Source organism: Brevundimonas sp. UYEF29 (assembly GCF_040546195.1).
Taxonomy (GTDB): Bacteria; Pseudomonadota; Alphaproteobacteria; order Caulobacterales; family Caulobacteraceae; genus Brevundimonas; species Brevundimonas huaxiensis.
Genome location: NZ_JBEPNH010000001.1, coordinates 444,260 through 499,818 on the forward strand (window position 1 = coordinate 444,260; position 55,559 = coordinate 499,818).

The following is a 55,559-nucleotide window of genomic DNA, read 5'->3' on the forward strand; positions in this document are numbered from 1 at the left end:
GCGGTCGGAATGTTTGAAGTCCATGTCGTTTCCTCTTTCCCGTTCGCGCTTCTGTCGAGCGCTCGATACGAAAACGGCGCGGCCCCTGGTCGGGAGCCGCGCCGCCATAACTGGTCGTTCAGACCGGCATTAGCGCTTCAGCAGCGGAGCCAGCTTCTGGGCGATCATCATGTCGCCGGCGATCTTCAGCTTGCCCTGCATGAAGGCCATCATCGGGTCCAGCTTGCCTTCCGACAGAGCCATGAAGTCATCCCACTTCATCGAGACGGTGGCGTCGGCGGGCTTGTCCTCGTTCGTCACCGTATTCGGCGTCGAGGCGCCGTCGATGAAGATCTTGCCCTCGTCGCCGAGGTCGAGCTTGACGGTCTTGCCGAGGCCGGAGTTGTCGCCGACGGCGCCGCGGATGTGGTCGGTGACTTGTGCGAGATCGGGCATTGGGGGCGTCTCCCTGTTGGACGTTGTGGACTACGGGTTAGCCCGCATCGGCGGGGGCGCCAAGATCACGTCGGGGAAAGGTCTGATCACTTCTCCGGATCGCCGTCGCGGAACCGCCATTTCATCACCAGCACGCCCGACGCCATCACCAGGGCGCAGGCGTTGGCGACCGTGACAGGCCAGGCCTGCGTCATGACGCCATAGACGACCCACAGCACGAAGCAGGTCACCGTCAGGGAGTAGGTCTTCAAGCTGACCGACGACGTGTCGCGGTCCTTCCAGATCTTGACCGCCTGGGGCGCGAAGCTGGTGATCGAGCAGATCGCAGCCGCTGAGCCGACGATATTGGCGATCAGGTCGCTCATGCCGCGATCGTCGACGTGACGTTCAAACTAAATCTGCACATGCCGCTCTCTCGGCGGCCGCCCCAAAGGATGTCAGCGTCGAACGCCAGGCGGCGGCCGTCTGGCTTGGGTCACCTGTTCGAAGGCGTAACCCAGCGAAAGGATGCGCGCATCGTCCCACTTCCCGCCGAGAAAGCTGATTCCCACGGGCATTCCCCGATCAAAGCCCATCGGCACGGTCAGGTGCGGGTAGCCGGCGACGGCGGCCAGCTGGCTGGCCGATCCCTGCATGTCGTCGTCGTCCTTGGGATCGTTGGTCCAGGCGCGCGACGTGGTGGGCGCGATCAGGGCGATCACGCCATTGTCCCTCATCAATCGATCGATGCCATCCGGCCCCGCCAGTCTGAGCGAGGTTGCGCGCGCCTCCATATAGTCAGCGTCGGTCAAATCACCCATCGCCTGAGCGCGCTCGAAGATGTCCTGACCAAACAGCACCGTCTCGCGCGGTTCGGCGGCGTTGAAGGCGATGACCTCGGCCAGGGTGCGGGTGCGAACCTGCTGCGGGTCGGTCGAGGCCAGATAGGCGTTCAGATCGTGCTTCAGCTCATAGAGCAGCACCTTGAATTCGGCCGCGCCTATGACCCGGCCATCCGGGCCCTCGGGCAGATCGACCAGCACGGCGCCGGCATCGCGCAGGGCCTTCAAGTTCTGCTCGAACACCGCCTGGGTTTCGGGCGAGTAGCTTTTCAGGAACCGCATCACCCCGATCCGCGTACCGCGCAACGCATTGGCGTCCAGCCCGGCGGCGTAATCGACCTTGTGCGCATCGGCTTCGACCGTCGCCGGATCGGCCGGATCGGTTCCGGCGATAACCGTCAGCACCCTGGCCGCATCCCTGACGGTCGTCGCCATCGGCCCGGCCGTGTCCTGCGAATGGCTGATCGGCACAATGTGGGTGCGCGAGACCAGGCCAACGGTCGGCTTGAACCCGACCACGCCGTTGACCGACGCCGGGCAGGTGATCGATCCGTCCGTTTCCGTGCCGATGGCGACCGGCGTCAAACCCAGCGCCACCGCCGCCCCGCTGCCGGAGGATGATCCGCACGGCGTGCGCGCGGGATCATAGGGGTTCAGCGTCTGGCCGCCGACGGCGCTCCAGCCGCTGATCGAATCCGACGACCGGATATTGGCCCACTCCGACAGGTTGGTCTTGCCGACGATCACGGCCCCGGCGGCGCGCAGTCGCCCGACCAGCGGCGCGTCCCGTCCCGGCGCATTGTTCGCCAGCGCCAACGATCCGGCGGTGGTCGGCATGTCCGCCGTCTCGATATTGTCCTTCAGCAGGATCGGCATGCCGGAAATCGCCGACACGCCCCGGCTGGGTGATGTCGCGTTCCAGACCAGCACCGAATGGGCGCTGTCGTTCGCCCGCCCCGCCGCAACCACTGCGGATGCAGTCGGATAGGCGCCCTGCCCGGTCACGCAGCCCGCGAGGGCCAGCGCGACCGCAGCCGCCAGAATCAGTCGGCCTTGGGTTCGGCCCGCTTTCCGATCGTGCGGTCTAGGAAGTCCAGATAGGTGCGCCATTGTTGCAGTTGCCTCGGATCGCCGCGGACGCCATGCCGCTGGCCGGGATAGAGCATCATCTCGAACGGCACGCTCTTGGCCTGCAAGGCGTCGATGACGCGCGTCGCATTGCCGAAGATGACGTTGTCGTCGGCCATGCCGTGCAGCAGCAGCAGCCGCCCCGTCATGTCATCCAGCCGCGGCAGGACGTCGGTGGCGGCATAGCCCTCTGGATTGGCCTGGGGCGTGGACATATACCGTTCGGTATAGTGGGTGTCGTACAGGCTCCATTCCGTCGGGGCCGCGCCCGCCAGGGCCGAGGCCAGGCCGGCGTCCTTGTCGGTCAGGGTCAGCAGGCTGAGGAAGCCGCCGAAGCTCCAGCCCATCACCGCGATATGGTCGGCATCGACGTAAGGCAGGGTCTTCAACCATTGCGCGGCCTGGGCCTGATCCTCGACCGCCGGAATGCCCAGACGGCGGTAGATGCTGGTCTCGAACGCTTGCGACCGGTCACCTTCGCCGCGATTGTCGACGCGGAAGACGATGTAGCCCGCCTCTGTCAGCAACTGGTTGGTCAGCGGCTGCCAGCTCTTCTGCACGCCCGCCCCGGTGCCGGGGCCGCCATAGACCTGCATCACCACCGGATACTTTTTGGACGGATCGAAGTCGGGCGGCGTGGTCATGCGCCACACCAGGGTCTGGCCGTGGCTCTGCATCGTGCCGAACTCGGGCGTGCGCAGGCGCGAGACGTAAGGGGCGAACGGATGGCTGGCGTCGAGCTTGTTCTCTTCGATCCAGCGCACGCGCGTGCCGTCGATACGGTACAGGGCCGACTGCGTCGGCGTCGCCGGGTCGGAATAGTTGCCGACATAGGCCGTCGCCGGGCCGTTGACCGACACGGTCCACCAGCCGCCGCCGGGCGTCACCGCGACCGGATCGACCGTGCGGTTCAGATTGGCGCGGAACATCTGCTGCTCGATCGGCAGCTCCTTGCCGTCGCGCATCGAGGCGGTGAAATAGACATCGCCGGTCTGTTCGTTGACGCCGTCCAGATGTTTGACCGGATAGTCGCCGCGCGTGATGGCCCGCAGCCGTCGCCCGTTGCGGTCATACAGGTACAGGTGCCGCCAGCCCGAATCCTCATTGGACCAGATGAACCGGCCGTCCGACAGGACGCGGAAATCGTCGTTCAGATCGACCCAGGCCTGCGCCTTCTGGTTCAGGATCACCCGTGATGCGCCGGTCGTCGGATCGACGCTCAGCAGGTCTAAAGTCTTCTGGTCGCGCGACTGCCGCTGGACATACAGGGTCTTGCCGTCGCCGGACCAGTTCACCCGCGCCAGATAGATGTCGGTGTTGGATCCCAAGTCCACCTTGACCCGTCCCCCGCCCTGCAGGTCGCGCACATACAGTTCAACCACCGCATTGGGGCGGCCTGCACGAGGATAGCGCTGCTCCACCATCGTCGCCCCGCCGCCGGTGATCTCGAAGCGCGGCACGATATCGACCGGGCTCTCGTCCACGCGCGTCATGGCGATGTAGCGCTCGTCGGGGCTCCACCAGTATCCGGTGTCGCGATCCATCTCCTCCTGAGCAATGAACTCGGCCGTGGCCCAGGTGATCAGACCCGCGCCGTCATTGGTGATCGGCGTCTCCTTGCCGCTCGCCAGATCATAGACGACCAGATTCTGATCGCGGACATAGGAGACATAGCTGCCCTTCGGCGACACCTTGGCGTCGATCTCGTCAGCCGGCGTCTCGGTCAGGCGGCGCACCTTGCCGTCCGCCCGGTTCGCCAGGAAGATGTCGCCTTCCAGCGGCGCCAGGATGTAGCGGCCCTGCTGGTCCCATGAATATTCGACCACGCCGCGCGCGCTGATCCGCATCCGCTCGCGCCGGGCCTTTTCGGCCTCCGACAGTTCGCCGGCGTCGGGCACCAGCGCCCGTGCGTCGATCAGCTTGTAGGGTTCACCCTCACCCGTCGGCGCGGCCCACAGGTCCTGCACATCCACATTGTCCTCGCGCGAGCGCAGGAAGGCGACCAACTGGCCGTCAGGCGACAGGCTGACCCCCTTGGCCACCGGCCCGTTCAGGCTGGGGCTGGAAAACACCCGCTCGGGCGTCAGGATGTCGGAGGGCGTCTCCTGCGCAAGCGCCGAGCTGGCGGACAGGAGGATGGTCGAGGCGAGAAGAAGGGTGCGCATGGTTCGGGACGCTAGCGATGCTTCTGCAAGCCGTCACGAGGAAATGTCGTCGCCCGGTGAAAGGCTTGTCCTTCCCTGCGAGGGGTTCTCAGATTAGAGAGACGCACAATGACAGACGCCGCCCTATCCCCCGCCCCCGTGAAAGCCAGTCCGTTTAACGAGCTTGAGGTTCTGTGGGTGCGCCACTGGACCGACAGCCTGTTCAGCTTCGGCGTCAAGCGGCCCGAGGATTTTCGCTTCCGCTCGGGCGAGTTCGTGATGATCGGCCTGCCCGGCGAAGCCAAGGACGGTGTACCGGGAAAGCCTGTCCTGCGCGCCTATTCCATCGCCAGCCCCTGCTGGGCCGAGGAGCTGGAATTCTTTTCCATCAAGGTCGCCGACGGCCCACTGACCTCGCGCCTGCAGAAAATCCAGCCCGGCGACACCGTTCTGATGGGCAAGAAGCCGACCGGCACCTTGGTCCTGGACGCCCTGACCGGCGGCGAGCGCCTGTTCCTGATCGGCACGGGAACGGGTCTGGCGCCCTGGCTCAGCGTCGCGCGCGACCCAGAGACCTATTCCCGCTTCGGACATGTCTATGTGATCCACACGGTCCGCAGCGTCGCCGACCTCGCCTACCGCGACTTCTTCACCCGCGAGATCCACGACGATCCGCTGATCGGCGACGAAGCTAAGGCCCAGCTGACCTACTACCCCACCGTGACCCGTGAGGACTTCGAGACGCCCGGCCGGATCACCGACCGCATCAAGTCCGGCGACTTCTTCCGCGATTTGGGCCTGCCCGAAGGGTTCGACCCCGCCCGCGACCGCGCCATGCTGTGCGGCTCCATGGCCATGATCAAGGAAGCCGGCGAACTGCTGGAGACCTATGGCCTGAAGGAAGGCTCCAACGCCGAACCGGCGGACTATGTGCTGGAGCGGGCCTTCGTCGGCTGACGACTTGGCTTGGGCGGCTTGACCCGCTAACCCACGCCCATGTCAAAGCCTGCACTTGTCGCCGTCGATCCCCGCGTCGATCCGTCCGAATGCCAGTCCATGGCCGAGGTCCGCCAAGGCGTCGACGCTCTGGACCGCGCTCTGGTCGCCCTGCTGGCCGAGCGCCAGCGCTACATGGACGCCGCCGCCCGCATCAAGCCCGACCGCGACGCCGTCTTCGACCAGGCCCGCATCGACGACGTGGTCGCCAAGGTTCTGGCCTCGGCCGAAGCCCACGATCTGTCACCCGACATCGCCGAACCCGTCTGGCGCCTTCTCATCGACCGCTGCATCGCCCACGAGTTCGCCACCTACGACCGGACTCGCAGCTAGGACGGCGCACGCCTGCCATCCTATCCGCGAAAAAAGTCCGGCCTAGTTTCAACCGATTAGGTCGCAGCAGCGTCAATCACCCCGCCGCTCTTTCAGGGCGCCGTATAATGGGCGTCCGGTCTTTGACATCGCGACGCGCCTCGCCTGCCGAAATTGCACTTTCTTGTATTTTGCACGCGTTTTCGGAGTGCAGTGCAATTTCATCCGCTTCGCCTCAGCCCTTGAGACCGCGCAGCATCAGTTCGTGCCGATAGGCCGCGACATCGGCCAGCGCCGCTTGCAGAGCATCGCGCACCCGCTCGACCGCCGGCGCGGCCATCTTCTGATCCACCGCTTCCGCCTCGGCGCAGATCGCCGCCAGGTCGCGCGCGCCGATGCCCGCCGCCGCGCCTCGGATCGTATGGACCCCGTCGCGCCAGCCCTCGACCTTGGGATCCAGCATGACGGACCACAGGCCGGCCTGGTTGACGAACAGGCCCAACACCTCCTCGTTGATGGCGTCGTCCCCGCCCGTCATGCCGTTTAGCACCGCGAAATCGACCGCGCCCGTCAGATCGCGCAGCGCCATCAGGCCGCCGTCTCCTCGCCCTTGGCCAGGCGCGAGTTCCGCGACGACCACAGCAGATAGATCGCCACGCCGACCACGTTCCAGACCACGAAGCCGATCTGCGTCACCGGCTTCAGGCTCAGGAAGAAGATCAGGCAGCCGATCACGCTGACCGCTCCAACGACCGGCCATAGCGGGGCCTTGAACACGCGCTTGCGACCTGGCTCGCGAATGCGCAGCACGATCAGGCAAACCCCGACCGAGCAGAAGGCCGCCAGCGTCCCGGCGTTAGCCAGCGACGCCAGTTCGTCCAGCGGCAACAGCCCCGCCAGAATCGCCACCACAATGGCGGTGAACACCGTCACCACCGCCGGCACGCCTCGGCTCGACACCTTGGCGAGGCGGCGCGGCAACAGGCCATCGCGCGCCATGCCCAGGAAGATGCGGCTCTGGCCGAACAGGAAGGCCAGCAGGACGGTCGGAAGCGCGATCACCGCCGCAGCGGCGATCCACTGGGCCGCCGTCCCCTGCCCCATCTGACGCAGAATCAGGGCCAGAGGCTCGGGGCTGCTGGCGAAGGTCGCGACCGGCCGCGCGCCGATGGCTGCGGCCGCGACCACCAGATACAGCGCCGTGCAGACCAGCATGGACCCGACGATGCCGATGGCCAGGTCACGCTCGGGCTTCTTGGTCTCCTCCGCCGCCGTCGAAATGGCGTCGAACCCGTAGAAGGCGAAGAAGATGATCGCCGCCGCCGCCATCACCCCGGTCTGCACGAAGGGTGCGCCGAAGCCGTTGGGCATGAAGGGCGTGAAATGTTCGGGTTTGAACGCCGGCAGGGCGATGGCGACGAACACCACCAGCGCCGCGATCTTGATCAGGACCAGCACCGCGTTCAGCGTCGCGCTCTCCTTGGTGCCCAGCAGAAGCAGGCCCGTCACCACCCCGATGATGGCCACGGCCGGCAGGTTGATGATCCCCCCGGCATGCGGCCCGGCCACCAGCGCCGTCGGCAGATCGATCCCCAGCCCGCTCAGGAAACCGACCGCATAGCCGGACCAGCCCACCGCCACGGCGCTGACGACCAGCGAATATTCCAGGATCAGGCTCCACCCCACGATCCAGGCGATCAGCTCGCCCAGCACGGCATAGGAATAGGTGTAGGCGCTGCCCGCCGTCGGCATCATGGTCGACAGCTCGGCATAGGCCAAAGCCGCGCAGGCGCAGACCAGTCCCGCAAGGCCAAAGCTGATCAACACCGCCGGGCCAGCCAACCCCGCCCCCACCCCGATCAGCGTCAGGATGCCGGTGCCGACGATGGCCCCAACGCCCAGGGCCAGCAGGTGCGGCCAGCTCAACGTCGGCTTCAGCCGCGGTCCGTCGTGCGGCGCCATCATCGCGTCGATCGATCGACGCCGGTTCCAGAAGGCCATGCTGTTTGCTCCCCCGCCGCTTGCCGCGGCTGATTCCAAGGGACCATACCCCGTCGCAGAAAGTTTGCGAAAGCGCTTGCCAACCCCCGAACCGCTGGGTAGTAGGAGCGCCCTTCGGCGATGGCGTTGGCCCGGCCGAAGACACGACGATCGGTGTGGGTGATTAGCTCAGTCGGTAGAGCAGCTGACTCTTAATCAGCGGGTCGTAGGTTCGAACCCTACATCACCCACCATCGTCCCCTTGATTTCATTGAATATTTAGCCATCTCGACCGAGCTCTATCGTCGGGCCATCCTTTAGGACGGCGATTAGGACGGTAGTTAGGACGGTGGATTGCGGTTGGTGTTGCCCGATAATCTAGCCGTCGCGACCCCGGCACGGTTCCGACCGTAAACTCGCGGATGGTCGGAGATGACACAGCCGCTCAAACTTACGCCCCTCGCTTCCGAATCGGAGACCTCTGGTGGCTGCGCACATGGCAAAATCAACTGACTCACCCGCACGCTCTCGCTATCTGAGGACGCCCGAAGCAGGCCACTTTCTGGGCCTTTCAGGGCGAACCCTAGAGAAACACCGCACGTACGGAACTGGACCGACCTACCGAAAGATCGGAGGTCGAGTGATCTATGCAGTGCACGACTTGGAAGCTTGGGCCGATCTCGGTCTACAGAACTCGACTGGGGAGCCCAAGAGTCAGATCCGAGCGGCTAAGCCACAGGATGGAGGACGTGCCGCGATTTGAGGCGCGGGCGTCTGAACCATCCCCACTCGATCGCTACCACAGCGCATAAGCCTCTGATTTTTTGAGACTACTTCGCAGTCGAAGATCAATGATACCCGCCTAAAACCCGGTAAATTCTATTGTCGTTGAAAAGACTAAAGAAATCAGCATTATCAAATATACGTGATGACTATATCTTTTGAGACCTTTTGGAGCAGGTCTGACTGAAATGCCGCCTTCCACGCAGTCATGTTGATTCGATACTCAGACCAACATCTCGTCACGATACCATCGGCCCAGCATATATCATGGGACTTGGCGACCGCTGAACGACAATGATCTCTTTGGTGTCCCGGAGCCTCCATGCCGCTCCGGGTCATGACGATTTTAGCTGAGCATCTCGGTGCTCGCAGCGTTCGAGAGTACGATAAATTTAGGTCTGTCGAACGGGAGCCGAAGGCGCGTCTGATGGAATCTTCGAACTGCTGTTGCGTGCGCTACCGAGATCGCTGGACTGCTCTCGCGATCTCGCGACTGAAAGCGGGTTCGCCTGTCCGGCCTGTTCTGGGCATTGCGAGCCGTCCTATTTTATCCCATGGGTTGGCTCGCTCACCCATAAGCCTACAAGAGTTCATGCACTACTTGGTGGTCTTTGTCGGAGGAGGTCTCGGCGCCGCCCTCCGGCACGCTGTGAACAGGGCGGCATTCGCGCTGTTCGGCCCATCGCTGCCCATAGCGACCCTGTTCGTGAACGTCGTCGGCAGTTTCGCGATGGGCGTGGTGGTGGCGTTGTTTCTTGCAAGAAGCACCGCCAGCCAGGATTTGAAGCTGTTTCTCACTACCGGCGTGCTGGGTGGGTTCACCACCTTCTCCGCCTTTAGCCTCGACGCGGCGACTATGTGGCAACGGGGCGATCACGCGGCCGTCGTCGTCTACGCGGTCGCCTCTGTGGTCTTGTCGATCGGGGGCCTGTTCCTGGGCATGATCACGGTGCGCGCGATCGGCTGACAGCTCTGCCCACTGGGCGATCCGACCCCGGGGCGCGCCATCCCAAAGACGAGATTTCGCAACCTCGATCAGATTTCCTTGACGATGATCGCCGATCACTCACGAGGTCGTCTCTGTGTTCGCGGCGGCGGCGTGGCGGGCGTCCCGAAGAATATCCAGACCGCCCTTCACCGCGATCGCCGCCACGATGAGTCCGACGACCAGATCGGGCCAGGACTGGTCCAGCCACATCACCAAGCCGCCGGCGATCAGGATGCCTCCGTTCGAGGCGAAGTCGTTGAAGCTGAAGGTTTCGGCCGCCTTCATGTTCACGTCGTCGCTCTTCTGACGCCGGATCAGCTCGAGACAGATCAGGTTCACGACGGCGGCGACCACGGCCAGACCCATCATGGTCCAGCCCATGGGTTCAGCCCCGACGATCATCCGCCGCACCACATCGACCAGGATCACGCCGGCGAAGATCAGCAGCATCACTCCGGACACCCCCGCGGCCCGGGTCTTCCAGATCAGGGCGCGGCCGACCGCCAGGAAGCTGATCAGATAGACGGCCGCATCCGAGGCGTTATCGAGCGCATTGGCCAGCAGAGCGCTGGAGTCGGCGAGCACGCCGCCGACTCCGAGCGCCACGAAGAGGCTGAAGTTCAGAACCAGGACGATCAGCAGTGTCCGTTTCTGAAGCTTCTCGGCTCCGTGATCTCCGCTCACTCTTCAAGCCCCTCTGCCTTACGGTGCTTCACCGCCCTGGACGCAAAGGTGGGCAGCACCAGCAGGGTCAGGACCGTGGCCGTCATCAGGCCGCCGATGACGACGGTGGCGAGGGGCTTCTGCACCTCGGCGCCCGCCCCGGTGGCGATGGCCATGGGGATGAAGCCGACGATGGCGACCAGGGCCGTGGTCAGGACGGCGCGCAGGCGACTGGACGCGCCTTCTATGGCCGCCTGACGAGGCGGCTGACCGGCAGTCAGCCGCTCTCGAATGGCCTGCATCAGCACCAGGCCGTTCAGGGTCGCCACACCCGAGACGGCGATGAAGCCGACCGCCGCCGAGACCGAGAAGGGCATGCCTCTCAGCAACAGCGACAGGGCGCCGCCGACCAGGGCCAGAGGCACGCAGACGAACACCAGTCCAGCCTCGGCGAAGGAGCCGAGCGCCATGAACAGCAGCAGACCGATCAGGATGAAGACGATCGGCACCACCAGGCCCAGTCGTTGCTCGGCGCGTTGCAGGTTCTCGAACTGACCGCCCCAGTCCAGACGCACGCCGGGCGGCAGGGCGACGGGCTCGACATTGCGCTGGGCCTCGGCGACGAAGCCGCCCAGATCGCGGCCGCGCACATTGGCCTGAACCACCATGCGGCGGCTGCCGTTGTCGCGGCTGATCTGGTTCGGTCCCTCGGCGGTGACGATGCGGGCCACCGACGACAGGGGCACGGTCACGCCCGTTGACGACACGATGGGCAGGGCCGCGAGGGCGGCCGGATCGTTGCGGGCGTCCTCAGGCAGACGAACCACCACATCGAAGCGGCGATCGCCCTCGAAGATGCGGCCCGCCTCCATGCCGCCGACGGCGACAGCCACGGCCTCGGACACGTCCGCCGCCGACAGCCCGTAATTGGCCGCCGCGAAGCGATCCACGCTGACCGTCAGGGTCGGCAGGCCCGAGACCTGCTCGACCCGGACGTCGGCGGCGCCCTCGGTCTGACGCAGCGCATTGGCCACCTGGTCGGCGACCGTCTGCAGTTGGCCGAAGTCATCGCCATAGACCATCACAGCGAGGTCGGTGCGGACGCCGGAGATCAGTTCGTTGAAGCGCAGTTCGATCGGCTGGCTGAATTCGAAGGCGTTGCCGATCTGCTGGGAGGCGACCTCGTCGATGCGGGCGATCAGGTCTTCCTTGGACAGGTTCCGGTCAGGCCAGTCCTTGCGATCCTTCAGGATGATGACCGCATCGGAGATGTTGGGCGGCATGGGATCGACCGCCGCCTCGGCGGTGCCGGTGCGCGAGAACATGGTCTCGACCTCGGGCATCTCGGTTATGGCTCGCTCCAGAGCCATCTGCATGGCCAGGGACTGTTCCAGCGAGGCGGAGGGCACGCGCAGGGCCTGCATGGCGATGTCGCCCTCGTCCAGCGTGGGGGTGAACTCGCGGCCCAGGCTGGAGAACGAGACCACGCCGATGGCCAACGCGCCCAGCGCGCCCAGAAGAACCACCTTCGGCCGATCGACCGCCGCCTGGATGGCCGGTTGGATCCAGCGCCGGGCGAAGCGGATGATGAAGGTCTCGTGCTCATGGGCGCGCCCATGCTCGTCGACATCGACCTTCTTGGGTTCGCGCACCAGCAGCGCCGCCATGGCGGGCACGAAGGTGAAGGAGAAGATGAAGGCGCCGGCCAGGGCCAGCATGACGGTCGCCGCCATGGGGATGAAGGTCTTGCCCTCCACGCCCTCCAGCAGCAGCAGGGGCGTGAACACCAGCAGGATGATCAACTGGCCGAAGGCGGCCGGCTTGACCATTTTCTTCGCAGCCGCCGCTGCGACCTGGAGCCGCTCGACGCGGGTTAGGGCGCGGCCCAGCTCGATGCGCTTCTGGGACAGCATCAGAAGCGTGCTCTCCACCACGATGACGGCGCCGTCGACCAGGAGGCCGAAGTCCAGCGCCCCCAGGCTCATCAAGTTTCCGCTGATACCGAACCGGTTCATGCCGATGACCGCGAACAGGAAACTGATCGGGATCATCAGGGCCGTGATCGTCGCCGCGCGGATGTTGCCGAGCAACAGGAACAGCACGACGATGACGAGCAGCGCGCCTTCGGTCAGGTTCTTGGCGACCGTCTTGATGGTGGAGTTCACAAGGGCGCTGCGGTCGAGCACCGTCACCGCCTCGATGCCTGGAGGCAGGGTGGACTGCACCTGTTTGAGGCGTTCGCCCGCCGCCTGGGCAACGGTGCGGCTGTTGCCGTCGGCGATCATCAGGGCCGTACCCAGAACCGCCTCGTGACCGTCGCGAGTGGCGCCGCCGAGACGCGGCGCGCGGCCGATCTCGACCGTCGCCACATCCGAGACGCGAACCACCAGGCCCCCGCGATTGACCACCGGAGCCTGGGCCAGGTCCTCGATGGTTTCCGCCAGGGCGTCGGTGCGGACCGTCAGGGCCTCGCCGGCGCGCTGGACATAGCCGGCGCCCGCCTGGGTGTTGGTCCGCTCCAGCGCCTGGACCAGGTCATTCAGGCTGAGCCCATAGGCCGACAGCCGCGCGGCGTCGGGCCTGACCGCATATTCCTTCACATAGCCGCCGTTGACATCGACGCCCGCCAGACCCGGCGCGGTGCGCATCTGCGGGGCGATGATCCAGTCCTGGACCGTGCGAAGATAGGTGGCGCGGTCCTCGGGCGTCGTCAGCAGTTCGCCTTCCGGGGTCAGATAATTCCCGCCGGCCTGCCACCCCGCTTCGCCCGGCCTGGCCAGGTTTTCGCTGTTGAAGGGGACATAATCGACCGTCCACATCAGCACTTCGCCCAGGCCCGTGGTGACAGGCGCCATGCCAGGCTCCACCCCCTCGGGCAGGTTTTCGCGCGCTTCGGCCAGGCGTTCGGCGACCTGCTGGCGGGCGAAATAGATGTCGGTGCGGTCGGTGAAGATCACCGTCACCTGGCTGAATCCGTTGCGGCTCAGGGACCGGGTCGAGGTCAGGCCGGGTATGCCGGCCATGGCGGTCTCGATCGGATAGGTGACCTGCCGCTCGACCTGCTCGGGCGCGAGGGCGGGCGCGATCGTGGTGATCTGCACCTGCCGGTTGGTGATGTCCGGCACCGCGTCGATCGGCAGTTTGGTGAGATTGTAGAGCCCGAAGGCGGCGACGATGGCCGTGGCGATGACCACGAACCAGCGGAAGCGGACGGCCGCTTCGATGATGGGGTTCAACATGGTCCTGCGTCCCCCTAGTGGCCGTGCTCGGCTTCGCCCTTGGCCAGTTCGGCCTTGAGCAGGAAGGCGTTGGTCCCGGCGATCCTCTCGTCGCCGGTCAGGCCGCGCAGGATTTCGGTGCGGCCTGAGGCCTGACGCCCCGCCAGCACCGGCGTGGCCTGAAAGCCGCCCTCGACCTGGACAAAGACCACGGTGTTTCCATCCACGGTCTGCACGGCTTCCGAGGGCACGGTCAGTCCGCCGGCGACGGCTTGGCCCGTTACGACGGCCCCTGTGACGGCCGAGCCGGCCGGCGGCAGGGTCGCGCCAGACGGACGCGCGCGGATGACGGTTGCGCCGCTGTCGAGCGCGGCACCGGCCGCGACGCCGGTGACGACCGCGTCGAACTCGCCGCTCGGGCTGGTGACCCGCATCGTCGCGCCGACCCGGACCTCGGAGGCGAGAGTCGGCGGCGCATTGAAGACCAGCTCCACCCTTTGCGGGTTGGTGACTTCGGCCACCACCCCGCCTTGAGCGACGAAGCCGCCCGGCCCGGCCTGCACCGAGGTGACAACCCCGGAGATGGGGCTGGTGACGCTCAGACGACCGGCCGCGTTCGGCGCCCCTGCGGCAGAGGCGCGGGCGCGCGCGGCGCGGGCGTTGGCCTGGGCGCTCAGGGCCTCGGCGTGCGAGACCTCGGCCTCGCGTCGGGCGATGACGCCCTGGTCGGCCAGTTCCTCGTCACGGCCATGCGCCTGTTCGGCGGCGACATAGGCGGCCTGGGCCGCGTCGGCTTCGGCCCGCAGGCTGGCGGCGTCTCCGCTGACCAGAGCGACCAGCGGCTGGCCGACGCGCACGGACTGACCTGGAGCGACCAGCACCCGCTCAACCCGGCCGCCGACCGAAGCGGCCACCGAGGCGCGGGCGTCAACCATGGGCTCGACCCGGCCTGAGAGACGGGTCTCCGCGCCCCCGCCCCGCGACACCGAGACCACGGCGATTCCTGCGGCCTGAATCTGTGCTGCGGTCAGTTCGACGAAACCTTCGCGCTCCGCCTCGTCCGCATGACCGGCTTCGCCCTCGGCGTGGCCGTCTTCCTCACCCTCGGCTCCGGCCTGGCCCTCTGCGGCTGAGGATGACGAGCCGCCGCCCTGGGTCGCGAAATACAGACCGCCGCCACCGAGGACGACGAGGGCGGCGACGCCGCCGATGAGCAGGGTCTTGTTGGTGGCGCGCTTGCGCATCACAGGGCTCCTTGAAAGGGGGCGCGGCCGTCGAGGCGCGCCAGGTCGATCTCCGCACGGACGCGCGCCAGGCGGGCATCGACGGCGGCGGACTGGGCGGTGATCAGAGCGGTGCGGGTGGCGCGCAGCTCGAGTTGGGAGATGCGCCCGGCCTCGAAGCCGATGCGCGACAGACGATAGGCCTCCTCGGCTGAGGTGACTCCGGCGTCGGCGGCGGAGACGCGACTGACCGACGCCGCCAAACGGGCCTGCGCCGCGGCGCGATCCGCCTGTGCGTCCTGACGGGCGCTCATCAACCGGGCGTCGGCGGCGCGGAACTCGGCCTGGGCCGCCGCGATATTCCCCCGGTTCCGGTCGAACAGAGGCAGCGGCATGCTGACGCCGAAGGTCAAGGCGGTGGCGTCTTCCGCCTCGTAGCGCGTCAAGCCGACGCTGGCGTTGATGTCGGGCCTCGCCAGCGTGCGCTGCACGGCGATCTGGCGATCCGCCGTCTCCCGCTCGGCCTCTGCCACCCGCACGGCCAGCGGATCACGGGCTGTCGGCATGGCGGCGATCATCGGCGCCTGATCCAACAGGCTGACCGGTATGTCCGTGACCGGCGCGGGGAGCATGGCCACGGCCGTCAGCCGGGCGAAGGCGGCGTCGCGCTCGGCCTGGGCCTCATCGGCCGTGGCGCGGGCGGCGGCCGCTTCGGTCTCGCCCTGAATGCCACGCAACAAGGGTTCGCGACCCTGCTCGACCAAGGCGAGAGCGGCACGCGCATCGGCGATGACGAGGTTCAGACTTTCGTCCGCCAGAGCGGCACGGCGCTGGGCGGCCTCGGCCTCGGCATAGGTCAGGGCCAGACGCCCGGCCGCGTCGACCGTGGCAAGGTCGCGCCGTAGCCCAGCTGTGCCGGCCTCGGCGCGAGCGGCGTCGACGCGGGCGCGCCGTCGGCCCCAGAGCTCCAGATCCTGAGAGATCGAGACGCTGGTCTCGGCATTGCCGAAGTCAGAATAGGGACCCGAGCCGAGGACATTTCCGAACTCGACGCCTAGCGATGGATTGGGACGGACCCGGGCCTGGCGGACGCGCGCCTCGGCGGCGTCAAGCAGGGCGTCGGCTTCAAGCGTCGCGGGCGTCTGTCCCAGCCGCGCGGTCAGCTCGGCGTAGGACGGGGCCGGATCGGCCCAGGCGGGATTCGCCAGCGCCGAAAAGGCGGCCAGCGCGCATCCGATCGCGAATCGCGACCGGCGACGGGAGGGAGGCATGATTCATCTTCCGAAGGGTTGAACGAAGAAGGACGCGCCGGGCGCGTTTCGTCGTTCAGTCCCTTGGCGGGCGCTTCAATCCGTCCGCCGACGTCGATGGCGCGACATCATTGGCCGGCCGGGCGTGGCCCGAGCCATCGAGCGGTTGAGTGTCGGCCATGTCGAAAAGGGGCGCCCGTTCCGCCGCCGCATGGTGGCAGTGGCCATGAGCGCACGCGCCATGACTTCCCGCCTTGCCGTCATGGCCGGTGTCGTCTTTTTCGATGACCACGTGCGAAGCGACGACTTCCGGTCCGCAGATCGCGGCGTCGGCCGCCGGAGCCACGACAAAAGCAGCGATGACAAGGGCCATCGCCAGAATCGCCTTCAGCAATGTCGAGGTCGATCCGGTCATCTTCGCGCTCGTTATCGTCCTTACCGCAGGTTGACAATGCGTTACAAAATCCGCCTAGGCCGAAAAGATCGGCCCGGAGGGACGGTTTGCATCCTCTAGCCGCTAGAGGAGCAAACGGTTTTTTCGACCGCCAGGATCGGCTCCCGGTTCAGCACCGTCCCTCGCGTCCAGGATCGACGGCGAGGGCAATGCGCGTCCCGCCCGTAAATACGGAGAACGGCTGAATGCCGACGACCCGGACCAGCCAGGACGTGGCGCGGTCACGGAAAGGTCTGCAAGGGGGAATAGGCATGGAAACGGCGATCATCGGTCTGAGGTTCGTCCAGTATGGCGGCGCCATGCTGTTGTTCGGCCTGCCCCTGTTCCACCTGCTTCGCATTCCGTCGGACAGTCTTGCCGCCGCAGGTGCGCCCCGGCGCCTGCTTGCGGCCGCGGCCGCTTTGACCCTGGTGTCGACCCTGGCCGCTCTGGCGACCCAGACGGCGATGATGGGCGGCGCCTGGAGCGAGGCGCTGAGGTCCGAAGCGCTGAGCTACGTCGCTTTCGACACGGGGCTCGGACTGGCGATGCTGGTCCGGGCGGCCGCCGCCCTCGCCGCCCTCGGCGTGGTCCTGCGCCTCGGACGCGGACGCGGCGGCTGGCGCGTCCTCGTCGCTCTGGGCGCGATGATCACGGTCAGCCTGGCGTGGATGGGCCACGGGGCCGCCACCCAGGGGGCCGGCCGGTGGGCGCACCTCGCCGCCGACATCGTCCATGTCCTCGCGGCCGCCCTGTGGCTGGGCGCCCTCGCGGCCCTGGTTAGTCTCCTGAGGCAGGCGTCCGTCTCGCCCGCCGGCGCGACGCTAGCCTTCACCGCGCTCCAGGGCTTCTCCGGCATGGGGACGCTCGCGGTCGGTCTTCTGACCGTCTCCGGCCTGATCAATGCGGGGTTCATCATCGGGCCGGAGAACCTGGCGGAAACGCCCGCGACGACCTACGGGCGGCTGCTGATCGTCAAGCTTCTGCTGTTCGGTCTGATGCTCGCCTTGGCTGCCGGCAATCGCTTCAACCTCACGCCGCGGCTCGGCGACGCTCTTCACTCAGCCACGGCTCGCCAATCCGCCCTGACCATTCTGAGACGCAGCGTCGCGCTGGAAACGGCCCTAGGCGCCGCCCTGCTCCTGGCGGTGGCGGCCATGGGGGTCCAGCCTCCGCCCGGCGTGGAGATGTGAGCCGAGACACCCGGGCCAAAAGATTGCAGATTGCCGGATGGCCGCCGCGTGCGCGGCGAGGGCGGCGCGGTCTGCCTGCGTATGAGAGTTAAAGGGGCGGAAAGACTGGGCAGATGGACGATCTGGATCGACTGTTGCGCGTGACCGGCGGTGAAGCGCCGCTGGAGGATCTCGAGGCGCGGGTCTGGCGACGCGTCGGAATCTTGGAGAGGACCCGCGAGGGTGTCACCATGCGCGGCCTGGCCGTCGCCGTGGCGCTCAGCGTCGGCCTTATCAATGGCGGGGTCGGCGCAAGCCTGGCCCACGAGCCCCCGTCCGAGATGGCCGTGTTCGGCATGGGCGCCGCGTCGCCGCTGACCCGGCTTGAGGGCCGGTGATGGCGATCGGCTGGAAATCCCTGGCGGTCACCGCCGCCCTGGCCCTGGTCGCGGGCGGCGCCGGGGCCTGGGGGGGCGCCACTTGGGTGCTCAAGAAGGAAAACCCGCCCTCTCTGCACGAGATCGTCCACCGCGACCTGTCACTGGACGCGACGCAGCGGGCGCGGATCGCCGAGATTGAGGCCCGCTTCGTGCCGCGCCGCATAGCGTTCGAGCAGCGCGTTCAGGCGGCCAATCGCGAGCTGGCCGAGGCGATCGCGGCGAGCGATGGGGACGCCGGGGTCGTACAACCCGCAGTCAACTACTTCCACGATGCGATGGGCGACCTGCAGCAGGCCACCATCGCCCACATCTTCGAGATGAGGACGGTCATGACGCCCGCCCAGGCGGACCGGTTCGACGAAAAGCTGGTGGCCGCCCTGCTGGCCGAGGGCGCGTGACCCTCGGTGAGACATGACGAGACACTCGAAAGCCGCGCCGCGAGCGGGGACCGTGAAGCGTTCGGGCGTCTCATCCAGGCCGGCAAGGCCGACCTCTATCGTTTCGTCAGGCGCTACGTCGGGGACGCGGACGAGGCTTACGATCTGGTCCAGGAGGCCTATGCCTCGGCCTGGGTCGCCATCCGGCGCTACGATCCGGCCCGGCCGTTCGAGGCCTGGCTCAGGACCATCGCCATCAACAAGTGCCGCGACTGGAGCCGCCGTCGCAAGGTGCGCCGCTGGCTGACGAGCGCCGTCCCCCTCGACGGCGTTGAGGCCGCGAGCGTGCGACAGGACGAACCGGCGCCGGATGATGCGGTCGCGTCCCGCGAACTGCTCGACGCGCTCGACCGGGCGGTGGTCGCCCTGCCGTCCAGGCTGAAGGAGCCGCTGCTGCTCACCGCCATCGACGAGATGAGTCAGGCGCAGGCGGCCGCCGTGCTCGGCGTCACCGTCAAGACGATCGAGACGCGCGTTGCCCGCGCCCGGTGCCGCCTCGCCCAGGCGCTCGCCCCCCTGCGCGACGCCTGAGACACAGAGCGGTCCCGGCCTGCGGCGGCGTGTCGCGAGGGGGCGGGCGCCCGCGTGCGTAAGTCTCCGGAAAAGGTCCGCACGGCGGGCATGGCGATCGGAGTAGAGAATGAGGCTTCACAGACGGGCCCTCCTGGGCGGCGCGGGCGGCGCCGCGGGAGCGTGGGCGGCGCAGGGACTGCTGCCGGCCTGGGCGCAGACCGGATCGCGCGGCCTCGCGCCGACCCTTCCCACGCTGGAAGGACCGGAGGTGCGCCTCAGCATCGGCCATTCGCCCTTCACCGTCGGCGGCCGGACGGGCCATGCCATCACGGTCAACGGGACACTGCCGGCGCCGCTGGTTCGCCTGCGCGAGGGCCAGAACGTACGGCTGATGGTCACCAACACGCTGGACGAGGACACCTCCATCCACTGGCACGGGCTGCTGCTGCCGTTCCAGATGGACGGCGTGCCTGGCATCAGCTTCCCCGGCATCCGTCCCCGCGAGACCTTCGTCTACGAGTTTCCGGTGATCCAGGCGGGCACCTACTGGTACCATTCGCACTCGAACCTGCAGGAGGCGATGGGTCACTACGGGCCGCTGGTCATCGATCCGGCGGGCACCGACCCGGTGGCCTACGATCGCGAGCATGTCCTGGTCCTGTCGGACTGGAGCTTCATGCATCCGCACGAGATCCTCGACAAGCTGAAGAAGAGCCCCGGTTATTTCAACCAGCAGCGCACCACCCTGTCGGGGCTCCTGTCCGGAGAGGACGGAATGAGCCTGGAGGAGCGGCGCATGTGGGGTTCCATGCGCATGGACCCGCGCGACATCTCCGACGTCACGGGGACGACCTATACCTACCTGGTCAACGGCCATGGGCCCGAGGAGAACTGGACGGGCCTGTTCCGCCCGGGCGAGCGTGTGCGGCTGCGCGTCATAAACGCCTCGGCCATGAGCATCTTCAACGTGCGCATCCCGGGCTTGGCCATGACCGTGGTCAACGCCGACGGCGAGAACGTCCGCCCCGTCGAGACCGACGAATTCCAGATCTCCGTGGCCGAGACCTATGACGTCATCGTCCGCCCGACCGAGGACCGCGCCTACACCATCGTCTCGGAATCCGTGGATCGCTCCGGCATGGGCCGGGCGACCCTGGCCCCGCGCCTGGGCATGACGGCGGATGTTCCGGCCCTGCGGCGCGTGCCGACCCTGACCATGCGCGACATGGGCATGGGCGGCATGGGAGGCATGGCCGGAATGGATCATTCGGGCATGGGCGGCATGGACCATTCGGCCATGGGCCACGGCGGTCAGTCCGGAGCCATGGATCATTCGGGCATGGACCACGGCGGCATGGACCACGACATGCGCAATCCCGACAACGCCCCGGCCAATATGGCGGTCGGCGTCGGGGTGGACATGGTGGCGCCCTCGCCCGCCAACCGGCTGGGCGAGCGGCCCATGGGGCTGGAGGACGAGCCGCACAGGGTCCTGGTCTACACCGACCTCGTGTCCTTGAGCCCCAATAAGGACCAGCGCCCCCCGGCGCGATCGATGGAGATCCACCTCACCGGCAACATGGAGCGGTTCATGTGGGGTTTCGACGGCCGCAAGTTCAGCGAAATCGTCGAGCCCATCCGGTTCGAGCGGGACGAGCGCGTGAGGGTCACCCTAGTGAACGACACCATGATGGCGCACCCTATCCATCTGCACGGTCACTTCTTCGAACTGGTGACAGGCGGGCCTGCCGGGCATCAGCCGCTGAAGCACACGGTCAATGTCGCGCCGGGCTCCAAGGTCACCTTCGACCTCACCGCCGATGCGCCGGGCGACTGGGCCTTCCACTGCCACATGCTGATGCACATGCATGCGGGGATGTTCAACGTCGTCACCGTTCGGCCCCTCGATGGAGACGCCGCATGATCCGGCTCGCGATCAGCCTTCTTCCCCTGATGGCCGCCGCCGGGACGGCCTTCGCCCAGGATCACGGCTCCCACCCGCCCGCCCGATCCGCGCCCCAGACGGCGACTCAGGCACCGCCCGCGACGTCCGCCGATCCGCACGCCGGCCACGACATGTCCTCCGCCTCGCCGCCGGACGCCGATCCCCATGCGGGTCACGACATGAGCGCACAGGCCGTCCCCACTGACTCCCATGCGGGACACGACATGGCCGCTCCGGCCGCGCAGGCCGATCCCCACGCCGGGCACGACATGGGCGCCACCCCGTCCCTGGCCGCCGATCCCCACGCGGGACACGACATGAGCGGAATGGCCGGCATGGGGCCGCCCGACGTGCCGACGAGCGCCGACGACCCCGGCCGACCCCCGATCCCGCCGCCGCCGCCCGCGGCGCTGTCGGGCCCGCGGCACGCGGCGGACGCCATCTTCGGCGAGGCTGAGATGGCGCGCGCGCGTGAAACCCTCAGGCGCGAGAACGGCGACGTCCGCACCACAGCCGTGGTCATCGACCGGCTTGAGGCCGGTTTCGGCGACGGCGCGGAGACCTGGGTTTGGGATGTCGGCGGCTGGACCGGCGGCGACATCAACCGGTTCTGGTGGAAGTCCGAGGGCGGCGGCGATTTTGACGGCGAGATCGAGGGCGAGGTTCAGGCGCTGTACAGCCGCGCCTTCGCCCCCTTCTGGGACGTCCAGGCTGGCGTGCGTCAGGACTTCGGCGGAGTCGGGCCCGACAGGACCCATCTGGTGGTCGGGATCCAGGGACTGGCGCCTTACTGGTTCGAGGTCGATGGCGCCGTCTTCCTGTCCACGGAAGGCGACCTGACGGCTCGATTCGAGGCCGAATACGATCAGCGCATTACCCAGAAGCTGATCCTGCAGCCGCGCGTGGAGCTGGAGGCGTCCGCCTCTGACATCCCCGAACTGCGACTGGCCTCGGGCCTGACTCATGTCGAGGCGGGGGTTCGCCTTCGCTACGAGTTCAAGAAGGAGTTCGCCCCCTATGTCGGGGTCGAGTGGAGCCGTGATCTGGGCGGCACCGCCGACCTGACGCGAGCCCTGGGCGGGGAGCCCGAGCACACCCGGGTGGTCGTTGGCGTGCGAGCGTGGTTCTAAGGAGAAAAGACATGCGCAAATCCATCATGCTGGCCGCGATCGCGGCCGTCCTCGCCGCCTCGCCGGCCCTGGCCCAGCAACAGGGTCACGCCGGTCATGGCGGTCATGCTCCGGCGGCGGGCTCCCAGGCCCAGGCCGGCGTGGTCACCACCCCGGCCGACGGCGCCATGCTCACGGGATCGCCGGAGGCGTTCACCGCGACCTTCCCCCATCCCATGACCCTGCGCAGCGTGACCATCACGCCCCAGGGCCGCCCCGCCATCCAGGCGCCGGTCGCCGCCGCGGCTGCGACCACCCGCGTCTCCGCCGCCCTGCCTCGCCTGGCGCCGGGGTCCTACACCCTGGCCTGGACCGCTCAGGGCGCGGACGGCCACACCATGAACGGCTCCATCCGCTTCATGGTCCATTGATCCCCTGATCGCGCGACGGCGTCGGAACTTCCGGCGTCGCCGCGCGATCCTTTCCCTCTCGCTGACGGAGTCTTCCATGTTCAGACCGCCCTTCGCCGTGGCCGCTCTCAGCGCGGCCATCCTCGCGGTCTCGGCCGTCGCCGCCGAGGCCCACGCCCGCCTGGTGCGCTCCGATCCGGCCGCCGACGCCGTGGTCGCCGCGCCGCGCACCATCTCGCTGACCTTCAGCGACCGCGTGGCCCCGGCCTTCTCCGGCTTCGATCTGGTGAACGCGGGCGGGGACAGGATCGCGGTGCGGACCCAGGTGTCTGAGGACGGCAAGACCGTCTCCGGCGCCCCGGCGCGCGCCCTGGCCCCTGGCGCCTATACGATCAACTGGCGCATCGCCGCATCCGACGGCCATCGCATGACCGGATCGGTCGCCTTCACCGTTCGCTGAGCGGAGGCGCGCCAGGCCGCGCCCTTCTCCGGGCGCGCCACTGGGCCAGGTCGCGCGCCAGCCGTATCCACAGCAGGAGGAAGCCGGTGACGACGATGACGAAAGTCAGGGCCGTGGCGCCGATGAGCAGCGGGTGATTGAAGTCCTCGCCGTTCTCCAGGTCCATGATGTGCAGGCGCCAGAAGAAATCATAGAAGCGCCAGACGGCGGAGCGTCGCGTCACCACCTCCCCCGTTTCGGGCGAGACGTAGAAGCGGGTGCCTTCACGGTCCTCGAAATCAACGCGCCAGAGCGGGCTTTGACCTCCTGTCTCGGCCTCGGCGTCCGCCAGCCGGGTCGCTCCGACCGCCGGGGCCTCGCCACGATAGGCCGCCGCCGCCATACGCCGCGCCTCCTCCGCGGACAACGGCGCGAAGGGGCGGCCGGTCCGGGCGTCGAGGACGACGGGCGCGCCTTCCACCGGGACCAGCACCCAGGCCGGGCCGCGCGGCGTCGTCTTGAGCTCGGCGCGCGTCGGCGCGAGGTCCAGCTCGCCGGCGACAGCCTCCAGGTCGCGCACCTGCCCCAGATCGAGCGGCGCGGGTTCGGTCGCGCGCACCCTGTGTTCGCCGCGCACCGTCTCGATCGGTATGGCCGTCATCACCAGACCGCCGCCGACCCAGAACAGAACCTGCAAACCGACCAGCAGGGCGAGCCATTTGTGAATCTGTGTGGAGAGCCGCAGAACCTTCATGGTGTCACGACGGACGTCGGCGGACTGGATAGCGCAATGACGGACCCCCGATGGCCGCGGCGCCTCTCGTCGCGACCGCCTTCACCCTAGCGCGCGGATGGTTGGCGACAAGCCTCGGACCGCCGGCTCGGGCGTCCCGACGCCGGGGACTAGCGCCGCAGATTGGTGCGAGCCAACTCCACCACTTCGTCACCGCGACCGTTGATGATCGCCTTGAGCATATAGAGGCTGAAGCCCTTGGCCTGCTCCAGCTGGATTTTGGGCGGCATGACGAGTTCCTGCTTGGCCGTCACCACATCGACCAGGGCCGGGCCGGGATGGGCGAAGGCCTCCCTCAGCGCTGCATCCACGTCGTCGGACGCCTCGACCCGGACGCCCTTGACCCCCATGGCGCGGGCCATGGCGGCGAAGTCGGGGTTCTGCAGGTCGGTGCCGGTGTCCAGATAGCCGCCCGCCTTCATCTCCATGGCCACGAAGCCCAGAGAACCGTTGTTGTAGACCACCACCTTCACCGGCAGATCGAGCTGCGACAGGGTGATGAAGTCGCCCATCATCATGGTGAAGCCGCCGTCCCCGGACAGTGAGACCACCTGGCGGCCCGGCGCAGCGGCCTGGGCGCCGATCCCCTGCAACATGGCGTTGGCCATGGAGCCGTGATTGAAGGAGCCGAGCAGACGCCGTCGGCCGTTCATGGTCAGGTAGCGGGCCGCCCAGACGGTGGGCGTTCCGACGTCGGCGGTGAAGACGGCGTCCTCGGCCGCGATCTCGTCGATGCGAAGGGTCAGATACTGGGGATGGATCGGCCGCCCCCGGGCGGAGGGCGTGGCCAGGTCGTCCAGGCTCTCGCGCGCCGAGGCGTAGTGCTTCAGGGCCTTATCCAGAAAGTCCCGCTCCGTCCGGGCCGCCAACCGCGGCGTAAGGGCGGCGAGGGTCTCGCCCACGTCGCCGACCAGGCCCATCGTCAGGGGCGCGCGCCGGCCCAGGGCGCCCGCGTCGCGATCGACCTGCAGAATGCGCGCGTCCTTGGGATAGAAGGCGCGATAGGGGAAGTCGGCGCCCAGCATCAGCACCGTGTCGCTGGACATCAGGGCGTGATAGCCGGACGAGAAGCCGATCAGGCCGGTCATGCCCACGTCGAAGGGATTGTCCCATTCTACGTGCTCCTTGCCGCGCAGCGCATGGACGATCGGAGCCTTCAGCCGATCAGCCAGCTCGACCAGGGCGTCATGGTGGTCGGCGCAGCCGCTGCCCGCCAGGATGGTGACCGCGCGGCCCTCGTCCAGCAGGGCGGCCAGCCTCGCCACCTCGTCCTCGGCGGGAACCAGACGCGCCGGCCGGGGCGCGACATAGGGCGCGGCCGCCTCCACCGGCGCGGCGGCCAGCGCCACGTCGCCCGGCAGCACCAGGACGGCCACGCCCTCCTGGCCGATGGCGACATTGAGGGCGCGGTGCAGCATCTGCGGCAGCTGGGCCGGGTTCGAGATCAGTTCGACGAAATCGGCGCATTCACGGAACAGTTCCTGAGGATGCGTCTCCTGGAAATAGTTCAGCCCGATCTCGGAAGAGGGAATATGGGCGGCGATGGCCAGGACCGGCACATGATTGCGCTTGCAGTCGAACAGGCCGTTGATCAGGTGCAGATTGCCGGGGCCGCAGCTGCCGGCGCACACCGCCAGTTTACCGGTGACGGCCGCTTCCGCCCCAGCGGCGAAGGCGGCGGTTTCCTCGTGACGCACCGACATCCAGTCGATCCGCCCCATGCGGCGCAGGCTGTCGTTCAGCCCGTTCAGACTGTCGCCGGTCACGCCCCAGATGCGTTCGACGCCCGCCTCGGCCAGGGTTTCGGCGATCAGATCGGCGACGGTCTTGGGCATGATGAGCTCCTGTGCTGGGGAAATCGAACGGGCGGCGCGCCCGCCCGGTCCGCACCATAGCGCGCGTCGATGCGAGCCGATCCCTGCGTTCGCCGGCGTCGGGTCAGCCGATTGGCGTGGAGGCGTAGCCGGCCTCCACCAGGGCGGTCCGAACCCGCGCCTCGTCCGCGCCGGTCTCGACGGCGATCCGGCGGTCCTCGGCGGAAGCCTCGATCCGGGCTTCGGGATCGAGACTTCGGATGGCCGCCTTTACGATGCTGACGCAGCCGGGGCAGCTCATGGTCGGAAGCGACAGGCGTATCACGGCGATCTCCTTTGGTTTCGGACGTCGCCAAGGCTGGAGTTTCCAACGGGGGCAAGGTCAACAGGGATATTTCACGAGGCCGACTTGACCTTGCCATGGAGGGAAGCCTCAGTCTGATCAGGGCGTCCAACCTACGGACCCCCGCCGTTGTCCCGCCGCGCGGCGTCGCATGATGAAAACGAGAGGACACGCCCGATGCCCAAGGGATCCGACATCCTGGTCGCCGCGCTCGAGAACGAGGGGGTCGAACGCGTGTTCGGGGTGCCGGGCGAGGAAAATCTGGACCTTCTGGAATCCCTGCGGACCTCGCGCATCGAACTGGTCCTGACCCGTCACGAGCAGGCGGCCGCCTTCATGGCCGCCACCTACGGCCGGCTGACCGGCAAGCCGGGTGTCTGTCTGGCAACCCTCGGTCCCGGCGCCCTGAACTTCTCCACCGGCGCCGCCTACGCTCACCTCGGGGCCATGCCGATGATTCTGATTACCGGCCAGAAGCCGATCATGACGGCCAAACAGGCGCGTTTTCAGATCGTGGACGTGATCGCCTCCATGCGGCCCCTGACCAAGATGACCCGGCAGATCCTCAGCGCCGGCAGTATCCCGGCCGTGGTCCGCGACGCCTTCCGCGTGGCGACGGAGGAGAGACCCGGCCCGGTGCATCTGGAGCTTCCCGAAGACGTGGCGGCCGAGACGGCGGACGTCGCCCCGATCGCGATCCACACGCTGGATCGCCCCGTCGCCGCCGACGCCGCCCTGGACCGCGCCGCCGAAATGATCCTGGCGGCGAAGCGGCCCCTCGTCATGGTCGGCGCGGGCGGCAATCGACCCCGGCTGGTCGAGCCCCTGTCCGCCTTCATCCGCGACACCGGCCTGCCCTTCTTCAACACCCAGATGGGCAAGGGGGCCGTGGACGGCGGCTCCAACCTCTACATGGGCACCGCCGCCCTGTCCGAAGGCGACCATGTGCACGAGGCGACCGCCCTGGCCGATCTGATCGTCGCCATCGGTCATGACACGGTGGAGAAGCCGCCCTTCCTCATGCGCGACGCCGGCGGCCCCAAGGTTCTTCATATCGGCGTCCATTCGGCGACAGTGGAGCAGGTCTACCATCCTGACGCCGAACTGATCGGCGATATCGGGGCGGCGGTCTCGGGCCTGGCGCGGCGGCTGTCGGGGCGACTGGCCCCCCAGACCCCGATGCTGGAGCTGCGTCGCTCGATCCTGTCGCGCATCGCCGACCGAGCGGACGAGGACCGGTTCCCGGTGACGCCCCAGCGGCTGGTGCGCGACGTGCGTGCGGTCATGCCCGAAGACGGGATCGTCTGCCTCGACAACGGCATGTACAAGATCTGGTTCGCCCGCAACTACCGCACCCACGTGGCCAACACCCTGCTCCTGGACAACGCCCTGGCGACCATGGGGGCGGGCCTGCCGTCGGCGATGATGGCGGCCATGCTGCATCCCGAGAGGCGCGTCCTGGCGGTCTGCGGCGACGGCGGCTTCATGATGAATTCCCAGGAGATGGAGACCGCCGTGCGGCTGGGTCTGGATCTGGTCGTGCTGGTCCTGAACGACGGGGCCTACGGCATGATCCGCTGGAAGCAGGCGGTCGACGACTTCCCGGACTTCGGCATGACCTTCGGCAATCCGGACTTCGTGCGCTATGCCGAGGCCTATGGCGCCAGGGGGTCGCGCGTGACCTCGGCCGAGAACCTGGGGCCGGTGCTCGAGGCCGCCTTCGCCGGCGGCGGCGTCCATCTGGTGGACTGCGCCATCGACTATTCCGAGAACACCCGGGTGCTGGTCGATGAGTTGAAGACCAAGACCCCCGCCATCGACCTGTCCTGACCCGCCGGAGCCCGTCCGATGCTGCACATCGTGCAACCCTACGACCGGGCGCCCCTCGCCGAGATCGAAACCGACGACGCGGCGGCGCTGGAGCGCAAGCTGGAGGCCGCCCGCGCCGTCTTTCTGGACCGCGACGGGTGGCTGAAGCCGCACGAGCGGATGACCGTGCTGCGACGGCTGGCCGAGTTGATGGAAGGGCGACGCGATCACCTGGCCCTGCAGATCGCGCGCGAGGGCGGCAAGCCTCTGGCCGACGCCCGGATCGAGACGACGCGCGCCATCGACGGCGTCAGAAACGCCGCCGAGGAAATCCGCACCTTCGCCGGGCGCGAGATTCCCATGGGTCTGTCGCCCGCCTCGGACGGTCGCTGGGCCTTCACCACGCGCGAACCGATCGGCGTGGTGGCCGCCGTTTCGGCCTTCAACCATCCGCTCAACCTGATCGTTCATCAGGTCGCCCCCGCCATTGCCGCCGGCTGTCCGGTGATCGTCAAGCCGGCCGAGGTCACGCCCCTGTCCTGCCTCGACCTCGTGGCCCTGGTCCGGGAGGCCGGCCTGCCCGAGGCCTGGTGCCAGACCCTGGTCACGGCGGATACGGCGCTGGCCGAGCGCCTGGCGACCGACCCGCGCATCGCCTTCCTCAGCTTCATCGGCTCGGCGAAGGTGGGATGGTATCTGCATTCCCGCCTGGCGCCCGGCGCGCGCTCGGCGCTCGAACATGGCGGGGCGGCTCCCGCCATCATCGACCGCAGCGCCGACCTGGACGCCCTGGTCGAGCCAGTGGTCAAGGGCGCCTTCTACCATGCGGGTCAGGTGTGCGTGTCGACCCAGCGCCTCTTCGTCCACGAGGCGGTTTTCGATGCGGTGACGGATCGCCTCGTCGCGCGTATCCGGACCCTGCGCACCGGCGATCCGACGCGCGCAGACACCGATGTGGGGCCGCTGATCCGGGTCAGGGAGGCGGACCGGGTGGCCGAGTGGATCGCGGAGGCCGTCGCGGGCGGCGGCCGCCCGGCCGTCGGGGGCGCCCGCCTGTCGCAGACCACGCTTGAACCGACGCTGTTGCTCGACCCGCCCGCGGAGGCGCGCGTATCGCGCGAAGAGGTGTTCGGCCCGGTCCTGTCCCTGTACCGCTATGACGATCTCGACGAGGCGATTGTCCGCGCCAACGCCCTGCCCACGGCCTTTCAGGCCAGCGTGTTCGCCCAGGACATCGGCGTGGCGCTCCGGGCCGCCGACCGGCTGGACGCCTCGGCGGTCATGATCAACGACCCGACCACCTTCCGCACCGACTGGATGCCCTTCGCCGGTCGGCGGACGTCCGGCTACGGGACCGGCGGCATCGGCTACACCCTGCGCGACATGACGCAGGAGAAGATGGTGCTGCTGCGCAAGGGATGAGGCGCCGGTCGTCCGATCGCGGCTTGACGGCCTCTCCGCTTGGTCTTTGATGCATCCGCACCATGGAAAGGTCGAGACGAGCATGACGGCGGCGGCTCATGATCACGACGGCGACAAGGACCACGGGCACGATGGTCACGATCACGCCCAGGCGGTGACGGCCGACAACGAACGGCGCATTCGGTTTGTCCTGATCTTCACCGCCGCCTACGCCGCCATCCAGGCCGTCGGCGGATGGATGTCCGGGTCGCTCGCCCTGATCGCGGATTCCGGCCACATGGTGTCGGACGCCGCGGCCCTGCTTCTGGCGCTGATCGCCTATCGCGTGGCGCGTCGCCCCGCGGACGGGACACGGACCTACGGCTATCATCGCGTGCGGGTGCTGGCCGCCCTGGCCAACGGCGCCTCGCTGCTGTTGCTGGTGGCCTGGATCGCCTGGGAGGCCGTCAACCGCATCAACCAGCCGGTTGAGGTCCTGGCCGGACCCATGCTGATCGTCGCCGTCATCGGTCTGATCGTCAATCTGGTCGGAGCCTGGATCCTGTCGCGTGGCCGCAAGGCGGACGGCAATCTGCGCGGCGCCCTACTGCATGTGATCGGCGACCTGTTGGGTTCGGTCGGCGCCATCGCCGCCGCCATCGGCATCATGCTGACCGGCTGGACCCTGCTCGACCCCCTGCTGTCCGTCCTGGTGGCGTTGCTGGTCGTCCGATCGGCCTGGAGCCTGGTGAAGGAATCGCTGCGGGTGCTGCTGCAGGCCGTGCCGCGCGGTCTGGACGCACGCAGGGCCGAGGCGGATTTGGCGGCCCTCGCCGAGATCGACGAAGCGGGGCATTTCCATGCCTGGACCCTGACGGACGACACCGTGGTGGCGACCATCCACGTCACTCCTGGCCCGGGCGTCGACCCCCTCCTCCTGCCTGGGTTGGTCGCCGACTGGTTGAAGGTCCATCACGCCATCGACCACGTCACGGTCCAGGTCGATCCCCCCGGCGCCCTCAGGCGGCCCGAACTGATCTGAGGGAATCTCACGGCCTGCCGCCGGGCGCCCCATTATTTTTCCCCGCACCTCTTGCGAACCGTCGGCGCGATCCAATCTGTGACGTCTTATACGTGTTTCACGTATCATTTGTCATATCTGGATCGACCGTCATGAACATCGCCTCGCTGCATCCCGGCCCGCCGACCGGCGTTTCGGATCCACCCATCAAGAGAAAATCCGTTGGTCTGGTGATCGCCCTCGCCTTCCTGGCCCTGGTCTTCGACGGCTACGACCTGGTGGTGTACGGCGCCATCGTGGACTCCATTCTGGCCTATGAACGGTGGGGCCTGACCACCGCGGAAACAGGCGCGATGAACAGTCTGGCCCTGCTGGGCATGGCGCTGGGCTCGCTGACCGTCGGCTATCTCACCGATCTCATCGGCCGTCGCCGCGTGATGATCGGCGCCGTGGCCTTCTTCTCCATCCTCATGCTGGCGACAGCCGCGGCGCCCACGCCCGAACTGTTCGGCCTGTTCCGCTTCCTGTCGGGCATCGGCCTGGGCGGCGTGATCCCTACCGCCGTGGCCACCACCGTCGAGTTCTCACGGGCGGGCAAGAAGAATTTCAACAACGCCCTGATGTTCTCCGGCTATTCGTTCGGCGGCATCCTGGCGGCGCTGCTGGCGATCGCCTTCATGAACACGCTCGGCTTCCGCGGCATGCTATCCATCGGCGGCCTGCCTCTGATCACCATCGTGCCGCTGCTGATGCTCTACCTGCCCGAGTCGCCGGCCTATCTGCGGGCCAAGGGACGGGTCCTAGAGGCCGATCGGATCGTCGAAGCCTACGGCCTAGAACCCCAGGTCCCGGCGAAGACGGACGGCCGGGCGGCGACGGGGCTCAAGCCTCGCAATCCCCTGGTGGCGATCTTCTCCGGCCGGTGGGCCCTGATCACCGCCATCTTCCTGCTGGCCGCCATCGCCGGCCAGATCCTGATCTACGGACTGAACACCTGGATGCCGAAACTGCTGACGCTGGCGGGCTACTCCCTGACCTCGTCGCTGAGCTTCCTGCTGACCGTCAACGCCGGCGCGGTAATCGGATCCCTGGTGGCCTCGCCTCTGGCGGACCGGTTCGGCGCCCAGCGCGTCGTCTCGGCGGCCTTCGCCATGGCTGGCGCGGCGCTGTTCGCCATGGCGCTCGGCTTCCTGTCCGGCGACGGACACTCACTGGTGGTGATGTATCCGCTGGTGGCCATCGTCGGCTTCGGCTCGATCGGCGCGCAGATCCTGCTCAACGGATTCATCGCGACCTATTACACCGACGCCATGCGGGGCACTGCGCTGGGGACCATCCTGGCGGTCGGCCGAGCCGGCGCCGCGGTCGCGATCGTCCTGGGCGGCGCCCTCATCGGGGCGGGGTTGTCGAACTTCGTCAACTTCGCCGTCTGGGCCGTTCCGGCCGCCCTGGGGGTGATCATGGTCATGAGCGTTCCCCGGCAGCGTACGTGACGCTCGCGGCGAGCCACCCCTCCCCCTGGGTCGCTCGCCGTGCGTTTCTCCGCCTCAGCCCTCGCGCAGCGCCTTCAGATGGGCGAGCGCGGGGGCGTCGAGCGCGGTCGATAGCCGGTTGAACAGGACGAAGGCCGCCTGGCCCGGCCAGCCCTGAGGCTGGAGCGGCAGCGGCAGGCGGGGATCGTGACGCGGCAGATGGAACCAGTCGCTCATCAGCAAAGCCCTCAGACGGAACGCCTCCCGGCCCGACACCCGGTCGATCCCGGCCAGGCGCGGCTCCCATTCGCGCAGGAAATCGTCGTACTGCGCGACGACGTCCGCCAGATCCCAGGCCCGCGCCGCCAGTTCCCGATCCCGCTCCAGGCTGCCGGTCCGGCTGGTGAGAACGACGACGGACGGATCGTCGTCGCAGCAGAGATCGCAGCGCAGGCTCTCGCGATCGTCGCGCGGACTGATCCAGGTCGTCGGGTTGATCTGGCCGTAGCCGCGGTCGATCAGGCGGCGCTTCAGCTTTTCGCGGCGCGCCCGATCGCTCTCGGGTATCTGGTACAGCACCAGGGTCCAGTCACCGGACCAGTCCGGCGATGGCGGAACGAGGCTGCGGTCTCGTTCGGCCTTCAGCCTTTGTCGCATCTGGTCAGTGGGGGCGTATTCCACCTCCCGACCGATCTTCTCGGTGCTCAGAAGGCCCTCGCGACGCATGCGCGACAGGGTGGCCCGGGCGGCGTCGGGGCGGATGTCGAACAGCCCGAGCAAGGCCGTGAACGGGGCCAGCCGCAACCCGCCTCCCAGGGTGTCGAGCGACTCCAGCACCGCCGTGACGATATCGCGGGAATGCAAGGGCTGAACTCCTGGCGGGAATGGATTGGCCCGGCGAAGGCCGCGACCGTCCGGTCGCCTGCCGGACCCATGCCGCAGACGTGGATTTTGCGCCACGGAGCGGCGACCGGCAAGCACACTCAGGACGCCATTGACAGATAACATATGAACACGTATTCATATGTTATCTGTTTTCAGCGGGCGCTGCCTCATGTCTCATTCCCATCACGACCACGCTCACGACCACGATCATTCCCATGCGCCCACGGTGACGCGGGACAACGAGCGCAAGGTCCTGATCTCCTTCGCCCTGATCTTCACCTTCATGATCGTGGAGGTGATCGGCGGTCTGATCTCCGGCTCGCTGGCCCTGCTGGCCGACGCCGGTCACATGCTGACCGACGCCATCGCCCTGGCCCTGGCCTATCTGGCGTTCCGCTTCGGGCGCCGCATGGCGGATTCCAGGCGCACCTTCGGCTATCTTCGATTCGAGGTGGTGGCCGGCTTCGTCAACGCCGTGACCCTGTTCGCCATCGTCGGCTGGATTCTCTACGAGGCCTGGAGCCGCTTCCAGCAACCGCACGCCGTGCTCGCCGGTCCCATGTTCTGGGTGGCCGTGGCCGGCCTGCTGATCAACATCCTGGTGTTCTGGATCCTGACCCGGGGCGACACCGAGCACGTCAACATCAAGGGTGCGGCCCTGCATGTGATGGGCGACCTGCTCGGCTCCGTCGGGGCCGTCGGCGCGGCCATCGTCATCTATCTGACCGGATGGACCCCGATCGACCCCATCCTGTCGGTGCTGGTCTCCCTGCTGATCCTGCGCAGCGCGTGGAAGCTGCTCGGCAAGTCGCTGCACATCCTGCTGGAGGGCGCCCCCGACAACGCCGCGCCGGAAGTTGTGGCCGCCCATCTGAAGGCCAAGGTGCCGGGCTTGGCCGACGTCGGTCACGTCCACGTCTGGCAGATCACCTCGGGTCGGACCCTGGCGACCCTGCACGTGCGTCCGGCCTCCGACGACCAGGCCCGCGCCGTGGCGGCCGCCGTCGAGCACGAGCTGAGAACCGCATTCCAGATCGAGCATCCCACGGTGGCGATCGACTGGAATGACGGCTCGGGCGTCTGCAGCCTGTCGGCGGCGCCCGCCGGTCACGGCCCCGATCACTCGAGCCACGATCACGCGGGCCATGCTCACGCGGACCATGATCATGAGCCCCACGGCGCGGATCGACACGCCCACGCGCACTGATGGTGGACGACCCGGCGTCGGCAGGCCCGACGCCGGGTCCGGCCTCACCGCAGGCGTTCGGCGATCCGGTTCATTTGATCGATCTCGCGGCGCTGGGCCTCGACGATCTCGCCGCACAGGGCGACCAGTTCCGGATCCGACAAATCCGCCTCCCGGCACATCAGAATGGCGCCGGAATGGTGCGGGATCATCGATTCCACGAACTGGCGATCGTCGATCAGAGCCTGCGCCCGGGTGGCCCAGAAGGACCCCGCGGTCAGCAGCACGAACAGAGCGTAAAGCGCCAGGTTCAGCCGCCGGTTCGGATACATGCCGGGCATGGTGGCCAGCATGAAGATTCCCATCGGCGCCCACATGGTCACCGCCATATAGAACATGTTGAGATTGTTCTTGAAATCGACCAAACCGTCGATCATCGAGAACATCACCACATACATGACGACCAGACCCAGCGCCATGTTGATCCAGAACATGAGATAGGGGCGCCCGTCGCCCCCGCCATGGCTTCCCTTTCGGGCGCCGTGGCCTTCGGCATGATCGACGTTCGACATGATCGGCTCTCCCCTAGTGGCCCATGACCATCGGCTTGACGAGCATCCAGATCGCCATGCCGACCATCATCAGGTTCTCCGATAGCGAAACGAAGCCCAGGGGCACCTTGCTGTCCCCGCCGACGCAGGCGCACTTCAACTCGCGCTTGTCGATATAGACCGCCTTGAACACCGAGGCGGCGCCCACGCCGCCGATGAACAGGGCCACCGGGATCGAAACCCACATCAGGGCTCCGGCCAGCATCAGCACCCCGGCCAAGCCCTCGGCGTAGGGATAGATCGTCCCGTAGGGCACCCAGCGCTTGGCGAGCAGGTCGTAATTCAGGAACATGGTGGCGAAGGCGTCCACGTCCTTGAGCTTCTGCAGGGCCAGAAGACACATGGCGATGGCGATGAACCATTCCACAACCCGCACCGAGATCAGTTCGCCATAGGCGGCCCAGCCGGCCGCCACGGCCATCAGCGCGGCCATGGCGAACAGAGCGATCACCGGGACGTAGGTGACCTCGTCCTTGTCGCGCACCCGCAGGCCGAAGAAGCGCCGCAGATCGTCGAAGCCGCCGACACGCTTGCCGTCGATGAAGGTCTGGGGGGTGGTCTGGACCCCGTGCTCAACCTTGAAGGCGTCGGTCTGTTCGCGCGAGGCGAGGTGATGATCCTCCACCGCATAGCCCCTGCTCTTGAGCAGGTGCAGCGCCTTGAGCCCATAGGGGCAGGTGTGGCCGGGCATGACCATGCGGTAGATTTCGGCGCGCTTGGATTGGGACGCCATGACGGGTTTCCTTCCGGTGTCTAGAGTTTAGCCTTGGCGAACAGCTCCGCCAGTTCGGTGAATTTCTCGCGCTGCTGGGCCGCGTCGCCCGAGGCGATCGCCTCCTCCACGCAGGAGGCGGCATGGGATTTCAGGATCTGGGTTTCCACCTTGGCCAGGGCCGCGCGTGCGGCGTGGACCTGGTGGAGGATGTCGATGCAGTACCGGCCGTCGTCGACCATCTGACTGACCCCGCGCACCTGGCCCGAGACCCGGTTGAGGGCGGCGCGGATGGATTTGACGTCTTTCGCTTGCATGTTGCCTACCATACCCCGGATAGGTATCGTGCCAACTGGATTTTCGTTCCCGCTGGTCCCCCCCCCCCCCCGAGAACCCCATGACTGATCAGCCGATCGCCCGTCGCAACATCGCCGTGCTGACGGGGGCCCAGGCGCTGGGCGGCGCCAGCCCTCCGATCGTCATGTCGCTGGGCGGCCTGGTCGGCCAGCAGCTGGCGGCCGATCCCGCCTGGGTCACCTTCCCCGTCAGCCTGTTCGGCCTGGGTCTGGCTCTCGGGACCCTGCCCGCCGCCTTCATCATGCGTCGCCACGGCCGCCGCAACGGCTATCTGACGGGCGCCCTGATCGGCATCGCCTCGGGCCTGATCGCCGCCTTCGGCATCTTCGCAGCCTCCTTCGTCATCTTCTGCCTGGGCGCCTTCACCGCCGGTCTCTACGGGGCCTATGTCCAGAGCTACCGGTTCGCCGCCGCCGACGGAGCTGAAGGCGACCTGAAGGCGAAAGCCATCTCCTGGGTCATGGTCGGAGGGCTGATCGCCGCCGTGGTGGGGCCCCAGCTCGTGATCTGGACGCGCGACGCGGTGCCCGGCACGCCCTACGTGGGCAGCTTTCTCAGCCAGGCGGCTCTGGCCCTGCTGGTCATCCCCGTCCTGCTGATGTTGCGGTCGCCGCCCGACGTCGCCCGTGCCGGCGCGAGCGGGGGGCGGCCCCTGAGAAAGATCCTGCGCGCGCCCCGATACATGCTGGCTGTGGCCACCGGGGTGGTCTCCTACGGACTGATGGCCTTCGTCATGACCGCCGCCCCGGTGGCCATGGTCAACACCGGCCATTCGGTCGACAGCGCCGCCCTGGGCATCCAGTGGCATCTGCTGGCCATGTTCGCGCCGAGCTTCTTCACCGGCCGGCTGATGGCGCAGTTCGGAAAGGAACGGGTCGCAGCGGTCGGCATGGTCCTGATCGCCGTCTCGGCGGTGGTCGCCCTCTCGGGCATCGCGGTGGCGAATTTCTGGCTGTCGCTGATGATCATGGGGGTGGGCTGGAACTTCAGCTTCATCGGCGCCACCGCCATGGTGACCGACTGCCATACGCCCGAGGAGCGGGGCAAGGCTCAGGGCGCCAACGATTTCTTCGTCTTCGGCGCCACCGCCATCGTCTCCTTCCTGGCCGGGGCGGTGCTGAACACCGCCGGCTGGCAGGCCATAAACTGGCTGCTGTTCCCTCCGATCGCCCTGATCCTGGCGCCCTTGTTATGGCAGGCGGCGCGCGGAAACCCGCAGGCGGCCGTCTGAACCAGGGCTCCGCGAGGAGGCGGTGACCGCGGCGATCGTTGCGCGGTTTCGCGGCGCGACGAAATACCGTTACACATGAACACATCATCACGTGTTCATTCGGCCGCCGGAGCAGACCTTGTCGGACCAGAGCCCGGACGCCGTCCTGCCGCCCCTGACCTCAGGCGAACTTTCCAGCCTGGCGGAGACCTTCCGGCTGCTGGGCGATCCTACGCGGCTGCGCATCCTGATGTTCTGCCTCGGCGAACCGAAGCCGGTCGGCGCCATCGCCGAAGCTCTGGAGCTGTCGCAAACCCTGGTCAGTCACCATCTGCGGCTGCTGCGTGCGGCGCGCCTGGTGCGAGGCGAGCGTGCGTCGCGCCAGATCTTCTACGAGGTCGCCGACCACCATGTCAGCCACGTGCTGCTCGACATGCTGAACCACATCAACGAGGACGCCGCGTCCTCCTGACGGCGAAGGCCGAACACGCACGATAAGGTCTTGAAACGGCTCAGGCGCGCCGGGCGGGCCGGCGCGCCTGATGGCGACGCTTTCGAAGCAAGTTCTACTGCGCCGCCTCGCCGCGCTCCGGAGGGAGGGAGGAGAGCGCGGCGTGACCATTGGCTGACCGTGGATCAGCCCCTAGAGACCGCGGGCCTGGAGCCAGGCGCGCATCTGGGTGATCTCGGCCTCCTGGGCGGCGATCACGTCCTGGGCCAGTTTCCGGACCTCCGGATCCTCGCCGTGCTCCAGCACGACGCGGGCCATGTCGATGGCTCCCTGGTGGTGCGGGATCATCCCCTTCATGAAATCGACGTCGGCGTCGCCGCTGAAGTCTATCGTCATGCCGGCGTGCATCCGGTCATTGGCCTCCTGGTACGCCCGCACGGCCGGATCGGCCGACGGCGCGGAGGGGGCGTGATTGGCATGGGCGTTCTGGGTCATGGGTTCTACCGAACCTCCTTTGACGAGTTGCGATTGCGCATAGGCGAGACCGCCGGCCGCCAGGGCGGCGCCGGCGATGAAGACCAGGGTCAGTCTCTTCACGGGCGCCTCCAGTCCGCTCAGATCGGACGGGCGACGTAGCCGTCGTCCGCCAGGGCCTTCTGGATGGCGGCCGCGTCGGCGCCGGTGGTCACCGAAATGGTGCGTGACACCGTGTCGGCCTCAAGCGTCGCTTGCGGATCGACCGAGGCGACGGCCTGAGTGACGTGCCGGACGCAGGATCCGCAGGTCATGTTTTCGACGTGGAACTTCATGGGAAAACTCCTTTCGTTTCCTCTGATGGAGCGGATATGCGCCTTCCCATCGTTGGAAGGTCAAGCGACGCCTCCCGGTTTTTTCTGGGCCTTGACCTTCCCATGGTGGGAAGCCCCACATTCCGCGCCGAACGTCCAGAACGACCGTGGGAGGAACCCGCCATGAACGCCCCCTTCAAACCGATGCCCCCTGTGGGCCCCGCCCTGAGCCTGCCCATCGAAGGCATGACCTGCGCCTCGTGCGTGGGGCGCGTCGAGCGCGCCATCGGCAAGGTCGAGGGCGTGGCTGCCGTCAGCGTCAATCTGGCGACAGAGCGCGCCGACATCCGCGCCGCGGGACCGATCCGCACGGAGGATCTGGTCAGGGCGGTCCAGTCGGCCGGTTACACGGTTCCCACGGCCAGCACCGAACTGGTCGTGGAGGGCATGACATGCGCCTCCTGCGTCGGACGGGTGGAAAAGGCCCTCAAAGCCACGCCGGGCGTCACGGACGCCAGCGTCAACCTGGCCACCGAACGGGCCACCATCCAGGGAACGGCGGAGCTGTCGGCCCTGATCGCCGCCGTGGCCGGCGCCGGCTATACGGCGCGCGCCGTGGCCGGAGGCGAGGACGCGAACGAAGAGGCGGCCGAACGCAAGGACGCCGAACGCGCCGAGTTGAAGCGGGACCTGATCCTGGCCGCCGCCCTGACCCTGCCGGTCTTCCTTCTGGAGATGGGGTCGCACCTCATTCCCGGCGTCCACGCCCTGATCGCCCAGACCATCGGCCTACAGACCAGCTGGTATCTGCAGTTCGCCCTGACCACCCTGGTGCTGGCCGTGCCGGGCGTGCGCTTCTACGAAAAAGGCCTGCCCGCCCTGCGACGTCTGGCGCCGGACATGAACTCCTTGGTGGCCGTCGGCACCCTGGCGGCCTACGCCTATTCCCTGGTGGCGACTTTCGCCCCGGCGCTGCTGCCGGCGGGGACGGTCAATGTCTATTTCGAAGCAGCGGCCGTCATCGTCACCCTTGTCCTGCTGGGCCGCTTCCTTGAGGCCCAGGCCAAGGGCCGCACCTCCGAGGCCATCAAGCGGCTGGTCGGACTTCAGGCCAAGACCGCCCGGGTGCGCCGCGACGGCCTGATGAGCGAGATCCCCATCACCGAGGTGAGGACCGGCGACCTGGTCGAGGTCCGTCCCGGCGAGCGCGTTCCGGTCGACGGCGAAGTCGTCGAGGGCGAAAGCTATGTCGATGAATCGATGATCACCGGCGAGCCGGTCCCTGTGGCCAAGGCGTCGGGCGCGGCTCTGGTGGGCGGCACCGTCAATCAGAAGGGCGCCCTGGTGTTCCGCGCCACGGCGGTCGGCGACGGCACCATGCTGTCCCAGATCATCCGCATGGTCGAGCAGGCCCAAGGCTCCAAGCTGCCGATCCAGGCGCTGGTCGACAAGGTGACCATGTGGTTCGTGCCGGCGGTCATGGCGGTGGCGGCCCTGACCTTCCTGGTCTGGCTGGTGTTCGGTCCGTCGCCTGCGCTCACCTTCGCCCTGGTCAATGCGGTGGCTGTGCTGATCATCGCCTGCCCGTGCGCCATGGGTCTGGCGACGCCGACCTCGATCATGGTCGGCACCGGGCGCGGCGCCGAACTGGGCGTGCTGTTCCGCAAGGGCGAGGCGCTGCAACTGCTCAAGGACGCCAAGGTCGTGGCTGTCGACAAGACCGGCACCCTGACGGAAGGTCGTCCCGCCCTGACGGACCTGCAGATCGAGCCCGGCATGGAGCGCGCCCGCGTTCTGGCTCTGGTGGCTGCGGTCGAGGCCAAGTCGGAACACCCCATCGCCCGCGCCATCGTCGAGGCCGCCGAGGCCGACGGTCTGACACTGCCGCTGGTTTCCGCCTTTGAGTCCGTGACGGGACGTGGCGTGACCGCGACGGTGGACGGCGAGGCCGTGCAGATCGGTTCGGATCGCTACATGGGCGAACTGGGACTGGACGTGGGCGTCTTCGCCGATACGGCGGGCCGCATGGGCGATGAGGGCAAGAGCCCGCTCTACGCCGCCATCGGCGGACGTCTGGCGGCGATCATCGCGGTGGCCGATCCGATCAAGGCCAGCACTCCGGCGGCCATCGCCGCCCTGCACGGACTGGGCCTGAAGGTGGCGATGATCACCGGCGACAACCGCCGCACCGCCGCCGCCATCGCCCGCCAGCTGGGCATCGACGAAGTGGTGGCCGAGGTGCTGCCCGACGGGAAGGTCGAGGCGGTGCGCCGCCTCAAGACCGAGCACGGCCGCGTGGCCTTCGTCGGCGACGGCATCAACGACGCGCCCGCCCTGGCCGAGGCGGACGTCGGCCTGGCCGTGGGCACCGGCACCGACATCGCCATCGAGGCGGCCGATGTGGTGCTGATGTCCGGCAGCCTGAAGGGCGTGGCCACGGCCATCGCCCTGTCGCGCGCCACCCTGGGCAATATCCGCCAGAACCTGTTCTGGGCCTTCGCCTACAACACCGCCCTCATTCCCGTGGCGGCCGGCGCCCTGTATCCTGTCTGGGGCGTGCTGCTCTCGCCGGTGTTCGCGGCGGGCGCCATGGCCATGTCCAGCGTCTTCGTGCTCGGCAACGCCCTGCGGCTGCGCGGCTTCAAGCCGCCGCTCGCCGCGGGCGAGTCCTGAGCGGAGACGCAACGGGTTCTGCTGGAGCGGGAGAGTGAAATGAATATCGGACAGGCCGCCAGGGCCTCGGGCGTCTCGGCCAAGATGATCCGCTACTACGAGCAGACCGGGCTGATCCCCAAGGCGGATCGCAAGGAGTCAGGCTATCGCGACTATTCGGACGCCGACGTGCACCGCTTCCGCTTCATCCGGCGCGCCCGCGACCTGGGTTTCTCGGTGGCGGAGATTCAGGACCTGCTCAGTCTGTGGAACGACCGCTCGCGCCAGAGCGCGGACGTCAAGCGGATCGCCAGCACCCATATCGAGGAACTGAACGCCCGCATCGCCAGCCTCAAGCAGATGTCGGACACCTTGCAGACCCTGATCGCCTGCTGCGCGGGCGACGACCGGCCGGACTGTCCGATCCTGGCCGATCTGGAGGAGCCGGGCTCGCCCGCGCCGGCCGCCAGGGCGGCGGGCGGCGTCGGCCATCTGAGATCGCGGGCCTGAGCCGACGAAGGCGGCGGGGCGCACCCCGCCGCCGCGATCCGATCAGGCGTCGACCTTGATCACTCCGCGCCGGATCTGATCCAGCTCGATGGATTCGAACAGGGCCTGGAAGTTGCCGTTGCCGAAGCCCTCGTTGCCCTTGCGCTGGATGATCTCGAAGAAGATCGGTCCGAACAGGTTCTCGGTGAAGATTTGCAGCAGGATGCCTTCCTCGCCGACGTTTCCGTCGATCAGGATGCGGTTCTTCTTCAGCCGTTCCAGATCCTCGCCATGGCCGGGCACGCGCTTGTCGACCAGCTCGTAATAGGTCTCGATGGTGTCCTGCAGCTTGACGCCGCGCGCCCGCAACGCCTCGACGGTCTCGTAGATATTGTCCGTGGTCATGGCCAGGTGCTGGATGCCCTCGCCATTGTACTCCCGGATGAACTCCTCGATCTGGGACTGGTCGTCCTCGCTCTCGTTCAGCGGGATGCGTATCGCCTTGTCGGGAGCGATCATGGCCTGTGAGATCAGGCTGGTGGCCTGGCCCTTGATGTTGAAATACTTCTGCTCCTCGAAACCAAAGATCTGGTTGTAGAAGCCGGACCAGGTCCGCATCTGGCCCCGGCGGACGTTGTGGGTCAGGTGATCCAGGATATCCAGGCCGACGCTGTTTTCGGCTTCGGCCTCGCGCCAGCCCTCGATTTCGACCCAGTCGTCATAGAGCGATCCCGCCGCGCCGTGGCGGTCCACCAGATAGAGATAGGAGCCGCCGATCCCTTCCAGCACCTTTGCGTCCGGGCCGAGAGCGCCGGCCGAAGCGTCCGCCGGACGTGCGCCGCGCGACAGGGCCAGGTCGTAGGCCTGGGCCGCATCCGCCACGCGGAACGCCATGCCGCTGGCCGAGGGGCCGTGCAGGGCTCTGAAATCGGCCGCCTGGCCGGTCGTTTCGCCGTTGACCAGCAGATTGGTGCGGCCCTGCTTGTATCGCACCACCGCCTTGGTGGGATGGCGGTGGGTGGCGACGAAGCCCAGGCGCTCGATCAGGGCCTTCATGGCGGCGGGATCCGGGCTGGTGAATTCGACGAATTCGAATCCGTCCAGACCGATGGGATTGTCGGGAGTGAGGCTCATGATGGGCTCCGGGGTCGGCAGACGCACGTCTCCGCGCGAAAGGGAGGATGCGGGTGAGAAAGCAACGGCGACCCGCGACGAGGAGTGAGGCCGCCAGCGATCAACATAGGCCGCGATCACGCGTTTCGCCTTTCAAAACGCATCGGTTTATAGCAAAATGTGAAATACCATTTCGCAGTAGGCGCCTTTATGAAAGATCGTGATCTTGACGACATTGACCGCCGCCTCCTGCGCGCCCTCCAGGCGGACGCGAGCCTGAGCCATGCCGCCCTGGCGGAGGCGGCGGGGTCCTCGCCGGCGTCCTGCTGGCGGCGTGTCCGGGCGCTTGAGGAGACCGGCGTTCTCAAGGGTCCGGTGCGGCTGGTGGACGCCGAAAAGGTCGGTCGCGGGGTCAATGTGATGTGTCAGGTGCGGATGCGCTCCCACGCACCGGACGACCGCAACGCCTTCGAGGCCTATCTGACCACCCGCCCCGACGTCATGGAGGCCCACTCCATGTCGGGCGAATGGGATTATCTGCTGCGGGTCGTGGCCGCCGACGTCGCCGGCTACGAACGCTTCCTGATGCGCGACCTGCTCAACCACCCCAATGTGGCGACGGCGGCGTCCCATTTCGCGCTCAGCCAGGTCAAATACACCACCGCCCTGCCGCTCTGAGGTGAAGCTCAGGCCGGCGGGTGCTCCCGCACTTCGCACAGGTCGTGATCGGACAGCACCTCGATCACCCGGCAGGACCCGACTTCCCCGCCCTCGCAGGCCCGGCTCATTCGCGCCAGCTCCTTTTCCAGCGCCTTCAGGCTGCGGAGACGCGCGCGGACCTCCGCCAGCCGCGCCAGGGCGATGGCGTTGGCGTCCGCGCAGGGCCGGTCGGGGTCCGTGGAGATGTCCAGCAGGGAACGTATGGCGGGCAGGTCGAAGCCGAGCTGGCGGGCGTGCCGGATGAAGGCCAGTCGCCGCACGGCCGCCGGATCATAGAGCCTGCGCCCGCCGTCGGTGCGCGGCGGGGCCGCCATCAGGCCGATCTGCTCGTAGAAGCGGATGGTCGGGACCTTCACGCCCGTGGCGGCGGACAGTTTTCCGATCGGCAGGTCGGCGGCGCGCGTCGAGGACATGCCACGTCATTTAGGCCCTTGACCTTCCAACGACCAGAACCTGTAGGCCGGCCCCGCGTCAGGACGAGCGGAAGACGTCGTTCGCCCTGACACGAGAACCCATTCCCCGGTCATCCGGGCGTTCACGGTCGGAGATCATCATGGCGCTTCTTCCCGCGGCGACGGCGGCCCTGCTGCTCAACACCGTCGCCGGCGCGGCCGAGACACCGGCCGACGCCCCCGCACCGAACAGGCCGGCCGCCTGTTCTCCAGCCTTCAAGCCGGTCAACCACGACGAGGATTGGACGGCCCTGCGCGACCCCCGATGTCGAACGTCGCCCTGGGCGCGCCTCAAGGCGGTCCCCGCGGGCGAGGGCTGGCTCAGCCTGGGCGGAGAGGCGCGGTGGCGCGCCGAGTATCGCGGTCATGAACGGTTCGGGCGCGGCCCTCAGGACGATGACGGCGACCTGCAGCAGAGGCTGAGGGTGTGGGCCGATTACCGACCGACGCCGGGCCTGCGCCTGTTCGTCGATCTTCAGGACGCTCGCTCGGTCGGCCTCGACAGCAGCCGGTCCGTGACCGAGGAGAGCCATGTCGATTTCCACCAGGCCTTTGTCGAGGCCCGGACGGATCTGGGCGAAGGGACGCTCGTCACACGCCTGGGCCGCCAGGAGTTCGCGCTCGGCGCCTCGCGCCTTTTCGAGCCCCGCGAGGGCGCCAATGCGCGCACGGCCTTCGACATGGTGCTCCTGACCTACGCACGCCCGACGGGATGGTCCGGCGGACTGTTCGCGGGTTATGGCCTGCGCGAGGCGCGAGGCGCGTTCGACGACGCCTCGGACCGCGACTATCGCCTGTTCGGCGCCACGGCGTCGCGACGGCTGGGCGCCGGCCCGGAGGCGCCCCGGCTGGAGCTGCTCTATGTCAACACAGACCGCACCGGCGCAGTCTTCGACACGGGGATTGCAGGGCGGGACGACCGCCACACCGGATCCGCACGCCTGGACGGCCGGGCCGGAGCTTTGGACTACGATGCCGAAGCGGTCATCCAGCGTGGCGACTTCCGCGGCCTCGACATCCGCGCCTGGTATGTGTCGGCCGCCGTCGGGCACACTTTCGAACACGCCTGGTCGCCGCGGCTCAGCCTGCGGCTGGACGCGGCCTCAGGCGACAAGGACCGCGCCGACAACCAGATCAACACCTACAATCTGCTGCATGCGCCGCCGATCTCGATGCGAACGGAGCTGGGCGTGACCAATCTCGTCTCCGTCCAGCCCCAGGTCACGATCAAGCCCGACTCCAGAACGACCGTCGGTCTGCTGACTGCCGGCCTCTGGCGCCAGAGCCGCGAGGACGGCGTCTATCTGCTCAGCGGCCTGCCCGTTCGCTCGGGGATCGAAGGCCGATCGCGCTACGTCGGCTGGCGCTACGCCGCCTTCGCCACCTACGCCCTGACCCCCTTCGTCACCCTGACGGCGATCGGAAACCACACCGTCGCGGGGGATTTTCTCGAAGAGAGCGGGGCGCGCGACCAGACCTATGTCGGGCTGGGCGCGACCTTGAGATATTGAGCGGACACACGCCCACGAACACGGGAAGCCGGCGAGGAGACGATCAATGAAGAGACAAGGCGATTTCGAGTTCACCCTGGAGGACGGGCGGACGGTTTCAGGCCTCATCGAACAGCCCCAGGCGACGCCCCGGGGCTGGGCCCTGGTGGCCCACTGCTTCACCTGCGGACAGGACGGGCTGGCGGCCGCGCGCCTGTCGCGGGCCCTGGCGCGCAGCGGCGTCGGCGTTCTGCGCTTCGATTTCGCCGGGGCGGGCGACCGCGCTGACGAGGCGGGCGCGGCGAGCTTCGCCGCCGACGTCCAGGACCTGATCGCCGCCTCGGCCGCCATGGAGGCTGCGGGCATGACGCCCAATCTGCTGGTCGGCCACAGCCTGGGCGGACTTGCGGTGCTGGCGGCCGCCGAACAGCTGCCGCAGGTGCGCGCCATCGCCACCGTCGGCGCGCCGGCCGACGCGGCGCATGTGCTGACCCACCTGGCGCGGGACGACCTGGAGCGCATCGAGGCCGAGGGCGAGACCGTGGCGGACCTCGGCGGCAGGCCCTATCGGATCACCAGGGCGTTCGTGGAAGATGTCCGCACCCAGTCCACTAGAGACGCCATCGCGCGCCTGCGTCGCCCCCTGCTGGTCATGCACGCCCCCCGGGACGAGGTCGTCAGCATCGACAACGCCTCCGCCATCTTCGTGGCCGCCAAACATCCCAAGAGCTTCGTCTCCCTGGACGACGCCGATCACCTGCTCAGCCGCCAGGCGGACGCCGATTACGCCGCCGGGGTGATCGCCTGCTGGGCCTCGCGCTATCTCCCGGCGCTGGAGCCCGACCTGACGGGCGACGAGGGCCACGCGGACGGCGTCCTGGTCGAGGAGACCGGGGGCGGGGCCTATCAGGCGCGCGTGCGCATCGGGCCGCACGTCTTCCTGGCGGATGAGCCGGAGAGCCTGGGCGGACTGGGCAGCGGCCCCTCGCCCTTCGAGCTGGTTTCGGCTGGCCTGGGCGCCTGCAGCGTCATGACCATGCGCATGTACGCCGCCCGCAAGGGCTGGCCGCTTGAGCGGGCCGCCGTCCGCGTCGTCCATTCGAAGCGAAAGGATCAGACGCCCGCCGATGTGTTCCGGCGCGTCATCTCGATCAAGGGACCGCTGGACGAAACCCAGCGCACCCGCCTGCTGGAGATGGCGGATCGTTGCCCGGTGGACCTCACCCTGGTCCGCGGCTCCGAGGTCGAGACCGAACTCCTGCCGCCGGACTGAGGCGCGAGCGTCCTTTCAGGCGCCGTTGTGGCGTCCGAACACTCGGGTCGCGCCGTTGGCCAGCACCAGCATCGACACATAGGACTCGGGCCGCGGGCTCTCCATGCCGGGCGATCCGGCCGGCATGCCCGGCACGACCAGAGCGCGCGCCGCAGGCGCTTCGCGGACCAGGCGATCGATGTCCGACGCCGGAACATGCCCCTCGACGGCGTAGCGGCCGACCACGCCCGTGTGGCACGACGCCAGGCGTTCCGGCACGCCGTGGCGAGCCCGTATCGGCGCGAGATCCTCGACCTCGACCACGCGCGCGGTCCATCCGGCTTGACGCAGATGATCGACCCACAGGCCGCAGCAACCGCACCAGGGGGTTTTGTAAACGGTGATCCGGCGCGCAGCCTGCGCCAGCGTGGATCCTCCACCCGCCGTCAGGACAAGGCCAGCGCCGCCTGCGAGCATGGCTCGGCGGCCGATCTGATTTGAGGGCATGCGGTTTCCAGACTGTTTGGCGGGAGAGAAGACCCTATGGAGGCAAGACATCCTACATGGCGCCCCCATGGGCGAAGCGGCCCTTCTCCACGCGAGGCGTTATCGATGACCTTGCCGCGCTGCGAAAAAGATCCGAGCAACTACGCGGACGGGCTCGACTTCCGGGCTCCGAACGCTGGTATGATCCGGATGTAGACCAACTTGCTCAAGAGTTCGATCAGAGTCTGAGTGACAATGATTGCAGGAACCAAGGGAATGGCTCCCGGCACCACCAGGGCCAGCGGCAGGACCACAAGCGAATTACGGGTTCCCGCGCTAAAGGCGATGGCGCGCCCGGCCTCGGGCGTCAATTGCATCAAGCGTGACGTGGCCCACCCCAATATCGGCGCCAACACCGCGAACGCCAAGTAGATCGGCACGACACCGAGGGCCCGGTGCAGTGTCTGTCCCAGTTGCGGCACGACGGCGGCGACGACAATAAACAGCACCAGGGCCGTAGCGGGTACAGGCGCCAGGCCGAGCCACGACGAGACTCGGTCGCCCAGTGCTCGCCGCGCCGCCCAGGCCTGCACCAAAGCCGCCAGCGCGAAGGGTACAATGATCAACCAAACGAAGGCATGGATGAAGGGTCCAGGCTGCACATAGGCCGCCGCCTCCCCGCCAAGGAACAGGCGCAGATAGATTGGCAGCAGGGCCATCTGCACGATCAGCAACACCGGCGTCGCTGCCAACAGGAGCCGCGCATCGGCCCGACCCAAGTGAGCGAACGTCACGACGTAGTCGATGCAGGGGCACAGAAGCACCATCAGCACGCCCAGACGGATCAGAGGGTCTGGTGGAAGAAACTGGACCAAGCCAAGGACCAAGAGGGGTATGGCGACGAAGTTGACCGCCACAAGCGCGCCCAGGAAACGCAGTTCGCGAAGCGCCTGACAAAGGGCGGCGACCGGCACCTGAAGGAAGGTGACGAACAGCATCAGCGCCAATGCCGGATTGATAGAACCTTCTAGAACTTCAGCGCCGGGGATCTGGACGCCGACAATCGCCGCAGCGAGCACGGCGGCGAAATAGATCCAGACCTGCCGGGCCTCTAGCGCGTCTCGTAGAGCGGAGGGGCTCACGCGATCACATCCTATCCTTCGGGCGAATCGCGAAGAAGCCGACAAACATGGCGGTCAGGCTTTTCCTTACAGCCGCAAGAGCCGTCAACGCTGCGTCCCTTAAAGTCACTTCCAGCGAGTAGCCTTTGGCAAGCGAGCTTCGCGGGTTGAGGTTCGCGGGATTTCTAACGGACTTCATCGCCTTCTCAACCGCCGCGCGCCGGTCGATAGCGCTTGATGGTCACTCAACCTTTAGGATCACGATCGCCCATGCTCGGGCCGCGCGCGAAATCCACTAAAAGTCTTCATAAAGGCCGCCGATCTCGATCTGGCTCGACAGGCGCAAACTGGGTGGCCAAGATGTCGTCGGCGGGTTCCGGTACGGATAGGCGCTGGTCTTGAGCTGGGGGACGCGGTGCGTCGGCGGCGATCAGGGCTGAAACTCCCGGCTTCCACACAGAAGTTCCAGGCCCGCCCCCTCACCTTACTCACTGAGGCCTTCAGTCGAAGCCGGGGTCAATGATTCCGGCGCGAACAGCGATCGCTACGGCTTCGATTCGCGTCCGAACGCCCAATTTCGCGCAGGCCTTCTCGATGTAACTATCGACTGTCCGAGGCGACAACCCGGCGATCCGTCCGATATCATACGAGCTTTTTCCGCGGCTGACCCAGCCCAGACACTCTTCCTCGCGTTCACTCAGCCGCTTCTGGAGAGGGGGCTGAATCTGAGGGATGTCATCCATCTCGCGCTCCTTCCAGTGAACGCGGTTCACGCTGAGCGGGAATCAGTCGTGGAGCAACGACAGAATTTTGCGGGTCGCCCGCCGCTTATTTGCGGGTCCGAGCCGCCCGTCTCTTGGTTGTCGTGGCGCGGTCTGGGGCCTACACACCCAGCGTCGGGCGCCGTGAGATAGGCGTGCAGCCAGAGCCAGGGACCGCCATGGCGGAGGCAGCGCTGCGCGCTGAAGTAGCGGGCCTCGCATCGCTGAGGATTCCAACGCCCGACCCCTCCGCCTTGCGCCCGGATTCCGTTTGATTCATGCTGACCTCGCCGATGCTTGCGTCGGTGGGGCCTGGAATCCCCTGTGCGATATCAAATCATCGACGACGTGCGGCCACCCGCACTTCGGCATCCGCTCCGTCGTGGCCTGCGCGTGCGCGTGGGTCCGGGGCTGCGCGACCACGCCGGGATTCCTGTGCCTCTCGTCGAGAGACCGGAGATCCGTGGTGACCGATACGAAGTCGATGGAGGAGGAGGCGCAGGACGGCATCAACCGACTCTACCGCCGCTATTCCGCCTGGCTTGATCGTCGTCTCCGCGTTCATGTAGGCCCTGATGACGCTGCTGACGTGGTTCAGGAGACCTACATACGCGCCGCACCGTACGCCGCAGCGGACATACGCCATCCAAAGGCTTTCCTCCTCCGCATCGCGCTCAATCTGGTGCGTGACGACAGCCGGCGAAGCGCGCGTCGTCGTCGAAATCAGGATCAGCATCAGCCGTCGGAAGCGGAAGCCGCGCCACAGTTCGATCAGGTACTTCTGACCCAGATCGTGCGGTCCATGCCGCCGCTTTATCGCGACGTCTTCGTCTTGAGCCGCTTTAGCGGTATGACTTATCCCGAAATCGCCCAGTCGCTCGGCGTCAGCGTGAAGACGGTGGAGTGGCGCATGTCCAGGGCGCTCGAATACTGCGCGTCTCGACTGGATCTGTAGGCGACCGGATGACGATCCAAGCTGACATCAGGCGCAAGGAAGCCACCGACTGGTTCGCCCGTTTGAACCAGCGCAAGGTCACGACCGCCGACATCCAGGGCTTCAGCGACTGGCGCCGGGACCCGGAGAATGCCCGCGCCTTCAGCCGCGTGGAGGCCATGTGGGACGCCGCCGGAACCCTCGCGAAGGACCCGGCCATGGCGGCCCTCGCGGACGACGCGATCGAGCGTGCCGACCGTCGCAGACGAGGACGAGCCAAGGGTCTTTCTGACCGCCTTCTTCCCCTCGGAGCCGCCGGCGCGGTCGCCTTGGCCCTCGGCGCCGCAGGCCTGTTCTGGTGGTCCGCGCAGCCCGTCGTCTACGGCACGGGCATCGGAGAACAGCGCACCGTGCGGCTGGATGACGGGTCGCGCATCATCCTCGACACGGATTCGCGCGTGTCCGTGCGCCTAAGCGGCTCCAGCCGGGTGGTCAGTCTGACGAGCGGCCGCGCCCTGTTTGATGTCCAGGCCGATGCGTCGCGCCCCTTCGTGGTCCAGGCGGGCGACACTCAGGTCATCGCGGTCGGAACCCGCTTCGGCGTGCGTCGGGCCGGTGAAGGCGCGCGCGTCGTGCTCGTGGAGGGCCGGGTTGATGTGCGCAAGCCCACCTCGAGCGCTCAGGGCTGGAGCCTGTCGCCTGGCCAGCTGCTCACCACCTCTGCGTCGGCCCCGAGGGTGGTGACGGCCAATGTTCCGGCCGAAACAAGCTGGACGCTTGGTCGTCTGACGTTCGAGCGCACTCCAATCGCTACCGCCGTGGCGGAGATGAACCGCTACTCCACCACGCCCATCGAGCTGCAAGATGCCCGCGTCTCCGCCGTTCTCGTCAGCGGCGTGTTCGACGCCGGCGACGTCGACGGGTTCGTGGCGGCGCTCGGCGACCTCTACAATCTGGAGGTCACGACGGCCGCCGACGGTCGTTTGGTGCTAACCGCTCCGACCTGAAAATTATTTCGTCCCGCATTTAGGGGACAGGCCGCGACCCATCGTCTCCTCCCCGCCCCGCGATACCGCGGGTAGAATTGGGGGAAGATCATGGGTCACAGGTTCACGTCCACCGCGCTTGCCGCTCTGCTGATGGGCGCCGCGACGCCGGTCATCGCGCAGTCGACCGAGCCAGTCCGCGCCTTCAGCATCGGGGCCGGGCCGCTCGAGCGCAGCCTGCCGATCTTTGCCCAGCAGAGCGGCCATCAGATTCTTTATCCCAGCGCTCTCGTCGCGGGTCGCCAGGCCCCGTCCGTCACCGGCGAGCTCACACCGGAGGCGGCGCTGGGTGAGCTGCTCCGCGGCACTGGCCTTACCTATCGGCAGAGTCGCCCACGGGTTTTCGTCCTCGTCGATCCGATGGCGCGGGCCGACCTGACGGAAGCGACGCAGCTTGAAGAGATCGTCGTGACCGGGACCTATCTGCGGGGTGCAGACAGCCCCTCGCCTGTAACGGTGCTGACGCAGGCGGACGTCGAACGGCAGGGGCGTGGCACCGTCGCCGAGACCCTTGCGGCCCTGCCTCAGAACTTCACGGGCGCCGCCTACGAAGGATCAGCGAACACGGGCGCTGACCGGTCGGGCCGCAACACCAGCTCTGCAACCGGGGTCAACCTTCGCGGGCTGGGAGCGGATGCGACCCTCGTTCTGGTCAACGGGAGACGCGTCGCCGGCACAGGCAATGCTGGCGACTTCGCAGACATTTCCAACATTCCGACGAGTGCGATCGCCAGAGCCGACGTCCTGCTTGATGGAGCATCCGCCCTCTACGGCGCCGACGCCGTGGGCGGCGTGGTCAATATCATCCTGAGAGACCGCTTCGAGGGGGCTGAAACGAAGCTGCGGGTCGGCGGCACGAGCGATGGCGGCGCCGAGGAGCTCCTGCTGTCACATGCGGGTGGACTGAACTGGTCGAGCGGATCGATCGTCGCAGCTTACGAATATCATGATCGGGGGGAGCTGGCCGGCGCAGCCCGGGAGGCCACGCGAGACGCAGACCTGCGGCGCCTGGGGGGAACGGATCGACGGCCGCTCTTCGCCGCCCCGGGGAACATCGTACGCTTTGATTCAGCGACAGGGAGCTACGTGCCGCTGTTCGCCATCCCGGATGGGCAGAACGGTATCGGCCTTCGACCTTCCGATTTCATCGCCGGGCAAGTTAATCGCACCAGCCAGATCGAAGGGCAGTGGTTTCTGCCGCACCAGAAACGACAAAGCCTCTTCTTTGCCGCTCAGCAGAACCTGCCCGGCAGCTTCCGCCTGGATGGCGACGTCCGATACACCGAACGCAACTATACGCTGAGAACATCGGCGGACATCGGCACCCTGACGGTGAACACCGCCAATCCGTATTTCGTATCACCGAACGGCTCGACCTCTCACGACATTGCATACTCCTGGATCAGGGATCTGGGTCCCGGCCGGATGGACGGCGAAACCACCAGCCTTGGCGGGGCCGTGGGGATCACGGGCGAACTGCTGGGCTGGAACGTATCCGCCTATGCCAGCGGCGGGCGCGAAACCAGCGGGCGTCTGCAGTCCAATCGCGTCCAGACGACCTTCCTGCAGGAAGCCCTCGGGACCCGCGCGGACATCCCCACGACGGATTTCAGCACGGCACGGGACGGGTTCTTCAATCCCTTCGGCGGACCTGCTTCCAACACCGCCACCATCCTGTCGCACATCGGGTCCGGCTATACGGCTGTTGAATATGCGACGACGGTAGGCTCATTCAACTTCAAGACCGACGGAACGGTCGTTGAGTTGCCCGGCGGGCCGCTGAGGGCGGCCGTCGGGTTTGATTTCCGCCGGGAACAGTATGAGTCGACAGGCGAGAATTTCCTGTCAGGCACCGCCCCTCGGGTGGTTGCACCCATCGCCTTCGAGCGGGACGTGTCCTCCGCTTTTGTCGAACTGCGAGCACCACTCATTGGGCAGGCAAACGCCAGACGCTGGATTGAGCGTCTTGAACTCTCGCTCGCCGGTCGCGTCGAGGATCACGAAGGGGTCGGCCGCACCAGCAATCCGAAAATCGGCGTGCTTTACAGTCCCACGTCAGACCTTCTGCTCCGAACCTCCTGGGGGACATCGTTCCGGGCGCCGTCGCTCCGCGAACTTCAGAGCGCCTATCAAATCGGGCCGTCCTTCCTGAACCGGGCCGGGACCAACGTCCTCACCCTGATCCAGTATGGCGGCAACCCCGACCTGGTTCCGGAAACAGCGGAGTCGGTGACCGCCGGGTTTGTGTGGACCCCCGCCCCCTACGAGGGTCTGCGCGTTGAAGGAAACTGGTTTCGGACCCGGTTTGACAACCGCATTGGCAATCCGGTCATCCAGAACCTGACCAACGCCCTGAACGATCCGGCGCTCGCGCCATTCGTTCGATACGTGTCGCCGACCACGTCCGCGGAAGACCGCGCGCTCGTCCGGTCCCTGCTGGACCACCCCGGCAACTTCAATCCGGCGGTCTTTCCGGCGACATCTTATGGCGTGATCGTCGATAACCGGTTCGTCAATGCTTCCGGCGTCGAGGTCGAAGGCCTCGATCTCGCGGCGCGCTACCGTTTCGAACTCGGCGCCGGACAGGCGATGATCGACGGAGCCGTGACCCATCTCCTGACCAATGATCGGACGATCACTGCGGCATCACCCACGGAAGACCTGCTTGGCGACCCGAATTTTCCGGCCCGCTGGCGGGGTCGCGCGGGTGGCCAGTGGATGAGCGGAGCGCTGACCGTCGGCCTGATCGCCAACTATGTGAGCGGCGGTCGCGACCCGCTGTCCAATCGCCAGATCGACGACTGGGCGACCTTTGACGGGCAGGTTCGCTATGACTTCGAAAGCGGCTGGCGCGAAGGCCTGTCGGTCACCCTGAACGTCCTGAACCTCTCCAACGCGGCCCCTCCCTTCTACGATGCTCCCGGCGGGATCGGGTTCGATGGGGCGAATGCAAACGTCTTCGGACGGCAGATTTCTCTTCAGCTCGTCAAGCGCTGGTGAGACGCTGTGAGACGAGACATCGCGGGCGCGCTCGGCGCCCTGGCTCTCGCGTGCCCGATCCCGGCTGCCGCGGACCCTCTCACCCTCGACACCCTGCTCGGACTTGAGACGTTCGGGCGCGTCGCCCTGAGCCCCTCCGGAGCCGTAGCGGTGTTCGAGGAGCGAAGGGCGCGGGGCGATCTGCCCCGCTACGACACCCAGCCGGAGGGCGCGCTCAGATATGCACGCCTGTACCGGTTCGATCCGGCTGATCCCGAACGGGTCCGACCGGTCGTGCCGATGGATGACGACGCCGGCTATACGATGGGGCCTTTCTCGCCCGACGGCAAAAAGCTGGTCGTTTTCCGACTTCAGGATCTCAGCTTCCGGATCGGGGTGGTCGATATTGAGACCGACGCTGTGTCCTGGATGGACATCACGCCCGAGACCGGCGCGTGGGGCCGATCGGTTCAGTGGATCTCGGCGTCGGAATTTCTCGTGCTCGGCATGCCGCGGGGAGATCTCCCTCCCCGTCTCGCAGACCTCATGACGACCCAGCTTCACCTGCCCGATCTGTGGGCCCGCGCCTCTCGGGGCGAGCCGGCCTTCATATCCGTCGGCAGGGATCCGGGAGAAGCGGACCGGCCCGTTCGCGCGCTCTGGCGGGTGGATGCTGCGTCCGGACAGGCGCGACTGCTGTCGGAGGGGCCGTTTCTCGATTTTGAAGCGTCTCCGGATGGCCGTCACGTTGCGCTGATCGCGGACGGTCCCCTGCACCCGCTGCCCGATCCGGAAACAGCGACCCAGGTCAGGCGGGCGCGCTGGCTGCGCCTTGTCGACGTGCGCTCCAGCGCCGTCATTGATCCAGCCGAGGCCCGCGATATTTCTACCGGACTTCTGGTGTGGGCTCCGGGATCTGACGCCGTCCTCGTCACAGTGATTGGGACGCAGCCCGCGAAAGTTCTCTCGATCTCCGTATCGGGCGCGGCCCGCGACGTGACGCCAGCAGGGGTCAGGCCCGATGCGGACATCGATTCCCACGGCAACCCGACCACGCACGCTGGCTGGCTAGGCGAAACCCCTGTCGTCCGCGGGCGCCTTGGCGATCTGTCGGGCTGGCATATTCAGAAGGGTGCGGAGACATTCACGGTCGCCGGACTGACCGGATCAGCGCGTCTCGCGGCTCAGGGAGATCGGGGGGCCCTCTTCGTCGACGCAGGCCGGGTCGCGCGGCTGCATCCAGACGCGACGCTTGAGGATCTGGGCGCGGCGACGGGACTTGGCCGCCCCGACGGTCCGTTGGGCCAACGGGCACAGACCGACCCGATGGGAGCGTCGACCCTGGGCGTACGTGTTTCGGGCGGCCGGACCTGCCGCGTATTTGCCGATCTGGGCCGACCGGAAACGTGCATGGACGCCGTGGCGAGCGGGAGCGCCAGTTTCGCTGCGGGGATAAGCGTCGGTCCCGGTCTGGAAGGCCGCGGGGCGAATCTGCTGCACCTCCACTCAGAACATGGCTCAACGGTCGTCTGGCGTCTCAATCCCGAGCTCGACGCCGTCGATGTGCCCGACCCGCATCTCGTCACGGGGCCGGAGCAGGTCAGGGGGTGGCTCTACCTGCCGACCACCCCGCACGACCGTCCGCCGCCTGTCGTCGTCATTCCCTATCCCGGGGCAACCTACCCCTCCCCGCCGCGTGCGATGCGCCCGGAGTCCGTTCAGATGACCCTGAACGGCGGCTTGCTGGTGGCCGCCGGGTACGCGGTCCTCTACCCCGATCTGCCGACAAACGCTGAGCCCTCCAATGGACTGGCGGACCGCATTCTCGCTGTCGTGGACGCGGCGGCGTCAGATGGGTTGGTGGACCGCGACCGGATCGGCCTGTGGGGCCACAGCTTTGGGGCCTGGGCCGTCATGCTCAGTGTGTCGCAGTCGTCGCGTTTCGGCGCTGTCGTGGCCATCAACGGAAACTATAATCTCGCTTCAGCGATCGCTTCCCTGTCACCGCATGCCCGAATGTCGGGAGAGAATGATCTCGGCGTGACAGGCTGGTCGCGATGGCTTGAAACGGGGCAGGCCGGGATGTCGAGGGCATACTGGAGCGACCCGGAGCGCTACCGACGCGCCAGCGCCTTCGAACGCGCCGCTGATATTTCAGCGCCTGTCCTGCTGTTCCATGGCGAGATGGATTCGCCTTCAGGGCAGGCGGAACAGATGTACGCGGCGCTCCGGCGATTGCGACGGCCCGCGGCGCTGACCTATCTGTTCGGCGAGGATCACAGCATCCACACGCCCGGCAATGCGCGGGTCTATTACGCTCAGATTCTGGACTGGTTCGATCGACACCTCAGGTCCGGCGCTCCGCAATCCGC

General features: G+C 67.4%; 54 protein-coding genes and 1 tRNA gene (3 of these 55 only partly in view). 28 read left to right on the forward strand and 27 right to left on the reverse strand.

The genetic code is table 11. From position 1 onward, the window contains the following. The 5 genes from ABIB58_RS02315 to ABIB58_RS02335 all read right to left on the reverse strand — a co-directional run. Nucleotides 1-24 carry the beginning of an acyl-CoA dehydrogenase family protein gene (locus tag ABIB58_RS02315; protein WP_306003658.1) on the reverse strand. The gene continues 1,203 nt to the left of window position 1, outside the view, so 24 of the gene's 1,227 nt are visible here — the first part of the coding sequence; its start codon is at nt 22-24; its stop codon lies off the left edge, out of view. 105 nt (nt 25-129) lie between these two features. After that, nucleotides 130-435 carry an SCP2 sterol-binding domain-containing protein gene (locus ABIB58_RS02320; RefSeq protein ID WP_354038871.1) on the reverse strand — a complete coding sequence of 102 codons (306 nt, stop codon included), beginning with the start codon at nt 433-435 and terminating at the stop codon, nt 130-132. Nucleotides 436-521: 86 nt separating this feature from the next. Next, nucleotides 522-800 (reverse strand): SemiSWEET family sugar transporter, encoded by a 279-nt coding sequence (locus ABIB58_RS02325; RefSeq protein WP_354038873.1) that lies wholly within the window; start codon nt 798-800, stop codon nt 522-524. Between the two features lie 72 nt (nt 801-872). Continuing rightward, nucleotides 873-2,366, reverse strand: a complete 1,494-nt coding sequence (locus ABIB58_RS02330) for an amidase (RefSeq protein WP_354038875.1) — start codon at nt 2,364-2,366, stop codon at nt 873-875. Next, nucleotides 2,300-4,549, reverse strand: a complete 2,250-nt coding sequence (locus ABIB58_RS02335; protein WP_354038877.1) for a S9 family peptidase — start codon at nt 4,547-4,549, stop codon at nt 2,300-2,302. Before ABIB58_RS02335 ends, ABIB58_RS02330 begins: the two co-directional genes overlap by 67 nt. A gap of 108 nt (nt 4,550-4,657) precedes the next feature. Between ABIB58_RS02335 and ABIB58_RS02340 the strand changes: the two genes are divergently transcribed. Next, complete coding sequence (locus ABIB58_RS02340) at nt 4,658-5,485, forward strand: ferredoxin--NADP reductase (protein ID WP_354038879.1); 828 nt, start codon at nt 4,658-4,660, stop codon at nt 5,483-5,485. 39 nt (nt 5,486-5,524) lie between these two features. After that, a complete protein-coding gene (locus tag ABIB58_RS02345) occupies nt 5,525-5,857 on the forward strand; it encodes a chorismate mutase (protein WP_265147947.1) in 333 nt (110 codons plus the stop codon). 214 nt (nt 5,858-6,071) lie between these two features. Here the strand turns inward: ABIB58_RS02345 and ABIB58_RS02350 are convergent, their stop codons facing one another. Further along, nucleotides 6,072-6,425, reverse strand: a complete 354-nt coding sequence (locus tag ABIB58_RS02350; RefSeq protein WP_354038881.1) for an Hpt domain-containing protein — start codon at nt 6,423-6,425, stop codon at nt 6,072-6,074. Beyond that, nucleotides 6,425-7,837 (reverse strand): amino acid permease, encoded by a 1,413-nt coding sequence (locus ABIB58_RS02355; RefSeq protein ID WP_354038883.1) that lies wholly within the window; start codon nt 7,835-7,837, stop codon nt 6,425-6,427. The genes ABIB58_RS02350 and ABIB58_RS02355 overlap by 1 nt, the downstream gene beginning before the upstream one ends. A gap of 157 nt (nt 7,838-7,994) precedes the next feature. On the opposite strand from ABIB58_RS02355, the gene ABIB58_RS02360 reads away from it, so the two are divergent. Beyond that, nucleotides 7,995-8,070 (forward strand) — tRNA-Lys (locus ABIB58_RS02360). 851 nt (nt 8,071-8,921) lie between these two features. After that, the gene (gene crcB / locus ABIB58_RS02370) at nt 8,922-9,566 is read left to right on the forward strand and encodes a fluoride efflux transporter CrcB (protein ID WP_354038885.1); all 645 of its coding nucleotides are present in this window, start codon (nt 8,922-8,924) and stop codon (nt 9,564-9,566) included. Between the two features lie 99 nt (nt 9,567-9,665). Here crcB and ABIB58_RS02375 read toward each other — a convergent pair whose 3' ends face one another. From ABIB58_RS02375 to ABIB58_RS02395, 5 genes are read right to left on the reverse strand one after another with little or no spacing between them, the layout of a single operon-like run. Continuing rightward, nucleotides 9,666-10,271 carry a cation efflux transmembrane domain-containing protein gene (locus tag ABIB58_RS02375; protein ID WP_354038887.1) on the reverse strand — a complete coding sequence of 202 codons (606 nt, stop codon included), beginning with the start codon at nt 10,269-10,271 and terminating at the stop codon, nt 9,666-9,668. Continuing rightward, nucleotides 10,268-13,489, reverse strand: a complete 3,222-nt coding sequence (locus ABIB58_RS02380; RefSeq protein WP_354038889.1) for an efflux RND transporter permease subunit — start codon at nt 13,487-13,489, stop codon at nt 10,268-10,270. The genes ABIB58_RS02375 and ABIB58_RS02380 overlap by 4 nt, the downstream gene beginning before the upstream one ends. A gap of 14 nt (nt 13,490-13,503) precedes the next feature. Beyond that, complete coding sequence (locus ABIB58_RS02385) at nt 13,504-14,712, reverse strand: efflux RND transporter periplasmic adaptor subunit (RefSeq protein WP_288758863.1); 1,209 nt, start codon at nt 14,710-14,712, stop codon at nt 13,504-13,506. Beyond that, on the reverse strand, nt 14,712-15,962 hold the full coding sequence (locus ABIB58_RS02390) for a TolC family protein (protein ID WP_288758861.1): 1,251 nt from the start codon (nt 15,960-15,962) through the stop codon (nt 14,712-14,714). The genes ABIB58_RS02385 and ABIB58_RS02390 overlap by 1 nt, the downstream gene beginning before the upstream one ends. Nucleotides 15,963-16,017: 55 nt before the next feature. Further along, nucleotides 16,018-16,356, reverse strand: coding sequence for a hypothetical protein (locus tag ABIB58_RS02395; protein ID WP_288758859.1), 339 nt, complete (start codon nt 16,354-16,356; stop codon nt 16,018-16,020). A gap of 290 nt (nt 16,357-16,646) precedes the next feature. On the opposite strand from ABIB58_RS02395, the gene copD reads away from it, so the two are divergent. The 8 genes from copD (at nt 16,647) to copC (ending at nt 22,860) form a co-directional block, all read left to right on the forward strand. Then, on the forward strand, nt 16,647-17,567 hold the full coding sequence (copD, locus tag ABIB58_RS02400) for a copper homeostasis membrane protein CopD (RefSeq protein ID WP_288758857.1): 921 nt from the start codon (nt 16,647-16,649) through the stop codon (nt 17,565-17,567). Nucleotides 17,568-17,680: 113 nt separating this feature from the next. Next, nucleotides 17,681-17,944 carry a hypothetical protein gene (locus ABIB58_RS02405; RefSeq protein WP_288758855.1) on the forward strand — a complete coding sequence of 88 codons (264 nt, stop codon included), beginning with the start codon at nt 17,681-17,683 and terminating at the stop codon, nt 17,942-17,944. Next, entirely contained in the window at nt 17,944-18,384 is a 441-nt protein-coding gene (locus ABIB58_RS02410) for a periplasmic heavy metal sensor (RefSeq protein WP_288758853.1), read from the forward strand. The genes ABIB58_RS02405 and ABIB58_RS02410 overlap by 1 nt, the downstream gene beginning before the upstream one ends. A gap of 6 nt (nt 18,385-18,390) precedes the next feature. Further along, entirely contained in the window at nt 18,391-18,954 is a 564-nt protein-coding gene (locus tag ABIB58_RS02415; protein WP_288758851.1) for an RNA polymerase sigma factor, read from the forward strand. Nucleotides 18,955-19,063: 109 nt separating this feature from the next. Continuing rightward, nucleotides 19,064-20,860, forward strand: coding sequence for a copper resistance system multicopper oxidase (locus ABIB58_RS02420; RefSeq protein ID WP_354038893.1), 1,797 nt, complete (start codon nt 19,064-19,066; stop codon nt 20,858-20,860). After that, a complete protein-coding gene (locus ABIB58_RS02425; protein WP_354038895.1) occupies nt 20,857-22,011 on the forward strand; it encodes a copper resistance protein B in 1,155 nt (384 codons plus the stop codon). The genes ABIB58_RS02420 and ABIB58_RS02425 overlap by 4 nt, the downstream gene beginning before the upstream one ends. 11 nt (nt 22,012-22,022) lie before the next feature. Continuing rightward, the gene (locus ABIB58_RS02430; protein ID WP_288758348.1) at nt 22,023-22,421 is read left to right on the forward strand and encodes a copper resistance CopC family protein; all 399 of its coding nucleotides are present in this window, start codon (nt 22,023-22,025) and stop codon (nt 22,419-22,421) included. Between the two features lie 76 nt (nt 22,422-22,497). Continuing rightward, a complete protein-coding gene (copC, locus tag ABIB58_RS02435; RefSeq protein WP_288758347.1) occupies nt 22,498-22,860 on the forward strand; it encodes a copper homeostasis periplasmic binding protein CopC in 363 nt (120 codons plus the stop codon). Here copC and ABIB58_RS02440 read toward each other — a convergent pair. The 3 genes from ABIB58_RS02440 to ABIB58_RS02450 all read right to left on the reverse strand — a co-directional run bounded on the left by ABIB58_RS02440 (nt 22,847) and on the right by ABIB58_RS02450 (nt 25,771). Next, a complete protein-coding gene (locus tag ABIB58_RS02440) occupies nt 22,847-23,593 on the reverse strand; it encodes a PepSY domain-containing protein (protein ID WP_288758345.1) in 747 nt (248 codons plus the stop codon). The genes copC and ABIB58_RS02440 overlap by 14 nt on opposite strands. Before the next feature lie 149 nt (nt 23,594-23,742). After that, nucleotides 23,743-25,467, reverse strand: coding sequence for a ubiquinone-dependent pyruvate dehydrogenase (gene poxB, locus ABIB58_RS02445; protein WP_288758344.1), 1,725 nt, complete (start codon nt 25,465-25,467; stop codon nt 23,743-23,745). Between the two features lie 103 nt (nt 25,468-25,570). Beyond that, the gene (locus tag ABIB58_RS02450; protein ID WP_288758343.1) at nt 25,571-25,771 is read right to left on the reverse strand and encodes a heavy-metal-associated domain-containing protein; all 201 of its coding nucleotides are present in this window, start codon (nt 25,769-25,771) and stop codon (nt 25,571-25,573) included. A 195-nt stretch (nt 25,772-25,966) separates the two neighbouring features. On the opposite strand from ABIB58_RS02450, the gene ABIB58_RS02455 reads away from it, so the two are divergent. From ABIB58_RS02455 to ABIB58_RS02470, 4 genes are all read left to right on the forward strand, one after another. Continuing rightward, entirely contained in the window at nt 25,967-27,619 is a 1,653-nt protein-coding gene (locus ABIB58_RS02455) for an acetolactate synthase large subunit (RefSeq protein ID WP_288758342.1), read from the forward strand. Between the two features lie 18 nt (nt 27,620-27,637). Beyond that, on the forward strand, nt 27,638-29,020 hold the full coding sequence (locus tag ABIB58_RS02460) for an aldehyde dehydrogenase family protein (protein WP_288758341.1): 1,383 nt from the start codon (nt 27,638-27,640) through the stop codon (nt 29,018-29,020). A gap of 82 nt (nt 29,021-29,102) precedes the next feature. Next, the gene (locus ABIB58_RS02465; RefSeq protein ID WP_288758340.1) at nt 29,103-30,041 is read left to right on the forward strand and encodes a cation diffusion facilitator family transporter; all 939 of its coding nucleotides are present in this window, start codon (nt 29,103-29,105) and stop codon (nt 30,039-30,041) included. A gap of 131 nt (nt 30,042-30,172) precedes the next feature. Next, complete coding sequence (locus ABIB58_RS02470; RefSeq protein WP_288758339.1) at nt 30,173-31,513, forward strand: MFS transporter; 1,341 nt, start codon at nt 30,173-30,175, stop codon at nt 31,511-31,513. A gap of 54 nt (nt 31,514-31,567) precedes the next feature. Here the strand turns inward: ABIB58_RS02470 and ABIB58_RS02475 are convergent, their stop codons facing one another. Beyond that, nucleotides 31,568-32,356 carry a PaaX family transcriptional regulator gene (locus tag ABIB58_RS02475; protein ID WP_288758338.1) on the reverse strand — a complete coding sequence of 263 codons (789 nt, stop codon included), beginning with the start codon at nt 32,354-32,356 and terminating at the stop codon, nt 31,568-31,570. A gap of 190 nt (nt 32,357-32,546) precedes the next feature. Between ABIB58_RS02475 and ABIB58_RS02480 the strand changes: the two genes are divergently transcribed. Continuing rightward, nucleotides 32,547-33,584 (forward strand): cation diffusion facilitator family transporter, encoded by a 1,038-nt coding sequence (locus ABIB58_RS02480; protein ID WP_288758337.1) that lies wholly within the window; start codon nt 32,547-32,549, stop codon nt 33,582-33,584. A 44-nt stretch (nt 33,585-33,628) separates the two neighbouring features. Here the strand turns inward: ABIB58_RS02480 and ABIB58_RS02485 are convergent, their stop codons facing one another. From ABIB58_RS02485 to ABIB58_RS02495, 3 genes are read right to left on the reverse strand one after another with little or no spacing between them, the layout of a single operon-like run. Then, nucleotides 33,629-34,135 carry a DUF305 domain-containing protein gene (locus ABIB58_RS02485; protein ID WP_444584901.1) on the reverse strand — a complete coding sequence of 169 codons (507 nt, stop codon included), beginning with the start codon at nt 34,133-34,135 and terminating at the stop codon, nt 33,629-33,631. Nucleotides 34,136-34,148: 13 nt separating this feature from the next. Further along, complete coding sequence (locus tag ABIB58_RS02490) at nt 34,149-34,907, reverse strand: MauE/DoxX family redox-associated membrane protein (RefSeq protein ID WP_322298927.1); 759 nt, start codon at nt 34,905-34,907, stop codon at nt 34,149-34,151. Between the two features lie 20 nt (nt 34,908-34,927). Further along, nucleotides 34,928-35,203, reverse strand: coding sequence for a metal-sensitive transcriptional regulator (locus ABIB58_RS02495; RefSeq protein ID WP_322298926.1), 276 nt, complete (start codon nt 35,201-35,203; stop codon nt 34,928-34,930). An 80-nt stretch (nt 35,204-35,283) separates the two neighbouring features. Here ABIB58_RS02495 and ABIB58_RS02500 point away from each other — a divergent pair, with 80 nt between their 5' ends. After that, nucleotides 35,284-36,474, forward strand: coding sequence for an MFS transporter (locus tag ABIB58_RS02500; RefSeq protein ID WP_354038902.1), 1,191 nt, complete (start codon nt 35,284-35,286; stop codon nt 36,472-36,474). Between the two features lie 118 nt (nt 36,475-36,592). Further along, nucleotides 36,593-36,925: an ArsR/SmtB family transcription factor gene (locus ABIB58_RS02505; protein WP_288758740.1), complete on the forward strand. Its 333-nt coding sequence runs from the start codon at nt 36,593-36,595 to the stop codon at nt 36,923-36,925. 171 nt (nt 36,926-37,096) lie between these two features. On the opposite strand, the gene copM is transcribed toward ABIB58_RS02505, so the two are convergent. Both copM and ABIB58_RS02515 read right to left on the reverse strand, forming a co-directional pair. Further along, a complete protein-coding gene (gene copM, locus ABIB58_RS02510) occupies nt 37,097-37,501 on the reverse strand; it encodes a CopM family metallochaperone (RefSeq protein WP_288758739.1) in 405 nt (134 codons plus the stop codon). Nucleotides 37,502-37,518: 17 nt separating this feature from the next. Next, nucleotides 37,519-37,713 (reverse strand): heavy-metal-associated domain-containing protein, encoded by a 195-nt coding sequence (locus tag ABIB58_RS02515; RefSeq protein WP_288758738.1) that lies wholly within the window; start codon nt 37,711-37,713, stop codon nt 37,519-37,521. Nucleotides 37,714-37,875: 162 nt separating this feature from the next. Here ABIB58_RS02515 and ABIB58_RS02520 point away from each other — a divergent pair, with 162 nt between their 5' ends. Both ABIB58_RS02520 and cueR read left to right on the forward strand, forming a co-directional pair. Beyond that, on the forward strand, nt 37,876-40,365 hold the full coding sequence (locus ABIB58_RS02520; RefSeq protein ID WP_288758736.1) for a heavy metal translocating P-type ATPase: 2,490 nt from the start codon (nt 37,876-37,878) through the stop codon (nt 40,363-40,365). A gap of 39 nt (nt 40,366-40,404) precedes the next feature. Continuing rightward, nucleotides 40,405-40,854 carry a Cu(I)-responsive transcriptional regulator gene (cueR, locus tag ABIB58_RS02525; RefSeq protein ID WP_288758735.1) on the forward strand — a complete coding sequence of 150 codons (450 nt, stop codon included), beginning with the start codon at nt 40,405-40,407 and terminating at the stop codon, nt 40,852-40,854. A 42-nt stretch (nt 40,855-40,896) separates the two neighbouring features. Here cueR and hppD read toward each other — a convergent pair whose 3' ends face one another. Further along, nucleotides 40,897-41,967, reverse strand: a complete 1,071-nt coding sequence (gene hppD, locus ABIB58_RS02530; RefSeq protein WP_288758734.1) for a 4-hydroxyphenylpyruvate dioxygenase — start codon at nt 41,965-41,967, stop codon at nt 40,897-40,899. A 189-nt stretch (nt 41,968-42,156) separates the two neighbouring features. On the opposite strand from hppD, the gene ABIB58_RS02535 reads away from it, so the two are divergent. Next, nucleotides 42,157-42,624, forward strand: a complete 468-nt coding sequence (locus ABIB58_RS02535) for an Lrp/AsnC family transcriptional regulator (RefSeq protein WP_288758733.1) — start codon at nt 42,157-42,159, stop codon at nt 42,622-42,624. Nucleotides 42,625-42,632: 8 nt separating this feature from the next. Here ABIB58_RS02535 and ABIB58_RS02540 read toward each other — a convergent pair whose 3' ends face one another. Then, nucleotides 42,633-43,079 (reverse strand): MerR family transcriptional regulator, encoded by a 447-nt coding sequence (locus ABIB58_RS02540; RefSeq protein WP_288758732.1) that lies wholly within the window; start codon nt 43,077-43,079, stop codon nt 42,633-42,635. 140 nt (nt 43,080-43,219) lie between these two features. On the opposite strand from ABIB58_RS02540, the gene ABIB58_RS02545 reads away from it, so the two are divergent. Both ABIB58_RS02545 and ABIB58_RS02550 read left to right on the forward strand, forming a co-directional pair. Beyond that, a complete protein-coding gene (locus tag ABIB58_RS02545; protein WP_288758731.1) occupies nt 43,220-44,629 on the forward strand; it encodes an alginate export family protein in 1,410 nt (469 codons plus the stop codon). Between the two features lie 46 nt (nt 44,630-44,675). Then, entirely contained in the window at nt 44,676-45,881 is a 1,206-nt protein-coding gene (locus ABIB58_RS02550) for a bifunctional alpha/beta hydrolase/OsmC family protein (protein ID WP_354038908.1), read from the forward strand. 15 nt (nt 45,882-45,896) lie between these two features. Here ABIB58_RS02550 and ABIB58_RS02555 read toward each other — a convergent pair whose 3' ends face one another. The 3 genes from ABIB58_RS02555 to ABIB58_RS02565 all read right to left on the reverse strand — a co-directional run bounded on the left by ABIB58_RS02555 (nt 45,897) and on the right by ABIB58_RS02565 (nt 48,210). Next, nucleotides 45,897-46,367 carry a DUF411 domain-containing protein gene (locus tag ABIB58_RS02555; protein ID WP_288758587.1) on the reverse strand — a complete coding sequence of 157 codons (471 nt, stop codon included), beginning with the start codon at nt 46,365-46,367 and terminating at the stop codon, nt 45,897-45,899. Nucleotides 46,368-46,507: 140 nt separating this feature from the next. After that, nucleotides 46,508-47,488 carry an arsenic resistance protein gene (locus ABIB58_RS02560; protein ID WP_288758586.1) on the reverse strand — a complete coding sequence of 327 codons (981 nt, stop codon included), beginning with the start codon at nt 47,486-47,488 and terminating at the stop codon, nt 46,508-46,510. Nucleotides 47,489-47,967: 479 nt separating this feature from the next. Then, on the reverse strand, nt 47,968-48,210 hold the full coding sequence (locus ABIB58_RS02565) for a helix-turn-helix domain-containing protein (RefSeq protein WP_288758584.1): 243 nt from the start codon (nt 48,208-48,210) through the stop codon (nt 47,968-47,970). 484 nt (nt 48,211-48,694) lie between these two features. On the opposite strand from ABIB58_RS02565, the gene ABIB58_RS02570 reads away from it, so the two are divergent. The 4 genes from ABIB58_RS02570 to ABIB58_RS02585 all read left to right on the forward strand — a co-directional run. Next, nucleotides 48,695-49,183 (forward strand): RNA polymerase sigma factor, encoded by a 489-nt coding sequence (locus tag ABIB58_RS02570; RefSeq protein WP_288758583.1) that lies wholly within the window; start codon nt 48,695-48,697, stop codon nt 49,181-49,183. An 8-nt stretch (nt 49,184-49,191) separates the two neighbouring features. Next, nucleotides 49,192-50,169 (forward strand): FecR family protein, encoded by a 978-nt coding sequence (locus tag ABIB58_RS02575; RefSeq protein ID WP_288758582.1) that lies wholly within the window; start codon nt 49,192-49,194, stop codon nt 50,167-50,169. 90 nt (nt 50,170-50,259) lie between these two features. Continuing rightward, on the forward strand, nt 50,260-53,208 hold the full coding sequence (locus ABIB58_RS02580; RefSeq protein WP_354038912.1) for a TonB-dependent receptor domain-containing protein: 2,949 nt from the start codon (nt 50,260-50,262) through the stop codon (nt 53,206-53,208). Nucleotides 53,209-53,214: 6 nt separating this feature from the next. Continuing rightward, on the forward strand, nt 53,215-55,559 hold the 5' portion of the coding sequence (locus ABIB58_RS02585) for a S9 family peptidase (protein ID WP_288758580.1). Its footprint extends 43 nt past the window's final position; only the first 2,345 of its 2,388 coding nucleotides appear in the window; the start codon lies at nt 53,215-53,217; its stop codon lies beyond the right edge, outside the window. Further along, a protein-coding gene (locus ABIB58_RS02590; RefSeq protein WP_354038914.1) for an asparagine synthase-related protein crosses the window boundary here: on the reverse strand, nt 55,535-55,559 show its end. Its footprint extends 1,691 nt past the window's final position; only the last 25 of its 1,716 coding nucleotides appear in the window; the start codon falls outside the window, past its right edge — the gene reads right to left on this strand; its stop codon occupies nt 55,535-55,537. The two genes, ABIB58_RS02585 and ABIB58_RS02590, sit on opposite strands and share 68 nt — an antisense overlap.

What these genes read in the sequence shown, in the direction of transcription:
- ABIB58_RS02320 (WP_354038871.1), bottom strand. Translation starts at nt 435, where the DNA reads ATGCCCGATCTCGCACAAGTCACCGACCACATCCGCGGCGCCGTCGGC.
- ABIB58_RS02325 (WP_354038873.1), bottom strand. Translation starts at nt 800, where the DNA reads ATGAGCGACCTGATCGCCAATATCGTCGGCTCAGCGGCTGCGATCTGC.
- ABIB58_RS02330 (WP_354038875.1), bottom strand. Translation starts at nt 2,366, where the DNA reads ATGGCGCACCTATCTGGACTTCCTAGACCGCACGATCGGAAAGCGGGC.
- ABIB58_RS02335 (WP_354038877.1), bottom strand. Translation starts at nt 4,549, where the DNA reads ATGCGCACCCTTCTTCTCGCCTCGACCATCCTCCTGTCCGCCAGCTCG.
- ABIB58_RS02340 (WP_354038879.1), top strand. Translation starts at nt 4,658, where the DNA reads ATGACAGACGCCGCCCTATCCCCCGCCCCCGTGAAAGCCAGTCCGTTT.
- ABIB58_RS02345 (WP_265147947.1), top strand. Translation starts at nt 5,525, where the DNA reads ATGTCAAAGCCTGCACTTGTCGCCGTCGATCCCCGCGTCGATCCGTCC.
- ABIB58_RS02350 (WP_354038881.1), bottom strand. Translation starts at nt 6,425, where the DNA reads ATGGCGCTGCGCGATCTGACGGGCGCGGTCGATTTCGCGGTGCTAAAC.
- ABIB58_RS02355 (WP_354038883.1), bottom strand. Translation starts at nt 7,837, where the DNA reads ATGGCCTTCTGGAACCGGCGTCGATCGATCGACGCGATGATGGCGCCG.
- crcB (WP_354038885.1), top strand. Translation starts at nt 8,922, where the DNA reads ATGCCGCTCCGGGTCATGACGATTTTAGCTGAGCATCTCGGTGCTCGC.
- ABIB58_RS02380 (WP_354038889.1), bottom strand. Translation starts at nt 13,489, where the DNA reads ATGTTGAACCCCATCATCGAAGCGGCCGTCCGCTTCCGCTGGTTCGTG.
- ABIB58_RS02385 (WP_288758863.1), bottom strand. Translation starts at nt 14,712, where the DNA reads ATGCGCAAGCGCGCCACCAACAAGACCCTGCTCATCGGCGGCGTCGCC.
- ABIB58_RS02390 (WP_288758861.1), bottom strand. Translation starts at nt 15,962, where the DNA reads ATGCCTCCCTCCCGTCGCCGGTCGCGATTCGCGATCGGATGCGCGCTG.
- ABIB58_RS02395 (WP_288758859.1), bottom strand. Translation starts at nt 16,356, where the DNA reads ATGACCGGATCGACCTCGACATTGCTGAAGGCGATTCTGGCGATGGCC.
- copD (WP_288758857.1), top strand. Translation starts at nt 16,647, where the DNA reads ATGGAAACGGCGATCATCGGTCTGAGGTTCGTCCAGTATGGCGGCGCC.
- ABIB58_RS02405 (WP_288758855.1), top strand. Translation starts at nt 17,681, where the DNA reads ATGGACGATCTGGATCGACTGTTGCGCGTGACCGGCGGTGAAGCGCCG.
- ABIB58_RS02410 (WP_288758853.1), top strand. Translation starts at nt 17,944, where the DNA reads ATGGCGATCGGCTGGAAATCCCTGGCGGTCACCGCCGCCCTGGCCCTG.
- ABIB58_RS02420 (WP_354038893.1), top strand. Translation starts at nt 19,064, where the DNA reads ATGAGGCTTCACAGACGGGCCCTCCTGGGCGGCGCGGGCGGCGCCGCG.
- ABIB58_RS02425 (WP_354038895.1), top strand. Translation starts at nt 20,857, where the DNA reads ATGATCCGGCTCGCGATCAGCCTTCTTCCCCTGATGGCCGCCGCCGGG.
- ABIB58_RS02430 (WP_288758348.1), top strand. Translation starts at nt 22,023, where the DNA reads ATGCGCAAATCCATCATGCTGGCCGCGATCGCGGCCGTCCTCGCCGCC.
- copC (WP_288758347.1), top strand. Translation starts at nt 22,498, where the DNA reads ATGTTCAGACCGCCCTTCGCCGTGGCCGCTCTCAGCGCGGCCATCCTC.
- ABIB58_RS02440 (WP_288758345.1), bottom strand. Translation starts at nt 23,593, where the DNA reads ATGAAGGTTCTGCGGCTCTCCACACAGATTCACAAATGGCTCGCCCTG.
- poxB (WP_288758344.1), bottom strand. Translation starts at nt 25,467, where the DNA reads ATGCCCAAGACCGTCGCCGATCTGATCGCCGAAACCCTGGCCGAGGCG.
- ABIB58_RS02455 (WP_288758342.1), top strand. Translation starts at nt 25,967, where the DNA reads ATGCCCAAGGGATCCGACATCCTGGTCGCCGCGCTCGAGAACGAGGGG.
- ABIB58_RS02460 (WP_288758341.1), top strand. Translation starts at nt 27,638, where the DNA reads ATGCTGCACATCGTGCAACCCTACGACCGGGCGCCCCTCGCCGAGATC.
- ABIB58_RS02465 (WP_288758340.1), top strand. Translation starts at nt 29,103, where the DNA reads ATGACGGCGGCGGCTCATGATCACGACGGCGACAAGGACCACGGGCAC.
- ABIB58_RS02470 (WP_288758339.1), top strand. Translation starts at nt 30,173, where the DNA reads ATGAACATCGCCTCGCTGCATCCCGGCCCGCCGACCGGCGTTTCGGAT.
- ABIB58_RS02480 (WP_288758337.1), top strand. Translation starts at nt 32,547, where the DNA reads ATGTCTCATTCCCATCACGACCACGCTCACGACCACGATCATTCCCAT.
- ABIB58_RS02485 (WP_444584901.1), bottom strand. Translation starts at nt 34,135, where the DNA reads ATGTCGAACGTCGATCATGCCGAAGGCCACGGCGCCCGAAAGGGAAGC.
- ABIB58_RS02490 (WP_322298927.1), bottom strand. Translation starts at nt 34,907, where the DNA reads ATGGCGTCCCAATCCAAGCGCGCCGAAATCTACCGCATGGTCATGCCC.
- ABIB58_RS02495 (WP_322298926.1), bottom strand. Translation starts at nt 35,203, where the DNA reads ATGCAAGCGAAAGACGTCAAATCCATCCGCGCCGCCCTCAACCGGGTC.
- ABIB58_RS02500 (WP_354038902.1), top strand. Translation starts at nt 35,284, where the DNA reads ATGACTGATCAGCCGATCGCCCGTCGCAACATCGCCGTGCTGACGGGG.
- ABIB58_RS02515 (WP_288758738.1), bottom strand. Translation starts at nt 37,713, where the DNA reads ATGAAGTTCCACGTCGAAAACATGACCTGCGGATCCTGCGTCCGGCAC.
- ABIB58_RS02520 (WP_288758736.1), top strand. Translation starts at nt 37,876, where the DNA reads ATGAACGCCCCCTTCAAACCGATGCCCCCTGTGGGCCCCGCCCTGAGC.
- cueR (WP_288758735.1), top strand. Translation starts at nt 40,405, where the DNA reads ATGAATATCGGACAGGCCGCCAGGGCCTCGGGCGTCTCGGCCAAGATG.
- hppD (WP_288758734.1), bottom strand. Translation starts at nt 41,967, where the DNA reads ATGAGCCTCACTCCCGACAATCCCATCGGTCTGGACGGATTCGAATTC.
- ABIB58_RS02535 (WP_288758733.1), top strand. Translation starts at nt 42,157, where the DNA reads ATGAAAGATCGTGATCTTGACGACATTGACCGCCGCCTCCTGCGCGCC.
- ABIB58_RS02540 (WP_288758732.1), bottom strand. Translation starts at nt 43,079, where the DNA reads ATGTCCTCGACGCGCGCCGCCGACCTGCCGATCGGAAAACTGTCCGCC.
- ABIB58_RS02545 (WP_288758731.1), top strand. Translation starts at nt 43,220, where the DNA reads ATGGCGCTTCTTCCCGCGGCGACGGCGGCCCTGCTGCTCAACACCGTC.
- ABIB58_RS02550 (WP_354038908.1), top strand. Translation starts at nt 44,676, where the DNA reads ATGAAGAGACAAGGCGATTTCGAGTTCACCCTGGAGGACGGGCGGACG.
- ABIB58_RS02555 (WP_288758587.1), bottom strand. Translation starts at nt 46,367, where the DNA reads ATGCCCTCAAATCAGATCGGCCGCCGAGCCATGCTCGCAGGCGGCGCT.
- ABIB58_RS02565 (WP_288758584.1), bottom strand. Translation starts at nt 48,210, where the DNA reads ATGGATGACATCCCTCAGATTCAGCCCCCTCTCCAGAAGCGGCTGAGT.
- ABIB58_RS02575 (WP_288758582.1), top strand. Translation starts at nt 49,192, where the DNA reads ATGACGATCCAAGCTGACATCAGGCGCAAGGAAGCCACCGACTGGTTC.
- ABIB58_RS02580 (WP_354038912.1), top strand. Translation starts at nt 50,260, where the DNA reads ATGGGTCACAGGTTCACGTCCACCGCGCTTGCCGCTCTGCTGATGGGC.